42 protein-coding genes and 1 pseudogene (1 of these 43 running past the window's edge) are annotated in these 57,671 nt (G+C 69.4%); 32 read left to right on the forward strand and 11 right to left on the reverse strand.

The features are described from left to right. Positions 1-75 precede the first annotated feature (75 nt). Positions 76-2,025: a ribonucleoside triphosphate reductase gene (locus DRB06_RS11050; protein WP_395994448.1), complete on the forward strand. Its 1,950-nt coding sequence runs from the start codon at positions 76-78 to the stop codon at positions 2,023-2,025. A 182-nt stretch (positions 2,026-2,207) separates the two neighbouring features. Beyond that, positions 2,208-2,921 carry an anaerobic ribonucleoside-triphosphate reductase activating protein gene (locus DRB06_RS11055; RefSeq protein ID WP_111820002.1) on the forward strand — a complete coding sequence of 238 codons (714 nt, stop codon included), beginning with the start codon at positions 2,208-2,210 and terminating at the stop codon, positions 2,919-2,921. A gap of 138 nt (positions 2,922-3,059) precedes the next feature. Here DRB06_RS11055 and DRB06_RS11060 read toward each other — a convergent pair whose 3' ends face one another. Then, complete coding sequence (locus DRB06_RS11060) at positions 3,060-3,794, reverse strand: CPBP family intramembrane glutamic endopeptidase (protein ID WP_108965715.1); 735 nt, start codon at positions 3,792-3,794, stop codon at positions 3,060-3,062. A 285-nt stretch (positions 3,795-4,079) separates the two neighbouring features. Between DRB06_RS11060 and DRB06_RS11065 the strand changes: the two genes are divergently transcribed. The 5 genes from DRB06_RS11065 to DRB06_RS11085 all read left to right on the forward strand — a co-directional run bounded on the left by DRB06_RS11065 (position 4,080) and on the right by DRB06_RS11085 (position 9,998). Then, positions 4,080-4,598 (forward strand): histidine kinase, encoded by a 519-nt coding sequence (locus DRB06_RS11065; RefSeq protein ID WP_234416031.1) that lies wholly within the window; start codon positions 4,080-4,082, stop codon positions 4,596-4,598. Then, positions 4,595-5,266 carry a response regulator transcription factor gene (locus DRB06_RS11070; RefSeq protein ID WP_108969426.1) on the forward strand — a complete coding sequence of 224 codons (672 nt, stop codon included), beginning with the start codon at positions 4,595-4,597 and terminating at the stop codon, positions 5,264-5,266. Before DRB06_RS11065 ends, DRB06_RS11070 begins: the two co-directional genes overlap by 4 nt. 309 nt (positions 5,267-5,575) lie before the next feature. Further along, entirely contained in the window at positions 5,576-6,343 is a 768-nt protein-coding gene (locus DRB06_RS11075) for a PadR family transcriptional regulator (protein ID WP_108965719.1), read from the forward strand. After that, positions 6,343-7,083: an ABC transporter ATP-binding protein gene (locus DRB06_RS11080; protein ID WP_111819967.1), complete on the forward strand. Its 741-nt coding sequence runs from the start codon at positions 6,343-6,345 to the stop codon at positions 7,081-7,083. Before DRB06_RS11075 ends, DRB06_RS11080 begins: the two co-directional genes overlap by 1 nt. Then, positions 7,080-9,998, forward strand: coding sequence for an FtsX-like permease family protein (locus DRB06_RS11085; protein ID WP_111819968.1), 2,919 nt, complete (start codon positions 7,080-7,082; stop codon positions 9,996-9,998). Before DRB06_RS11080 ends, DRB06_RS11085 begins: the two co-directional genes overlap by 4 nt. A 203-nt stretch (positions 9,999-10,201) precedes the next feature. Here the strand turns inward: DRB06_RS11085 and DRB06_RS11090 are convergent, their stop codons facing one another. Both DRB06_RS11090 and DRB06_RS11095 read right to left on the reverse strand, forming a co-directional pair. Continuing rightward, a complete protein-coding gene (locus DRB06_RS11090; RefSeq protein WP_234416033.1) occupies positions 10,202-11,413 on the reverse strand; it encodes a bifunctional glycosyltransferase family 2/GtrA family protein in 1,212 nt (403 codons plus the stop codon). Between the two features lies 1 nt (position 11,414). Then, positions 11,415-12,500 carry a phosphodiester glycosidase family protein gene (locus tag DRB06_RS11095; RefSeq protein ID WP_111819969.1) on the reverse strand — a complete coding sequence of 362 codons (1,086 nt, stop codon included), beginning with the start codon at positions 12,498-12,500 and terminating at the stop codon, positions 11,415-11,417. A 243-nt stretch (positions 12,501-12,743) separates the two neighbouring features. Here DRB06_RS11095 and DRB06_RS11100 point away from each other — a divergent pair, with 243 nt between their 5' ends. Beyond that, positions 12,744-14,231: a multidrug effflux MFS transporter gene (locus DRB06_RS11100; RefSeq protein WP_111819970.1), complete on the forward strand. Its 1,488-nt coding sequence runs from the start codon at positions 12,744-12,746 to the stop codon at positions 14,229-14,231. Positions 14,232-14,311: 80 nt separating this feature from the next. Here DRB06_RS11100 and DRB06_RS11105 read toward each other — a convergent pair whose 3' ends face one another. Further along, positions 14,312-14,983, reverse strand: a complete 672-nt coding sequence (locus tag DRB06_RS11105; RefSeq protein WP_111819971.1) for a response regulator transcription factor — start codon at positions 14,981-14,983, stop codon at positions 14,312-14,314. Positions 14,984-15,075: 92 nt separating this feature from the next. Here DRB06_RS11105 and DRB06_RS11110 point away from each other — a divergent pair, with 92 nt between their 5' ends. From DRB06_RS11110 to DRB06_RS11135, 6 genes are all read left to right on the forward strand, one after another. Beyond that, positions 15,076-15,981, forward strand: coding sequence for a tellurium resistance protein TerC (locus DRB06_RS11110; protein ID WP_073330279.1), 906 nt, complete (start codon positions 15,076-15,078; stop codon positions 15,979-15,981). Between the two features lie 77 nt (positions 15,982-16,058). After that, positions 16,059-16,763, forward strand: coding sequence for an FABP family protein (locus DRB06_RS11115; RefSeq protein WP_111819972.1), 705 nt, complete (start codon positions 16,059-16,061; stop codon positions 16,761-16,763). Next, positions 16,763-18,070, forward strand: coding sequence for a folate-binding protein YgfZ (locus tag DRB06_RS11120; protein WP_111819973.1), 1,308 nt, complete (start codon positions 16,763-16,765; stop codon positions 18,068-18,070). The genes DRB06_RS11115 and DRB06_RS11120 overlap by 1 nt, the downstream gene beginning before the upstream one ends. 449 nt (positions 18,071-18,519) lie before the next feature. Continuing rightward, complete coding sequence (locus tag DRB06_RS11125; protein WP_108965740.1) at positions 18,520-19,020, forward strand: hypothetical protein; 501 nt, start codon at positions 18,520-18,522, stop codon at positions 19,018-19,020. 274 nt (positions 19,021-19,294) lie between these two features. Next, a complete protein-coding gene (locus DRB06_RS11130; protein WP_073330538.1) occupies positions 19,295-19,906 on the forward strand; it encodes a hypothetical protein in 612 nt (203 codons plus the stop codon). Between the two features lie 542 nt (positions 19,907-20,448). Continuing rightward, entirely contained in the window at positions 20,449-20,739 is a 291-nt protein-coding gene (locus tag DRB06_RS11135; RefSeq protein WP_111819975.1) for a putative quinol monooxygenase, read from the forward strand. Between the two features lie 141 nt (positions 20,740-20,880). On the opposite strand, the gene DRB06_RS11140 is transcribed toward DRB06_RS11135, so the two are convergent. Beyond that, entirely contained in the window at positions 20,881-22,173 is a 1,293-nt protein-coding gene (locus DRB06_RS11140; RefSeq protein WP_111819976.1) for an ABC transporter substrate-binding protein, read from the reverse strand. Continuing rightward, positions 22,170-23,543: an L-fucose:H+ symporter permease gene (gene fucP, locus DRB06_RS11145; protein ID WP_111819977.1), complete on the reverse strand. Its 1,374-nt coding sequence runs from the start codon at positions 23,541-23,543 to the stop codon at positions 22,170-22,172. Before fucP ends, DRB06_RS11140 begins: the two co-directional genes overlap by 4 nt. 241 nt (positions 23,544-23,784) lie before the next feature. Between fucP and DRB06_RS11150 the strand changes: the two genes are divergently transcribed. From DRB06_RS11150 to DRB06_RS11175, 6 genes are all read left to right on the forward strand, one after another. Next, positions 23,785-24,171 (forward strand): DUF2516 family protein, encoded by a 387-nt coding sequence (locus tag DRB06_RS11150; RefSeq protein ID WP_258522242.1) that lies wholly within the window; start codon positions 23,785-23,787, stop codon positions 24,169-24,171. After that, on the forward strand, positions 24,171-24,626 hold the full coding sequence (dtd, locus tag DRB06_RS11155; protein WP_073330262.1) for a D-aminoacyl-tRNA deacylase: 456 nt from the start codon (positions 24,171-24,173) through the stop codon (positions 24,624-24,626). The genes DRB06_RS11150 and dtd overlap by 1 nt, the downstream gene beginning before the upstream one ends. Positions 24,627-24,643: 17 nt before the next feature. Beyond that, positions 24,644-25,351, forward strand: coding sequence for a 4'-phosphopantetheinyl transferase (locus DRB06_RS11160; protein ID WP_073330260.1), 708 nt, complete (start codon positions 24,644-24,646; stop codon positions 25,349-25,351). Positions 25,352-25,523: 172 nt separating this feature from the next. Next, on the forward strand, positions 25,524-25,946 hold the full coding sequence (locus DRB06_RS11165; protein WP_111819978.1) for an SdpI family protein: 423 nt from the start codon (positions 25,524-25,526) through the stop codon (positions 25,944-25,946). Between the two features lie 963 nt (positions 25,947-26,909). Next, positions 26,910-28,943 (forward strand): FAD-dependent oxidoreductase, encoded by a 2,034-nt coding sequence (locus DRB06_RS11170; protein ID WP_111819979.1) that lies wholly within the window; start codon positions 26,910-26,912, stop codon positions 28,941-28,943. Between the two features lie 62 nt (positions 28,944-29,005). After that, positions 29,006-29,587 (forward strand): O-acetyl-ADP-ribose deacetylase, encoded by a 582-nt coding sequence (locus tag DRB06_RS11175; protein WP_108969431.1) that lies wholly within the window; start codon positions 29,006-29,008, stop codon positions 29,585-29,587. A gap of 284 nt (positions 29,588-29,871) precedes the next feature. Here DRB06_RS11175 and DRB06_RS16225 read toward each other — a convergent pair whose 3' ends face one another. After that, positions 29,872-30,048, reverse strand: coding sequence for a DUF6054 family protein (locus DRB06_RS16225; RefSeq protein ID WP_181575261.1), 177 nt, complete (start codon positions 30,046-30,048; stop codon positions 29,872-29,874). Positions 30,049-30,318: 270 nt separating this feature from the next. Between DRB06_RS16225 and DRB06_RS11180 the strand changes: the two genes are divergently transcribed. The 9 genes from DRB06_RS11180 (at position 30,319) to DRB06_RS11215 (ending at position 46,702) form a co-directional block, all read left to right on the forward strand. Further along, a complete protein-coding gene (locus tag DRB06_RS11180; RefSeq protein ID WP_258522243.1) occupies positions 30,319-32,838 on the forward strand; it encodes an ATP-dependent Clp protease ATP-binding subunit in 2,520 nt (839 codons plus the stop codon). A 512-nt stretch (positions 32,839-33,350) separates the two neighbouring features. Next, the gene (locus DRB06_RS11185; RefSeq protein ID WP_111819980.1) at positions 33,351-34,574 is read left to right on the forward strand and encodes a hypothetical protein; all 1,224 of its coding nucleotides are present in this window, start codon (positions 33,351-33,353) and stop codon (positions 34,572-34,574) included. Then, positions 34,568-36,355 (forward strand): GT4 family glycosyltransferase PelF, encoded by a 1,788-nt coding sequence (gene pelF / locus DRB06_RS11190; RefSeq protein ID WP_111819981.1) that lies wholly within the window; start codon positions 34,568-34,570, stop codon positions 36,353-36,355. The genes DRB06_RS11185 and pelF overlap by 7 nt, the downstream gene beginning before the upstream one ends. Beyond that, the gene (locus DRB06_RS11195) at positions 36,352-37,476 is read left to right on the forward strand and encodes a putative glycoside hydrolase (RefSeq protein WP_111819982.1); all 1,125 of its coding nucleotides are present in this window, start codon (positions 36,352-36,354) and stop codon (positions 37,474-37,476) included. The genes pelF and DRB06_RS11195 overlap by 4 nt, the downstream gene beginning before the upstream one ends. A gap of 468 nt (positions 37,477-37,944) precedes the next feature. Next, positions 37,945-40,650 carry a pyruvate, phosphate dikinase gene (gene ppdK, locus DRB06_RS11200; protein WP_073330526.1) on the forward strand — a complete coding sequence of 902 codons (2,706 nt, stop codon included), beginning with the start codon at positions 37,945-37,947 and terminating at the stop codon, positions 40,648-40,650. 477 nt (positions 40,651-41,127) lie between these two features. Further along, entirely contained in the window at positions 41,128-41,397 is a 270-nt protein-coding gene (locus tag DRB06_RS11205) for a hypothetical protein (RefSeq protein WP_111819983.1), read from the forward strand. Between the two features lie 60 nt (positions 41,398-41,457). Continuing rightward, a complete protein-coding gene (locus DRB06_RS11210) occupies positions 41,458-43,566 on the forward strand; it encodes a DUF6571 family protein (protein ID WP_111819984.1) in 2,109 nt (702 codons plus the stop codon). A gap of 164 nt (positions 43,567-43,730) precedes the next feature. Beyond that, a complete protein-coding gene (locus DRB06_RS15865) occupies positions 43,731-44,231 on the forward strand; it encodes a hypothetical protein (protein ID WP_146750872.1) in 501 nt (166 codons plus the stop codon). A gap of 167 nt (positions 44,232-44,398) precedes the next feature. After that, entirely contained in the window at positions 44,399-46,702 is a 2,304-nt protein-coding gene (locus DRB06_RS11215; protein ID WP_146750873.1) for a DUF6571 family protein, read from the forward strand. A gap of 66 nt (positions 46,703-46,768) precedes the next feature. Here DRB06_RS11215 and DRB06_RS11220 read toward each other — a convergent pair whose 3' ends face one another. Then, positions 46,769-47,308: a MauE/DoxX family redox-associated membrane protein gene (locus DRB06_RS11220; protein WP_220093022.1), complete on the reverse strand. Its 540-nt coding sequence runs from the start codon at positions 47,306-47,308 to the stop codon at positions 46,769-46,771. Between the two features lie 198 nt (positions 47,309-47,506). Here DRB06_RS11220 and DRB06_RS11225 point away from each other — a divergent pair, with 198 nt between their 5' ends. The 3 genes from DRB06_RS11225 to DRB06_RS11235 all read left to right on the forward strand — a co-directional run bounded on the left by DRB06_RS11225 (position 47,507) and on the right by DRB06_RS11235 (position 53,611). Continuing rightward, a complete protein-coding gene (locus DRB06_RS11225; RefSeq protein ID WP_258522244.1) occupies positions 47,507-48,508 on the forward strand; it encodes a MoxR family ATPase in 1,002 nt (333 codons plus the stop codon). A 4-nt stretch (positions 48,509-48,512) separates the two neighbouring features. After that, positions 48,513-52,301: a transglutaminase domain-containing protein gene (locus DRB06_RS11230; RefSeq protein WP_111819987.1), complete on the forward strand. Its 3,789-nt coding sequence runs from the start codon at positions 48,513-48,515 to the stop codon at positions 52,299-52,301. Between the two features lie 293 nt (positions 52,302-52,594). Beyond that, positions 52,595-53,611: a hypothetical protein gene (locus DRB06_RS11235; RefSeq protein ID WP_108965775.1), complete on the forward strand. Its 1,017-nt coding sequence runs from the start codon at positions 52,595-52,597 to the stop codon at positions 53,609-53,611. 176 nt (positions 53,612-53,787) lie between these two features. Here the strand turns inward: DRB06_RS11235 and DRB06_RS11240 are convergent, their stop codons facing one another. From DRB06_RS11240 to DRB06_RS11250, 3 genes and pseudogenes are all read right to left on the reverse strand, one after another. Next, positions 53,788-55,167 carry an alpha/beta hydrolase family protein gene (locus DRB06_RS11240; protein ID WP_111819988.1) on the reverse strand — a complete coding sequence of 460 codons (1,380 nt, stop codon included), beginning with the start codon at positions 55,165-55,167 and terminating at the stop codon, positions 53,788-53,790. Beyond that, positions 55,160-56,194, reverse strand: a pseudogene (locus tag DRB06_RS11245) (bifunctional lysylphosphatidylglycerol flippase/synthetase MprF); the annotation flags it as partial. The pseudogene DRB06_RS11245 and the gene DRB06_RS11240, both read right to left, overlap by 8 nt. A gap of 682 nt (positions 56,195-56,876) precedes the next feature. After that, on the reverse strand, positions 56,877-57,671 hold the 3' portion of the coding sequence (locus tag DRB06_RS11250) for an alpha/beta hydrolase (protein ID WP_111819990.1). It continues 285 nt past the right edge of the window; the window shows 795 of its 1,080 coding nt (coding positions 286-1,080); its start codon lies off the right edge, out of view; the stop codon is at positions 56,877-56,879.

Here is a 57,671-nt window from a genome sequence, read left to right on the forward strand (position 1 = left end):
GCCGACGGGGGCCTGGTGGCCCCGTCGGCGCCGCCCGTTCAAGGAAGACCACACGCTCAGCACTGGAGGCCCCTCGTGTCCGACAGCACTCAGACCCCGTCAGCCGCTCACCTGGCCGCCGCGCACCCCGAGCTCGTGGCCCGAGGTTCTGCCGACTCCGCTGTCGCCCACGGCTCGCGGCCCCAGATCGACGCTGTCTCCACCATCACCGAGTACCTGGACCGCTCCGACTGGCGCGTGAACGCCAATGCCAACCAGGGCTACTCCCTGGGCGGCATGATCCTGAACACCTCCGGCAAGGTCATCGCCAACTACTGGCTCAGCCAGATCTACCCGCAGGCCGCCGGCGACGCCCACCGCAACGGTGACATCCACATTCACGACCTGGACATGTTTGCCGGCTACTGCGCCGGCTGGTCGCTGAAGAACCTGCTCCAGCAGGGCTTCAACGGCGTCCCCGGCAAGATCGCCTCCGGCCCCGCCAAGCACTTCTCCTCCGCCGTCGGCCAGATCGTCAACTTCCTGGGCACCCTGCAGAACGAGTGGGCCGGCGCGCAGGCCTTCTCCTCCTTCGACACCTACATGGCCCCCTTCGTCCGCCTGGACAACATGAGCTACGACGAGGTCCTCCAGTGCATGCAGGAGCTCATCTTCAACCTCAACGTCCCCTCCCGCTGGGGCACCCAGACGCCCTTCACCAACCTTACCTTCGACTGGACCTGCCCCGCGGATCTGGCCGACGAGCACCCGCTGATCGGCGACGAGCTGTGCGACTTCACCTACGGCGACCTCGCCGAGGAGATGGGCATGATCAACCGCGCCTTCATGGAGGTCATGACCACCGGTGACGCAGACGGCCGCGTCTTCACCTTCCCGATCCCCACCTACAACATCACCAAGGACTTCGACTGGGACAGCCCCAACGCCGACCGGCTGTTCACCATGACCGCGAAGTACGGTCTGCCCTACTTCCAGAACTTCATCAACTCCGAACTCGACCCCGGCATGATCCGCTCCATGTGCTGCCGCCTGCAGCTCGACCTGCGCGAGCTGCTCAAGCGCGGCAACGGCCTGTTCGGCTCGGCCGAGCAGACCGGCTCCGTCGGCGTCGTCACCGTGAACATGGCCCGCCTGGGCTACCTGCACGCCGGCGACGAGGAGGGGCTGGTGAAGGCGCTGGACCGCCTCATCGACATCGCCTCCGAGACGCTGGAGCTCAAGCGCACCGTCATCCAGCACCACATCGACACCGGCCTGTTCCCCTTCACCAAGCGCTGGCTCGGCACGCTGGACAACCACTTCTCCACCATCGGCGTCAACGGCATGAACGAGATGGTTCGCAACTTCACGCACGACGCCTACGACCTGACCGACCCGCGCGGTCACGCCATGTGCGTGCGCATCCTCGACCACGTCCGCGGGCGCATGGTCGAGATCCAGGAGGCCACCGGCCACCTGTACAACCTGGAGGCCACCCCCGCCGAGGGCACCACCTACCGGTTCGCCAAGGAGGACCGCAAGCGCTACCCCGACATCCTCCAGGCCGGCACCGACTCCAACCCGTACTACACCAACTCCTCCCAGCTGCCCGTCGGCTACACCGACGACCCCTTCGAGGCGCAGGAGATGCAGGAGGAGCTGCAGACCAAGTACACGGGCGGTACGGTGCTGCACCTGTACATGAACGAGCACATCTCCTCGGCCCAGGCCTGCAAGGAGCTGGTGCGCCGCTCGCTGACCGCGTTCCGCACGCCCTACATCACCATCACCCCGACCTTCTCGATCTGCCCGACCCACGGCTACCTGGCCGGCGAGCACTTCACCTGCCCCAAGTGCGCCGAGCTGCACCCCGACGCCGAGCCGGTCGAGTGCGAGGTATGGACCCGCGTCATGGGCTACTTCCGCCCCGTGAAGTCCTTCAACATCGGCAAGAAGGGCGAGTACATGGAGCGGCAGATGTTCACCGAGTCGGCGGCCGGTGCCCACGGCACCACCACCTCGCGCCTGACCTCCATCAGCGCCTGACATTCCGCCCGAGGCGACGCCGGGGCGCTGGGACCGGGGAAGATCCTCTCCGATCCCAGCGCCCCGTGCGCCCAGGCACTCGATCCCCACAGGGAGACACCGTGAGCAGCGAATCCGCGCCCGGCGCCCGTCGCCCCGCAGGCGTGGGCGTCGACGTCCCCGCGCACCGCACCGCCGACGATCTGCAGATCGCCGGGCTCGTGCCCATGTCCACCGTCGACTGGCCCGACCACCTGGTAGCGACGGTCTTCCTGCAGGGCTGCCCCTGGAACTGCTTCTACTGCCACAACCAGGCCCTCATCCCCACGCGCACCCCCGGCGTGGTCTCCTGGGATGAGGTCCGCTCCCTGCTCGCCCGCCGTCGCGGCCTGCTCGACGGCGTCGTCCTGACCGGTGGGGAGGCGCTGCGCCAGGACGCCCTGGCCGACGCCGCCGCCGAGGTGAAGGAGATGGGTTTCCAGGTGGGCCTGCACACCGCCGGCCCCTACCCGGGTCGCCTGCGCGACATGGTGGCGCGTGGGCTGGTCGACTGGGTCGGCCTCGACATCAAGGCCCTGCCCGAGCACTACGACGTCGTGGTCGGCCGCCCCAACTCCGCCGCCAAGGCCTGGGAGAGTCTGCAGGTGCTGGTAGACGCGGCCACCCGCGGCGACGGCGTCGACTTCGAGGTACGCACCACCGTGGTTCCCGGGGATGTCACCGCCGCCGACGCCGTGGAGGTTGCCCGCCGCGTGCACGACGTCGGCGCCCGGGTCTACGCCCTCCAACAGGCCCGCGGCGAGGGCACCACCGGCGACTTCGCCGTGTCCGCGCCCGGCTGGGACGCCGAGTGTGAGCGCATGGCCGCCCAGATCGAGGCCCTCGGCTGGGACCGCTTCACCTACCGCCCCGCCTGACGCCTAGCCGCCCCCGCGCCTCTTCTTCCGCCGAGACCGGCATCTGTGATACGCCGAGACCTGTACTAATGCCGGGCGGAGCTCGCACGCGCTTCTATGGAAATGGCTCGCACTCCCGTAATGGGGCGAGGGCGCAGCTCACAACGAGGGGGCGATGCCGCTGAGGTTGTTGAGCACGTGCAGTGCTGCCGGGAACAACACGTTGCCACGTGTTCTCACGAACAGGATTCCGGCCGCGACGCCGAAGCAGGCGTGCGGAATGATGCCTACCCATTCGGACAGCGTCCAGGAGTGCATGTGCAGCATGCCGAACAGCACACCGGAGACCGTGATCCCCACCCACGCCCGGGTGCGGTCGGCAATGGCGGTCAACAGGAACTGGCGGAAGAACATCTCCTCCACGACCGGTCCCGCGAACACCAACACTCCCAGCACGGCCCAGGGCGGGAAGGCGACTATTGCCCGACCAACATTGGCGTCATTGGCCAACTCGGCCCCCACGCCGGGCAGGACGCCGGCGAGCCAGTCGGATGCCAGGACCCCTACGCTCTCCAGCGCCACCGCCCCGACGGCGCCGAGCGCCAGCCAGGCCACGGCCCGCAGCGGGCCGGCTGTCAGTAGGCGCCCCTGCTCGGCCAGCTCACCGCCCCAACCGCCGACCGCCAGCATGAGCAGCACCGCGTAGGCCCACATGGTGAAGGCGCCCTGTCCCGACGCAGGCAGCCACGGCGGCGACAGGTGCAGCAGGAACGCGCCGGTGTAGCCAACGACGAAAACCAGCCGGCACGCCGTCGCGGTTTTGGAGGGCGGCCCCGCTTCGCGGCTTGGGTAGGCGGTGGTCTTCGGGCCGGCCCATGAACGGGAAGACATCATGAGTTTCTCCTCCAGTCGAGGTGATTCAGCGGTGTCGGCAGGTGAACTCGGCGGCACCGAAAGGTGCCGGTGATGCCGTTTACCGATCGCCCCGAGTCTGGAGTCATGCCCACTGCCAGCGACTCGGCCGCGGGAGGGATCTCGCATCTTCTCCTCGGACCTGCGGATGTAGAACCCAGGTTCGATGCCCGGCACGAGTCGTCCCCCTAGACTGCAATGGTGCCGAAATCGCCAATTCACTCAGCTCGCGCTCCACGCCGACACTCCGCCGCGGGCCGTGTGGCGGTGGCCTGCGCACTGCTGTTCCTGGTCGCTTCCCTGGCGGCCACCGCCGACTCCGGTGCTCCCAGGACGGCAACGCGCACAGTGGTGTGGGGCGTGCTGCTTGGTCTGACCGGCTCGGCGTGGTGGCTGCGGCACCGCGATCGTGCAGCATTCGAGCGGGCGCTCGCCCGGGAGGCGGCGGCCCGAGCCGTCGCCGAGGATCGTCTTGAAATCGCTCGCGATTTGCACGACACGATCTCCGGTGCCCTGGGGGCGATCATGGTTCGGGCGGCCGTCGCACAACGCCTAGAGCACGACCCGCAGGATCTGCGCGTTGCCCTGCAGGAGGTGGAGCAGGCCTCGCATGAGGCGACTGCCGGGTTGCTGCGCATGCTGCGCGTGTTGCACGGCAAGGGTTCGCCGGACTCCGCCGTCCCCGTCCCGCCGCCCGCAGACGCGGATCGCGAGGGTATCGACGCCGGAGACTCGCCGTGCGGTACCGGCTGGCGCGCCACGGACACCGCCGGGAGACGGGCATGACCGGCGAGATCGGCGTGCTGGTGGCCGAGGACCAGCGCCTGTTACGCGCCTCTCTGATAGCGCTGTTCAACGCCGAGCCGGATATGACCGTACTGGGCGAGGCCGCCGACGGGGAACGCGCCGTCGCCGAGGCGTCGCGACTGCGGCCCGATGTGGTGCTCATGGACATCCGCATGCCTGCGCTCTCCGGTATTGAGGCCACAGCGCGCATCTGCGCCGATCCGCGGTTGGCTCACACGCGCATACTCATACTGAGTATGTATGAACTCGACGAGTACGTTCTGGGCGCCCTACGTGCCGGCGCCTCCGGCTTCCTCCTCAAGGACGCCGACCCGAGCATGCTCCTCGACGCCGTGCGCACCGTGCACTCCGGGCAGTCGTTACTTGCCCCAAGCCTGATGGCGCGCTTGCTCGATCACTGCGTGCCCGCCGCGACCTCCTCAACCGCTCGGTTGGAGACGTTGACCCCGCGGCAACGCGAAGTTCTTACGCTGATCGCCCGTGGAATGTCTAACACCGAGATCGAGGAGGAGCTGAGGATCACCCGCGCCACCCGCCGCAGTCACATCAACGCCTTGCTAGCGCGACTGGGCGCTCGGGACCGGGCGCAGTTGGTGATCGCCGCCTACGAGTTCGGGCTGGTGCGACCCGCCCGCCAAGGGCTGTAGGCCCGATCTGCCACCACCGACGCTGACGGTGCGACCCGCGCGCCACGAGTTGTAGTTGTCATAAACTGCACCACTTTCACGTGTCGGCTGTACTCGACGAAACGCCGAACCGCGTGATTGCGCGCCTGCTGCGCCCGAAGCGGGTCTGCTGTGCAGGGAAAGTGGTGCATTCCGTGCCACCGTCGCCGTTGTTTCCCTCCGCACCCTGCGTGTGCTTGAGCGTGCCGCTCCGGAGGCATACACTTACCGAGTAAGCGTTACTCAGTAACTAGGTCGGTTGCTACATCGCCACGCGACTCGGAGGTCCGAATGGCCGTGAAACACGCCCTGCTCGCCCTACTCGCACGCGGTCCCGCGGGCACCTACCAGCTGCGCAAGGACTTCGAAGCGGCCACCGGAACCACCTGGCCCCTCAACATCGGGCAGGTCGCCACCACGCTGGCGCGCCTCGAACGCGACGGCCTGGTGATACGCCTCGATCCCGGCCGGCCCGCGAACGGCCCCGGCGCGCCGGGTTCCGCAACCGCTTCCGCCGCATCCACCTCCGTCCCGGCGGCAGCGGCGCAGCCCACGCCGCGCAACTCCGACGCCGCGCCGGCTGCTGCGGACGCGGCTCCCGTAACCGGGCCTTCCAATACGCAGACGCTGCCCACCGCCAACCGGGACGTGGCCGCCTGGACCCTGACCGACGCGGGCCGAGAGGAGCTCGCCCATTGGTGGGCAAGCCCGGTGGCCCGCCGCGCCCCCGAACGCGACGAGCTCGTCATCAAGCTCGCGCTGGCCACCGCCTCCCCTGACGTCGACGTCGCTGCGCTGATCCAGCAGCAGCGCCAGGCCACGCAGACCACCCTCCACGAGATCAACCGCGCCCGCCGTGCCGCCGCCGACGAGGACCTGGCTACCACGCTCGTCCTGGACCACCACGTGTTCATCGTCGAGGCCGAGCTGCGCTGGCTCGACGACGCCGAGGGCCGCCTGACCCGCGCCGCCGCGCTCCGCGCTTCGGCCGCGTCCACCACGCCCGCCGCGTCTCCCGCCTCCACTGCGCCGGTCTCATCCACCGGGAGGCGGTCCTGATGCCCGCCTCGCGTCAGCAGCCCGTACTCGAGCTCCGCGGCGTCGGCCGCATTCACGGCACCGGCGCCCGCGCCGTCACCGCCCTGGACGGGGTCGACCTCACGGTCGCGCCCGGCGAGTTCGTCGCCGTCATGGGCCCGTCCGGGTCCGGGAAGTCGACCCTGCTCAACCTCGCCGGTGCCCTGGACCGGCCCACCTCCGGCAGCGTGATCCTGGCGGGCCGCGACCTGGCCGGCCTGGACCGCGCCGACCTGGCCGAGGTGCGCCGCCGCGCCGTCGGCTTCGTCTTCCAGGACTTCAACCTGCTGCCTTCTCTGACCGCCGCCGAGAATGCCGCCTTCCCCCTGGAGCTTGACGGCTGGCCCGCCCGTCGCGCCCGGGCAGCCGCACTGACCGCGCTGGAACAGGTCGGCTTGGCGGATCTGGCCGACCGCCTGCCCGGCGACATGTCCGGCGGCCAGGCCCAACGCGCCGCCATCGCCCGCGCCATCGTCGGCCCGCGCCGCCTGCTGCTCGCGGACGAACCCACCGGCGCACTCGACTCCGCCACCGGCACCGCGGTCATCACGGTGTTGCGGGAGCGCGCCGACGACGGTGCCGCCGTCCTTATGGTCACTCACGAGCCCCGCTTCGCCGCCTGGGCCGACCGCACGGTCTTCCTGCGCGACGGCCGCCTGGTAGGCGCCTCCGATCCCGCCGACATCGACGCGCTGCTGGCCACGCCGGGGGAGGGCCGGTGAACGCGGCCCGACTGCGGGCGCTGCGCCCCGTGGTCCGCCTGGCCGTGCGCGACGCCCTGGCGCATAAGGCCCGCAGCCTGCTGGCGATCCTGCTGGTGGCGGCCCCGCTGGTGCTGATCGTCGGTTTCCTGGGCGCCCGCCTGTCCACCCCGCCTACCCGGCAGGCGGCCCTGGCATCCATTCCCGACGGCGCACAGGCACTCGTGACCGGCACCGCCGTCGACCCCGTGGAGGCCCCGTTCCGGCAGGTGCCCGAGGGCGCGCCCGGGCCCTGGATGGACTCGCCGGACACCGTGCCCCTGACCGCGGAGGAGTTGGCCGGCTACCTCCCCGCGCGCGACCGGGTCCTGCAGTTCTGGGACTCTGAGGACCTGCTCGCCCTGGCCGACCCCGACGCCGAAACGGGCGCGACCACGCCCGCCGCCGCAGGGGACCTGCAGGGCGCGGACTTCGGCGCAATCGGCACCTTCACCCTGCGCGAGGCAGACGCCGCCGGCCTGGAGCTGCTCCTGCCCCCGCTGGTCGCCGGCACCGCCCCTACCGGCACCGCCGACGTCGTCATCACCACCGCCCTGGCCGAGCGCACCGGCGTGGAGGTGGGAGAGGCGATCATCCTGATCGCCCCGCCCTTCGACGGCTGGTACTCCACCAACGGACGCATCGCCGAGGTCATGCAGGACTCCCGGCGCACCTACCGCGTCACCGGCCTGGTCGACGACGACGCCGCCCGCGCCTGGGCGCTGCCGGACTGGCTGGCGCCGACGGTCCAGGACGACCCGGCCGGCGTTGACACCCACTTCCTGGTCACCGGCCCCGACCCGGTCCCGTGGGAGGTCGCCAAGCAGCTCAACGGCGAGATGGCCTTCGCCGTCTCCCGCCACGTGCTCACCAACTACCCGGACGCCCCCGAGCTGTATCCGGTGGCCGTCAGCGCCGACTACCTGGCCACCGCCCTGGTGATGACCGTGATCGCCTGCGCCGCCGCCGCGGGCCTGCTGCTGGGGCTGGTGACCCCCGCCTTCGTGGTCGCCGCCGAGCAGCAGCGCCGCACCCTGGCCCTCGCCTCCGCCACCGGAGCCGCACCGCGACAGCTGGCCCGCACCATCACCCTGCAGGGGACTGCGATCGGCTGCCTGGGCGGAGTACTCGGCGCCGGTGGCGGACTCGTCGCCGCCTGGGCGGCCTACCGCATCTTCGAACCCGAGGTACAAGCGCTCGCGGGCCTGCCGGGGTGGCTGCCGGTGCTCGTTGTCGCGGGCGCCGCCTTGGCCGGGTGGCTGGCCACACTCGCGCCCGCCCGGCGAGTGGCGCGCATGGAGCCGGTCCAGGCGCTCAAGCGCGGGAACTGGCCGGCGGACGCGGTCGGCGCCCCGCAGAGTCGGGCCGGACGCAGGTGGCGCCTGCTCGGCGGTGTTGTGGTGTTGGCGGCCGCGATCGGCTGCGCCCTTGCCTCACTGCGCATACAAATACCCGTCGCCGCGCCCGGAGAGGCGCCGGCGGTGCCCGGCACACTGCCCGGGGGAGCCGCCGTGCCGCTACTGGTGGCGGCCCTGCTGCTGGGTGCGGTGGGGCTGTTCGTGTTGGCCCCGGTTGCGCTCGACGCCGCAATCATGGTGCTGGCCAAGGGGCCGCTGGCGCTGCGCGTGGCCGCCCGAGACGCCGCCGCCCACCGCGGCCGCGCCCTGCCGGTGGTCGGTGCGATCGGTGTCGTCGTCGCGCTGGCCGGCGGGCAGACCGTCTACCTGGCGTCCTCAACCACCAACTACAACGACACCTCCACGGTTCTGGTGGCGCCCGGGCACCTCGCGCTGGGACCACGCGTGCCGGTCTCCGACGACTTCGACGCCGCCGTCCTGGCCGACGCCGTGAGCGTGCTGCAAGACGCCGGTCTGCCCGTCACCGGCTCCGCGCCGGTTCGCGCGATGGACTTTCGTAAGGAGGGCGTGTCGTACACCCTCAGAGTCGAACCCCCGGCCGACTCCCGCTGCCCCGACTTCACCGACCCGGACGTCGCGGCCTCTCTGGGACTGGTGGACACGGTGACTTGTGTACCTGCGGGGCAGGGATACAACCCGGGCATCACGGCCCCCTGGATGCTGGGAGACGATGTCTTTGTAATGGAAGGGCAGGCGCTGCGCGCCACAGGCCTGGACGGGGCGCAGGAGGCCGCGGAGCTCCTGGAGGCGGGCGGTGTGGTGGTCAACAACGCCACCTGGATCGATGATGACGGCACGGTTCGTGTAGGTCTGATGGACTACAGCGATGCCGCCATGACCGTCCAGCACCCGCAATCCCGGGACGCCTACTTTCTGCCGCGGATGACCGCCACCATCACGGTGTCGCCCGCCACCGCCGCCGAGCTGGGGCTGACCGGCGCCGACGCGCCGATATACGTGGGGGAGATGGTGCAGCTGTCGCGACCGCTGACCGCGGCGGAGACCGCCACTGCACGGCGAGTTGTTGAGGAGCGGAGCGACCTGGTGACTGTCGGGACCAACTCGGATCTGCCGCCTTGGGGCGGCGTGGCCGACTTCGCGGTCCTGGCCGTGCTAGCGGCGGTGGCCCTGTTCGCACTGGTGGTGAGTCTGCTACTGACCCGCACTCAGATGCGCGCCGACATGGTCACCATGCACGCGGTGGGAGCCTCGCCGCGTTTCCTGCGACGACTCACGGCCGCCCATGCCACCGTCATCCTGGCGCTCGGCGTGCCCGCCGGGGCGGTGTGCGGCTGGGCGGTGGCCGCGTATCTGGTGGCCTGGAATCGGCACGTGGCCATTGACGGTCCCTGGCTGCGCCTGGAGGGCCTGTGGGGCTGGCAGCTGGTGGGACTGGCCGGCTTCGTCGCGGTGGGTCTGGGCGTGGCGTGGCTGATGGGTCGCCCGCCGCGCCATCTGGCGCGCTCCCGCGACGACTAGCCGTCACGTTCCACGACCTTGGGGGCGTTTCACGACCTTGGGGTGCATTCCACGACCACCCCGGGGTCGTGAAACGTGCACGGGAGTCGTGGAACGTGCACCAGGGTCGTGCAACGTCGTGGCGCGGCCACCATCGGAGGATCGGCGCGGGTGCGTCTCGGCGTGCGGGCGCCTCGGCTCGGGCGCACAGCAATGCTCCGTCCTCAGCGCCGCTCCCGGAACACCGCCCGCCGTTGCGCCAGGTAGCTGACGGCGTACAGCACGCCGTCGCCGAGGGGCTTGGCCAAGCCGAGCGGCACCCCGATCCCGGTCAGCGCCCGCAACAGCACATAGCTGGCGGCGAGCAGCGCCAGCGCGAGCGCCATGTAGCGCACGGCCGTTCTGCCGACGGTGCCGGGCGCCGCCCGGAACACGCGCCGGTTCATGAAGAAGTTGGCTGTCCCGCTGACCAGCCGTGCCCCCACCACACTCGCCAGCAGGTTGCCGGTCAGCAGGTGCAGCACCAGCACCGCGACCCAGTCGATGCCGAAGCTCGCCAGGCTCGCCCCGACGAATCCCAGCAGCGGCGCGTAGATCCGCGCCGAGTCCTGCAGCGGCCGGAAGTGACTGGAGGTGTTGCCCGGCTCGTACACCGTGGCGATCTCCACCTCCTCGACCTCCAGGCCGAGTTCGTGAGCGCGCAGCAGGGCGCTGAGTTCCCACTCATAGCGGTCTCCGGGCACATCCGCCAGCCAGGCGGTCTGCCCGGCAGGGTAGCCGCGCAGGCCGGTCTGGGTGTCGCCCAGTCGCCAGCCGGTCGCCAGACGGAACAACAGTGCGGTCACGCCATTGCCGATCCGGCTGCGCGCCGGCACCGGCCCGGTCAGGCGCCGCACCCCGAGCGTCATATGCCCAGTGGTGTGCACGCGCCGGGCCACCGCGGCGATGTCCGCGGGCCGGTGCTGCCCGTCGGCATCCGCGCACACCACGTCCGCCTCCGGCCACAGCTCGGCCACCTGTGCCAGCCCGGTGCGCAGCGCCGCCCCCTTCCCCCGGTTACGGCCATACCCGACGACGTCCGCCCCGCGTGCGCTCGCCGCCCGAAACGCCGGCGCATACTCCGGCCCGGAGCCGTCGTCGACGACGAGCACCCGGCATCCGGGCAGCTCCCGCACCAGGTCGCTCACCAAATGCGCCAGCCTGTCGTCGGGCTGATAGGCGGGTATGAGCACGACCAGGCCCACGCGGGAGGGGCGTCCCGACGCCGGTCGCATCCCCGGGACGGGCGCAGGCCCGCCGCTGCGTTCGGCCTCATTCTCTCGGGCCGACGCCGCCGGGCGTCCCGGTGCGTAGGCGGTGTGCGGTCGGGCCACGGCGTCGGGCCGCAGGCGACGTCGCGGGAAGGAACCGGTGGCGGGGCGCGCAGGCGTACTCATCTCAGGCTCCCTGTGCGATGTAGAGGATGTCGGAGGTCTCGCGCTCACCGCCGTTGGAGGGCTGGTTGATCACCTCGCCGTTGAACCAGAGCGTCGAGGAGCCGCCGCCGTCGAGGTTGTATGCGCAATCGCAGCCCAGGTCCGCCATGATCTGGGCGAGTTCGGTCATGGTCACCCCGCGCGAGTAGCCCTTGTCGCGCCCGTCGACGACGACGAACACGTAGTGCCCGTCCGCGATCGCGCCCAGCGCCGTGCGCGGCTGGGTGCCCTGGATGGAGTGGTTGCCGACGTTGGTGTCCACCTCCACCGCGTCGATCCCGTCCAGCACCGAGCCGCCCTGCACCAGCGCCGGCCCGAAGGACAGGGTGTTCCACACGCCGGCGTCCAACAGCGTCTGGGCGTCGGTGTTGGTCTCGTCGTAGACCTCGACGCGGCCGTCGGTGTAGAAGGCGATGCCGTCGCGCACGCCGTCGTCGCGGTAGATGACGCCGTTGCGGATGAGGATGCCGTCGGAGCGGAACCCGTAGTAGTCGCCGTTGACGGCGAGGATCGCGTCGTGCTCGGTGGCCATGGCGCTGGGCAGGGCGGTGATGTTGGTGCCGTAGGCGTTGTTGGCGAAGGCGCTGCGCACGGCGGTGGCGTCGCTGGCCTGGATGTCGGCGACGTAGTAGGTGACCGTGTCATCCCCGGAACCGTTGGAGACCCGCTCAATGCCGATCGAGGTCAGCGAGGAGGTGTAGCCGGTGTCCGTGATGTTGACGTCGGTGGCCCGTGCGGTGGAGGAGACCGAGGAGTTGATGGCCTCGTAGGCGGCGACGTCGTCGACCTCCACGTGGTCGATGACGAACCGGTTGAGCGCCCAGGCGGCCGTACCGATCAGGCCGGTCCCGACTAGGGCGCCGCCGCCCAGGAGGACGCGGCGCCGGGAGTGACGGCGGGGCGGGTCCGGGCGGGTGGCCGACGGCGTCTGGGACTGCTGTGCTCGGGGCGCGGAGGACTGTTCGGCCGGTGTCGCGCCGAGGCGGCTGTCTGTTGCCCGGGACTCGTCCCGGGCGTTACCGGGCTCAGGAGTTGAATCGCTGAACATGGCCTCAACCCTTGCGGGCGGTCATATGCCGCGGCCGGGTCTGCGCTATGGGCCGCCTGTGGATCAGGGGGCCGGCTCTGAGCGCCCGGCTACCCGGCTTTGAGACGCATCCGGCTGTGGCGGCCACTGGAGGCGGGATGATCCGTGGCGCGCTCACAGTGAGCCCCGCAGACGAACCGGGTGCAAGATCTCACGCGCCCCGCATACATGACTTCACGCCACCCGGTTTCATAATCTCGGTCCATGACCACCTCCCCTTCGACCGGACCCGCCTCTGCCCAGCAGGGGAAGGGGGTCACTCCAGAATCCGCATCCGCCGACGCCCAAACGGCCGAGGGCCGCGCCGCCGCGTCCGCAGACCCGCGTGACGCCGGCCTGCGCACCTCCTTCGCCCCCACCCTGCTGGTGGCACTGGCGGCGCTCGCGGCCATTGCCCCGCTCGCCATGGACGCCTACCTGCCGGCCTTCAACCAAATGGCCGCCGACCTGGGCGTCTCCGCCTCCACCACCCAGCTGACGCTGACGGCATTCCTGGTTGGTGTGGCACTGGGCCAGCTGAGCATCGGCGTGCTCTCCGACCGCTTCGGCCGCCGCCCGCTGCTGCTATGGGGCAGCGTGCTGGCCTTCGTCGCCGGCGTCGGCACCGCGCTCGCGCCCAGCGCCGCCTTCCTGCTGATCGCGCGTTTTCTGCAGGGACTCGGCGGCGCCGCCGGCATGGTGCTGGGCCGCGCCGTCATCTCCGACCGTTCCCGCGGCATCACCGCCGCCCAGGCCCTTTCCCTGGTGATGTCGATCCAGGGCGTTGCACCCGTCATCGCCCCGATTCTGGGCGGCGCCCTGGTCGGCCCGGTCGGCTGGCGCGGCATTCTCGGCGTGGTGGCGGCCTTCCAGGGCATCCTCGTGCTGCTGGTGGCCGCCTGGGTGCCCGAGACGCTTCCCGCCGAGCAGCGCCACGAGGGCGGCTTCGGCGTGCTCGTGGACGGCACGCGTGCGCTGTCCAAGGACCATGTGTTCGTCCGCCTGATCCTCATCAATGCGCTGGTCTACGCGCTGCTGACCTCCTACCTGTCCGCCGCCCCATTCATGCTGCAGGGCGTCCTCGGCATGAGCACGGCCGCCTACACCGCCGTGTTCGCCGTGTGCGGCCTGACGGTGACCCTGACCGTGGCGGCCTGCGGCTCGCTCGCCAGGCGGATCTCGCCGGAGCGGCAGATCCGCCTGGGGCTGATCGCCATCCTCGTCGTCGACGTCGTCTTCGCCGCCGTCTGCCTGACGCGCCTGACCGGTCCCGTGTCCTCCACTGCGCTTACGGTCGCCACCGTCGCCCTGTTCATCATCCACGTCATGGCTCTGGGCACCTGCATGGGTAACCTGCCGGCCGTCGCCCTGGGCCGCACCGGACGCTGGGCCGGCACCGGCTCGGCGCTGCTGGGCTTCATCCAGTTCGTCTTCGGCGGCATCGCCAGCCCGATGGTGGGGCTGACCGGAGAGGCCTCCGGTGTCGCCTTCGGCGCGACGATCGTGGTAGTGGCGTTGGCGGCGAACGTGCTCGGCGCCTTCGGCGTGCGCGACCGCGGCGAGAAGGAGCGCCTGCGCGCCGAGGCGGCGGCCAAGCGCGCCGCCCGACTCGGCCGCGACCAGCTTCCGCAGGTCGACCAGAACGGCGCCGACGGCGGCCCCGCGGCCGCGGACGCCGTCGCCGAGCCCGCCAAGGAGGCGGCCGGAGCCTGACGGCCGCACGCATCCCACCCGCGGTCACGCGTCCGTCCTACCCGACGACGCCGCGGCATGCTCCTGCCGCGGCGTCGTCCTTACTCCTCCTCGGAGGCGTCGAAGCGATACCCGACGTTGCGGACCGTGCCGATCAGGTGGTCGTACTCGGTGCCGAGCTTCGCACGCAGGCGGCGGATGTGGACGTCGACCGTGCGCGAGCCGCCGATGTAATCCTCACCCCACACCTCGTCCAGCAGCGCCTGGCGGGTCAGCACCCGCCCCTGGTTGAGGGCCAGCGCCTTGAGCAGTTCAAACTCCTTGTAGGTCAGGTCCAGCAGTGTGCCGCGGATGCGAGCGGTGTAGGCGGTGGTGTCGATAACCAGGTCGCCGGCCTCGATGCGGTCCTCGGCGATCGGTTCCGCCTCGGCGATGTGCACGCGCACCAGCCGCAGTCGCGCACCCAACTCCGCGGGCGTGGCCCCGGCCATGACGAAGTCAGCGGCCCCCCAGTCGGGCTGGACGACGGCGGCGCCGCCCTCCTCAAGCACCAGGATGATCGGCGGGCAATCCATGGGGCCCGACAACAGCTGGCATAGGGCGCGGGCACGCATCAGGTCCCCGCGGGCGTCGATCATGACGACGTCGGCCTCGGCCGCCGAGGCGTAGGAGGCGGGCACCGGCTCCAGGCAGTCGACCTGGCAGTCGAGGAATGAGATCGCGGGGACGACGGCGGTGGCGTCGTGCTCACGGGTGAACATGATGACGCGCACGGCCGTCTCCTTCCGGTCCCAACTGGGCCCGAAGCTCAGTGAACCACATTTGTATTTGCGAGCGGATTACATGACCGGGCACGCGTGAGTACATGCACGGCCCGCGGGTGTGGGACGATGCGACCGTGAACACGCAGGATGTGCCCGGCACGGTGGACCCCGGCAGCTACGGGACGCGCCGCGGCGCCAACCTACCCATCGAGGTGGGGCTGGTGGACCCGGCCTGGACTCGACTGGCGGTGGCCAGCGTCGTGCCCGTGCTCCTGGCCGTCTCGGCGGCTCTGCCCGCCTGGGTGCGGCTGATCGTCGTTGTCCTGCTGGTGCCACTGACGGCCCAGGGCTGGCCCGCGCTGGTGCGCACGCGGCACGATCAGGGCGCCACCGGCGTCATCACCCTGACCGGACTGACCGCCGCCGTGCTGGTGGCCATCACCAACGACTTCGGCATGGCGGGGGTGGTCATGGCCCTCAGCGTGCCGGCGGCCTTCAGCGCGCAGATGGCCCGGCGCGACGGCCGCAAGCATTTGGTGGAGGACCTGTCCGCCACCGTCGCCGGCAATCTGGTGATGATCTCGGGTGCCGGCTGGTGCGCCCTGCGCACCGGAATCGCCGACCCTGCCGTGATCGTGCCGTGCACGTTGGCACTGTTCACCGGCGCCCTGCTGACCACTTTGAACGTGCGCGCCACCGTGCTGGAGGTGCTCACCATGACCGTCCCGGCCCTGGTGGCGGGCGCCGCCGGTGGGGCATTGGCCATGGTCGGCTTCTTCGGGGTCAGCCACGTCGGGCCGGAGCCGGCCCTGCAGTCGGCGGCCGCGTGCCTGGTGACCGGGTTCGTGGCCGGGGTGCTCATGGCCGCGGCCAACCGCGTGCTGTGGACTCACCGCTGGGTTCCCGGCGGGCGTGCCGCGGTGGCCAGCGCGATCGTGCCGATCCTGTCGCTGGGTGCCCCGGTGTACGCCATCGCTCGCCTCATGGGCGGTTTCATCGCGGGCTGACGCCGGCGCCTTCGCGTTCGTCGCGGGCTGACGCCGGCGCCGTGGCGTCGGCCAAGCCCGGGCCGTACCCTGCACCCATGGCGTTCATGATTCCCGACGATCTCGCCCCCGAGCTGTACCCCCTGGCCTGGCTGGTGGGCACCTGGCGCGGCTACGGCATCCTCACCTATGGGGAGACGGTCCCCGAGCAGGCCGTCTACCAGGAGATGACCTTCGACCACGACGGCGGCCCCTACCTGCGCCAGACCAGCACCATCTGGACCGTGGACGCCACCCGCAGCCAGGACCTCGACTTCGAGATGCCCGGTCTGGAGGGCGCCGCGCGCCTGACCCCCGCGCAGATCTGGTCCACCGAGACCACCTTCTGGCGTCCGGTGGGCCAGGAAACGCCCGCCGACGACGGTGACGCCTCCGGAACCGCCTCAAAGACTCCGATCACCTCTCTTGAGTTGGTCTCCACCGACCCAGCCGGGCACGTCGGCGTCTGGGAGGGCTGGATCCAGGGGCCGCGCGCCCAGGTCGGCACCCAGGCGGTGGGGCGTACCCGGACCGCCGCCACGGTCACCCAGATGAGCCGCATGTTCGGGCTTGTGGGCGGGGAGCTCATGTGGACGCAGGACATGGCCGCCTTCGGTGAGGAGGAGCCGAAGTCTTACGCATCCGGCCGCCTGGGTCGAGTGGAGGAGGCGGGGGAGACCGACCCCGGCGCCGCCCTGCGCGAAGCCATCGCCGCCGACGAGGCCGCCCGCGCTGCCGACACTGCGACGGACGCTCCCGCCTGATGCGCCGCAGCCCCCTCCTGGACCGGCCCGACGCCGTCGCCAACCCCGTCGGCGATCTGGACGCCGCCGTGCCCGCCCGCTACGGCGACCCCCTGCGTGAGCAGAACGCGCTGCTCGACGGGCGTGCCGCCACCGCTCTGGCCCGCGACGTCGTCGCTGTGACCGGTCCCGACCGGCTCGGTTGGCTGACCTCCCTGTCCAGCCAGGAGTTGACTCGCCTGACGCCGGGCGACGGCGGCGCGGAGACGCTGCTGCTGGACGCCCAGGGACACATCACCCACGCCCTGGCCTGCGTCGACGACGGCACCGCCCTGTGGCTGGTCACGGAGGCGGGCCGTGGGCGGGAGCTGGCCGAGTTCCTGGACTCCATGCGCTTCATGCTTCGCGTTGAGGTCGCCGTGCGCGAGGACGCGGCCGTACTGGCGGCGCTGGGTGAGGGCGGCGGCGCCCTGGAGGAGGCTTCGCGGGCAGCGGGCGCGTACCTGGCCACCTGGCGCGACCCCTGGCCGGGCGTGGTCGAGGGCGGCACCAGCTACGACGTCGGGCTGGCTCGTGAACATCCCGGCGCGGGTTACCGGGCCACCTGGGTGCTGGTGCAGGCCGACGCGGCCGGCACCGTCGCGGATGCGTTTCTTGCCGGCGGGAATGCGGCTGCTGACGTCGGCGGTGCCGAGCGCCGCAACTCCATGCCGGGCGTCCCCGGGCGGAGCCTGGCCGGCTCACTGGCCTGGGAGGCGCTGCGCGTGGAGGCCGGGCGGCCGCGATGGGGCCGGGAGGTGGATGCGCGCACGATCCCGCACGAGCTGGACTGGCTGCGCACCGCCGTACATCTGAACAGGGGCTGCTACCCGGGGCAGGAGACCATTGCGCGCACCCTCAACCTGGGCCGACCGCCGCGGCGCCTGACGATTCTGCAACTCGACGGCTTCACCGGGCAGCTGCCGGTGCCGGGCGCGAATGTGCGCCTGGGGGAGCGGGCGGTCGGCGTAGTGACCTCCGTGGCCCGGCACGTCGACTACGGTCCCATGGCGTTGTCGCTGCTGCGCCGGGGCGTGCCCGCGGATGCGCCGCTGACCGTGGACATTGCTGCTGAGGCCGAGGAAGAGGAGACCGACTCGGCGACCGGCAGCCGTGAAGAACCCGAGGCGGTCGCCGGTGTGGATGCCGCCCAGGAGCCTCTGGTTTCCCCCGAGGGCCGGGCACAGGCCACTCCCGCCGAGCGCCCCGGCGCCGGCTTGGGCCGCCGCGAGGCGCGTGGTCAGGAAGTCAACCGGCGCCAGGGCGCCGGCCGGGGCCTGCTGCGCTGACCGCCTCGTCCTTGTCACCGCGGTCGGTCGATGCAATGAAAGTCGTGCGAGTGGGTCGTGCTCGTCGTCCTCCCAGGCGGAACGCGTGATAGCTGCCGCACGCTTACGCTGGTGGCAGGAATTCTGCCAATCAGGGATTTCCGTTGAGATGATGCGGAATTGTAGGAAGTGGCTGAGGTCGTCAGGATCCGCTTGAAATGCTCCCATGTGCGCCGGAGGCCTCGCCGCACGCAGGAGCTCTCCTGACGTTCTGCAACTGCCGTGTGAAACCGCAGAATCGCGGGGTTTGTGGTCGGTGGTTGGTTTGTTAAGCGTGCGTCGGGTCGGATGACACGCGACGCGTGCCGATGCTCAACCTGCGACTGCGCGCTCAGCGCATTTGACAAGCGGGGGGGGGTGGCACATTTCGGTTCGTCCTAGCAATCCTGATTCATAGGAGAATCGCTGCCATGACTGCCATGCCACGCCGGGTTTTCGCACTGGGAACCGTGGGCGCCGTCGCCGCCTTTACGCTTTCCGCATGCGGCTCCTCAGACTCCGCGGACTCCTCCAGCGCTGCTGGTGGAGGATCGACGAGTGAGACGGAAACCTCGGCTACCTCCGAGGAGACCGCCGAGGAGTCCGATGTTGCTGCTGGAAACGACGCGGGTAAGCATACGATCGTATTTGAAGTCACCAGCGATACGGCGACCACCGCGGACATCACGCTGACCAGTCTGGACGCCAACGGCAACATCAGCCAGGAGCAGCTGAGCGATGAGGCCCTCCCGTTCAGCAAGACGGTTGAGATTGACGGCGCCGTCGTCTTTGACGCCTCAAACGCCAATGTGCTCGCTCAGGCCAAGGACGGAATGGACATCACCGCATCCATCGCCATTGACGATAATGAGCCCGTCAGTTCGTCGGGATCCGGCGAGTTTGCTACCGCGATAGCCCAGGCCACCAACTGAGAATCGGGCGTCCGAGAACTTAGGATCGCCCGAGCCGGCGGAACCGTTTGGAGCGGCTTGCGAGGCGCGTGGCGTCTCGTCTACTGCGAGCTTTTGCCCTCTGGTGTGCGGCAAATCGGCGCACACCAGAGAGCAAAAGCTCGTACCAGGGTGCGAAGGGTCGCTGGGTTCGCACCGGCCAGACGGGCGCGGCCACGGAGTGCGAGCGCGGCGCCCGCCATGATTTGGCGTTGTTGTCCTTGTGGGAATGTTGCCCCTGTGGGAGGGTGAGTTCATGAGCGAGCGCAGCCGCTGGATCGTGCCCATCGCCCTCGGGGCCGCTGGTGTCGCCTATGTGAACGGGCGCCTGCGCCCGCGCGGCGACGCTGCCGAGCCCCTGCCCGGGGACGAGCTCCTGCCCGACGCCGAGATCGTGGAGACGCACGAGACGGTGCTGCAGGCGCCCGTGGCCGACGTATGGCCCTGGCTGGCCCAGATGGGCTACGGGCGCGGCGGCTTCTACACCTTCGATGCGCTGTGTCAGCTTGTCGGTGTGGGCATCTCCAGCGCTGACGTGATCAACCCGGCGTGGCAGAACCTGACAGAGGGTGACTCGGTGGACCTGGCGGAGAACATCTCGCTCGTCGTTGCCCGCCTGGAGCCGGAGCGCTACCTCATCCTGTCCAGCGAGGGTGGAAGCGCCCCCGCGGGTAATGAGATGGAATTCGACTTCACGTGGGCGTTCGTCCTCACCTCGACGGGGCTGCATGCCTGCCGTCTCACGGTGCGTGAGCGGTACGTGCCCCAAACGCCGGCCGCCCGCCGAATGCTGCGGGCTATACGCCCGGTCGCGCGGCTCATGACGCACGGCATGTTCCATGGCCTGCGGCGTCGTACCCGGGGCTGAGGACAAGGGCCGCAGACGACGGCCATCGGTGTGCCGACTCAGATGACATCCCGACGCACTCCGGCGCGCAGCCGGGCGACGGCGTGCCGGGTGGCTGCCAGGTCCGTCCTTGGCACGGCAGACGGAGAGGATCGCGCGGTCGCTTCTGAGCCCCGTTGCACACTGGAGCTGTCAGGACAAACTTGTGCGAGTCGGGTTTTTCGCTGGAATCATGGGGAAGTGGGGGGGGTAGCCGAAGTCGGCTCCATGGCTCCGGTGTGCAATGAGGGGATGGTTGCACATGGGAGCCTCCTCGGTACTGCAAGGGGAATCTGCGAAACCGCGGAGTTATGCGCTTCTTGGACGATTGCTCGAGATTCGAGTGTGCAACGCGTGGTTGTTGGCATGCGCGGGGTCTGCCGCAGGGCACCCGGTGGAGGCTCCGAAGCGCCGCGGGCGCTGTTCCCTGGGCGATGTGGGTACGAATCCCACTGGCCCTACCGTGAACGTGATGCGCATCATAGAATCGGCGCGACGCATCCCATACGCCCTGAGGAGGAGCCATGAAGATTCTGCACTCGCAGTTCACTGCCAAACCCGGATTCGAGGACGAGGTTGCCCAGATGATCTGCGACTTCGGCGAAAAAGTCCGTACCGAGCCCGGCAACCGCGTCTTCGACGTTTACCGCCACAGCGATGACCCCGCGAAGTTCTTCGTCATGGAGGCCTATGTCGACGAAGACGCCTTTCAGGCCCACCTGGGCATGCCCTATGGCGGCCCGTTCAACGCCCGCCTGGAGGAGCGCATCGAAGAGCCGCACTCGGTATTGACCTTCCTGGACCAGATCGGCTGACGGCATTTCATGCATTGTGGGCTATCTGCCACCGTGAGACGGTGGGCGCCCTGCTAAGCCGTGCAGCGGCCGGAGTCGGTGGTATGGAGACGCGGGGCGGGGGCCGGACCCGTTCGGAGTCGATCCACACCCGGTTGCCGCTCAGAGGTTCGGGCCCGCGGCGCCCTCGTTGATTCGCTCGGTGAGGATGCGGGCGAAGGTCGAGGCGGAGGCGTCTCCTGTGCTCAGATAGTTCTTAACGGCCTTGAAGAAGCCGTCCTGCATCGCCGGAGAAATCACCTCGCCGTAGGAGATCGCATTGAGCACCGTCTGACTGCGCAGGTCCGCGGCTGCCTGCTGCTGGTAGGGGGTGAGCGTGGTGACGTCGGCGTCGTTGCGCACCGGCACACAGCCCTTTACCTCACACACGGCGGTCTGCACCTGCGGATCCAGGACCGTAGCCAAGAAGGCGTCCGCGCCCTCACCGTCCGCCGAAGCGGAAGAGCGCACGAATGTGTCTACCACGATCAGGAAGGTTCCCTCGGTTCCGGGGAAGGTCACGGAGGAAACCGGGGACTGCCCGGTGGTGGAGCCGGCGAGCGCCTCGGACTCGGTGAGCGCGCCGTCGTTCATCTGGTAGAAGCCGCACTGACCGTCCGCCAGCCGCCCGGCCGCTTCGTCCCAGGTGCGGTCGGCGTCGGCGGGGTCGGTGTAGTCCATGAGCCGTCCGAAGGTCTTCAGGGCCTCGGTCACCTGCGGGCCGGACCAGTCGAAACGATCGGCCTCGATCTGGGTCCAGCCCTCCTCACCGACGGTGGCCAGGAGCACGGACTCGAACAGTCCTGCCGTGGTGATGGAGTCGGCCCCGCCGATGCACAGCGGTGTGGTCCCCTGTTCCTCCAGGGTGCCCAGGTCGGCGAGCAGATCGTCCAGGGAGTAGCCCGTGCCCGGCTCATCGATACCGGCATTCTGCAGCACGTCGCGGTTGAACATGAGGATGTTCGCCCGGTGCACGGACAACGGGGCTGCATACTGGCTGTTACCCACCGTGACGGAGGCGAGTACTTCCTCGGGGAGCTGACTGGTGACCTCGTCGGTGAACAGTGAGGACACGTCCTCGACCACCCCGGCCTCCCGCCACGCCGTCACGTTCCCGGCGCTCAGTGACTGCCACACATCGGGGGCATCGCCGCGTGCGAGGCGCTGGGCCAGTGTCACGTGAGCCTGTGAGCCGGCGCCGCCGACGACGGCCAACTGGTCCACGGAGGCGTCGGAGTTGCGTTCCTGATAGGCGTTGACGAGCGTGTCCAGGGCGACGGACTCCGACGCGGAGGTCCACCAGGACAGGACCTCGATGGAGCCGGACGGGGCGGAGGAGCCACCGCAGGCGGTAAGGGCGAGGGCGGTACTGACTGCCGCGATCAGGGCGGCGGCACGTCTTCTCAGGGAAGTCATGACTGATTCTTCCTTTCTGAGGCGGTGCTCGAAGTTGTGGCGATTTCCTGCGCCGGTGCACGTAGGTCGTAGATCGCGTAGGCGGTCACCATGGCGAAGCAGACCGCCGGAACGATGAATGAGGTGGCTGCGCTGGTGGCGTCCATTACCCGGCCCTGAACCATGGGCATGATGGCCCCGCCAACGATCGCCATGACCAGGCCGGCGGCCCCGAACTTGGTGGCGTCCCCGAGCCCGGACAGGGCTACGCCGTAGATGGTGGGGAACATCAGCGACAGACAGAAGGAGGCGGCAATAATGGCCACCACGCCCGTGAGGTCCGGGCGCAGCGAGGCGTAGATGCATAGGCCCACAGCCACCGCGCCGAGGACCGCCATGACCTTGGTGGCGCGGATGCGGGCAATGACGGCGGTCATCAGGAACCTGGCGATCAAGAAGACGATAAGGCTGATCTGCAGCATCTGCGAGCCCAACTGCAGGGAGCCGTTAAGCGCCTGCTGGGTGTACTGGATTATGTAGGTCCAGCAGCACACCTGGGCGGCTACGTCGAAGAACTGGGCAATGACGCCGTAGCGGTACCGTTTTGAGCGCCACAGGGTGGTCAGCGGGCTCGCCGGGCGGGCGCCGTCGTCCGTCGGGGCGGTGGGCGGTGCCTTCTGAATGAAGATGATGACCAGGATGACGGCCAGCAGCACACCGAGCCCGATATAGGGGCCCGTCACGGCGCGCAGCTGCTCGGCGCGAATGGCACGCTCGGTCTCCGGGCTGACGTCGGCCAGGTTCACCGGAGTGTCGAGCTTGGGGAGGATGAGCGTGGAGGCGATCAGCACGCCGATGTTGGTACCCAGCGGGTTGAAGGCCTGGGCGAGGTTCAGCCGCCGGGTGGAGGTCTCCTCCGGACCGAGAGAGATGACATAGGGGCTGGCGGAGGTCTCCAGCAGTGAACAGCCGGCGGCGATGGCGAACAGGGCGGCCAGGAAGGCGCCATAGGTCATCACCTGGGAGGCGGGCCAGAAGCCGAAGGCGCCCAGCGAGGCCAGCGCCAGGCCCGAGACCATGCCCGCCTTGTAGCCCCAGCGAGAGTTGATCAGGGCGGCGGGGATGGCCAGCAGGAAGTAGGCGCCGTAGTAGGCCATCTGCACCAGAGAAGCCTGGAAGGAGGACATGTCGAAGATGCGCTTGAAGCCGGAGACCATGGGGGTGGTCAGGTCTGCGGCGATGCCCCAGGCCGTGAAGCAGCCGATGACCGCAACGAGGAGCATGGTGGCGCCCGGATACAGGATCTTCGCGGATGCATGGGATGCGCCGGGCGCGGCGGCTGCGGTGGGATCGGACTTATTCGTTTCGTTTGTGTCTGCCAGGGCTGTCATGGGAGCTCCCGGATCGGCGGTGATGCGGTGTGTCTCGAGGTGACGATGTGGGCGAGGGGACGGGGCGGAAGGGAATCGGACCGCCCGAAGACGTGATCTGAACCATATCACGTGTTGGTGACGACGGCACGGGGAGAGGCCGTCGGAGGGCTCATCGCTTCGTTTATTCCCCGTCGTGGCACGCTTTCGCCCACGGGGGATGGTAGTCGCGGCGAGCGGAGGCGGCGGCTACAGTGGCGGTGTGGAGATTCTGGTGATGGTAGCCGTGTACCTTGCCCGCGCCGTCAACCTGATCTGGCGATTCGCGCAGATCACTGCCGTGGGCCTGGGCGTCTGGGCGCTCATCGACACCCTCACCCGCGACCCCTCGCATTTCATCGCGGCCGGCAAACGCACCAAGGGCTTCTGGTTCGCCGTCAATGCCGCCGGGGTCGTCGTGGTCCTGCTGATGGGGCCATCCTCGATGCTGGGCCTGCTCGGCGTGGTCACCAACGCCGTCTACCTGGCCGACGTCCGCCCCGCCCTGCAGTATTACTCGCCGGTGCGCGTGCGCTCCTCGATCCGCTTCCCCGGGCATGAAGGTGGCCAGGGCGGCCGCGGTCCGCGCGACTGGACTCCCGGCCGCTGATGCGCGCCGTCCTGCAGCGCGTAAACCGGGCGGCGGTGCGCGTGGATGGCGCGGTCGTCGGCGCCATTGACCGTCCCGGGCTGCTCGCCCTGGTGGGCGTCACTCACGACGACGGCGCCGCGCAGGTCGCCACGGTGGCCCGCAAGATCGCCGAGTTGCGGCTCTTCGACGGCCCCGGCGACGACGGTGGCGCACCGGGTCGGGAGGTCTCGGTCACCGACCTGGGGGCGCCGGTGCTGGTCGTCTCCCAATTCACGCTGTACGCCGACGTGCGCAAGGGGCGGCGCCCCTCCTGGAACGGCGCGGCTCCGGGCGAGGTGGCCGAACCACTGGTGGATGCGGTAGTCGCCGACCTGCGCCGGCGCGGCCTGGAGGTGGCAACCGGCAGCTTCGGCGCCCACATGGACATCGACGCCGAACTGGACGGCCCGGTCACCATCCTCGTCGAGGCCTGATGCCCGCGGCGGCGCGAATGACTCAGACGCCCCTACTGGCGGGGCTGGCCCCGCCGTCGGTGATCGTTGCCGAGGCATTCGGCGACGTCGACGCCTCGCTGCTGCCTGCGGAGCGCGCCCATATCGCGGGAGCCTCGTCCCGCCGCCGCGCCGAGTTCACGACCGTCCGCCACCTGGCCGGGCGGGCGCTGGCCGAGCTGGGGCTGGAACGTCCGGCGATGGTGCCGGGGCCGATGGGGGAGCCCGCCTGGCCCGACGGCGTCGTCGGCTCTCTGACCCATTGCCGCGGCTATCGGGCGGCGGCGGTGGCCCGCACCAGCCAGGTGGCTGCGCTCGGCATTGACGCCGAACCGAACCGGTCGCTCGCGGGCGGGGTACTGGCACGGATCGCCTCGCCGGCGGAGCGCGAGAACGTCCGCGAGCTGGTCGAGGCGCTCCCGGACGTCGCCGGGGACCGGCTGCTGTTCAGCATTAAGGAGTCCGTCTACAAGGCCTGGTTCCCCCTGGCTCACCGCCCCCTGCGTTTCGGTGAGGCCGCGGTGACCATCCGTTCGGACGGCACCTTCACGGCTCGGCTCGCGGCGGGAGCCGACGACGATGCCGACGGCGCAGGCCCGACCGGCCGCTGGGCGGCGGCCGGCGGCCTGCTGGCCAGCGCCGTCGTCGTGCTTGTTGACATTGACGGCTTTCGCAGTGTCAGCCCCATCAAGAGCCGTCAGCATTGACCAAGGCGTAGAAGAAGCTGCTCGAGCCCTGCGCACATCTGAGATGTCGCCGGGCCGGCCTGCGTGTTCACGCCTCTGCCGGAGCTCGCGGCGAGTCCCGTCGAAGTCTTGACGCGAGGAAGAGGTAGACACGATACTGTAACAAGCGCCACGGTCGGCGGATCCTTGAGAAGTGACTGGTGCGGAGATGTCCGAATCGTTAGCGAGCATCATACTTGCGGTCGTAATGGCCGTGTGCGGAGTTGTGCTCACAATCGTCGGCCTCAAGATGAGGCACGGTACCCTGAAGCCTAACTCGTTCGCCGGTGTGCGCTCTCCTGGCGCCTTTCGCTCCGAAGAAGATTGGTACAGGATTCAGGCAAGGTGCGCCTTTTCGACATTGCTGATGGGTGGCGTAGGATTTGATTCCGCACTGCTCTTTATCGCTCAGGCGATACTGTCGGATATCGTCTCCATATTAGTGCCATTGGCTATCGCCACGGTTCAAGCTCTTCTGGGTTTGGTTTATATGAGTTACACCGCGGCGAATGCCAGCAGGCAAAAAGAACATCACGGAGAGAGTCGAGGCATCTCCGATGTTCACTACAGTAACTGAGGCAAACGTCGGCGTCGGCTACCATCTCGCACGACTGTGACGCCAACTGATGGCGGTTGATGGTGAGGTTTAGGAGTCTCGAGGGTGATGCCTTGAAGGTGTTCTGGACGTTCGTTGACGGCCTCGGCGGTGAAGGTCTCGCGCCGGTTTGGGTCGCTTCCTGGGCGCTCTCAGACGGTCCAACTGAGAATCGGGGTCCAAACTGAGGGACGGGGTCCAAACCGGCTCTTCCGGTTCGGGGGTGAGGTGGTGGGGGTGAGGTGGTGTCTGGGGTGTGTGGTTGTTTGCGGTTCGGTCGGCCGACCCGCGCAGGCTCTACTTGGACCGCCCAGCTCTGCTTGGACCGCCCTAGACGCCGTCTCAGGCGGTCCAACGGGGGGAACACGGTCCAAGTAGGGGGCCCGTCCGTCCGCGGCCCGCCGTTGGCGGCGAATCCCGTGTGCGGTGGCCCAAAGTGTCCAGGATCGGCACAAACGGCTCCGACGTCGCAGACAGCCACAGGCAGAACGTTGGAATCATGCGGTTTCAGAAACGACCCCAGCGGTCGCCGACGGTCTTTGTGCCGAATTTGGACATTCCGCCCCACCAGCACACCCGGGCACACACCCCACACCCACCAGCACCCAACCCACAACACTCACCAACCCCCCAAACCGCAAGAGCCTCCAAACCGCGGGATGAAGGCCGGCCCGCCGGGACGCCGCCTCGGTGGGCGTCCTCGACGGCCCCGTCCCGCAGCCTCGACGTCCCCGAATATCTCGAAGCTCACTAATTGGAAAGCAAAGGCTCAGCTACTGGGGGTGTTCTGGCGGGCTCGCGGGGATCATATTCCGGAAGGTCGCGCGATCGTCGCGAATGGCCGTGGCTCCTCTTTGCCGTGACCCCTGGTTCTCGCCCAATAGCGGGTGTTACGATTGTTATCACGCCGCATTTCGGATGCGCCGAGTTCAAGGAGGAACCGGTATGTCCACGTCCCTACGAACCGAATTACCGCACGCGGAGTTATTCGAACCCACCCGTGTGGGCAGCATCGAGGTCAAGAACCATTACGCCATGGGGCCGATGGGTCCGTTGGGATTCTCCACCGCCGAGGGCGGTTGGAACCAGCGGGCCATTGAGTTCTATACGACGCGGGCGCGCGGCGGCATCGGGTTGATCATCACCGGCGTGTGCCAGGTGACCAATCCCGCCGACGGCGTCCCGCCGGGCCTGATCCCCAACCCGACGCAGTCCCCCGGTCTATTCATGACCACCAGCCGCGACCTGACCGAACGCGTACACGGCTACGACGCCAAGATCGTCCTTCAAGCCGGGGCCGGCTTCGGCCGCGTGATCACCAAGGCGATCCTCGGTGGCCGCACGCCGGTCGCTCCGTCGGCGATCCCCTACCGCTGGGACCCCTCCATCACCTGCCGCGAGATGACGGTGGAAGAGATTCAGGGCGTCGTCGAGCAATTCCGTATTACCGGAGCGGTGGCGCGCGAGGCGGGATTCGACGGCATTCAGGTGCACGCCGTCCACGAGGGCTACCTGCTCGACCAATTCGCCATCTCCTTCTTCAACCACCGCACCGACGAATACGGCGGCTCCCTGGAGAACCGGTTGCGCTTCGCGCGCGAGGTGGTCGAGGCGATTCACGCCGGCGCCGGCGACGACTTCCCCGTGCAGCTGCGCTTCTCCCCGAAGTCCATGATCAAGGCCTTCGGTGTGGGCGCCATGCCGGGGGAGCGCTTTGCCGAGGTGGGCCGGGACATCGACGAGGGCATCGAGGCGGCCCGCCTGCTCGTGTCCTACGGGTATCAGGCGCTCGACGTCGACGTCGGCTCCTACGACTCCTGGTACTGGAGCCACCCGCCGATGTACCAGGCCAAGGGCCTGTACGTCCCCTATGCGCGTCAATTGCACGAGGCCTGCCCCGACATCCCGCTGATCGTCGCCGGCCGCATGGATGATCCGGAGCTCGCGGCCGCGGCCACCGCCGACGGCACCGCCACCCTGATCTCCCTGGCCCGCCCGACGCTCGCGGACCCGGAGATCGTCAACAAGCTGCAGCGGGGCCGGCGCGACCTGGTGCGCCCCTGCATCTCCTGCCAGGAGGGCTGCATCGGCCGCATCGAGCACTACTCGTCGCTGCGCTGCGCCGTCAACCCGCTGGCGGCCCGGGAGACCGAACGCCCGCTGCCGCAGGCCAACGACCGCACCCGCATGCGCGTGCTGATCGTGGGCGGCGGCGTAGCCGGCATGGAGGCGGCCCGGGTACTGGCCGAACGCGGCCATACCCCGGTGCTGTACGAGGCCTCCGACCGCCTCGGCGGCGTGGTCATCGCCGGCGGGCAGCCGTCGTTCAAGGAGGACGACCTCGCCCTCATCGCCTGGTACGAGCGCCAGCTGGAGGACCTCGGGGTCGAAGTGCACCTGAACTCGCCCGTGGATGCCGCCGTCATCCGCGCCTCCGGAGCCGACCACGTGCTCATCGCGACCGGCTCCAACCCGCGGCTGCTGGACCTCGGTGAAGGCGTGCCCGTGGTTGAGGCCACCGACGCCCTGCTCGACCAGGACGCCCTCGGCAAGCAGGTCGTCATCATCGGTGGCGGCCTGACCGGCTGTGAACTGGCGATCTCGCTGCGCGAGCGCGGCGTCGAGGTCACGATCGTGGAGGCGCTGTCGGACGTGCTGGAGAAGAACGCCCCGCTGTGCATGGCCAACCACGCCATGCTCCACGACCTGGTCCCCTACCGCGGGGTCGAGGTGCTCACCGACGCCCGCGCCGAGCGCGTGACCGACGCCGGCCTGCTGGTCAGTGTCGACGGCGAACAGCGCCTGGTCCCGGCGCAGACGGTGGTCACCGCGATCGGCTACACCCCGCGCCACGAACTGGAGGCCGAGGTGAAGGCCGCCGGCATCCCCTACCACGTGGTGGGTGACGCCCGCCGGTGCGCCAACATCATGTACGCGATCTGGGACGGCTTCGAGGTCGCCAGCCAGCTCGCCAAGTAGCGCCTACGTCGCCTGCGGGATGCGCGCCCGACGGTCGATGCGGCTGCCACAATGGGGGCATGATGCGGATAGAAGCGGTACGCGGAGACATCACCACCCAGGAGGTGGACGCCATCGTCAACGCGGCCAACTCTGGGCTGCTCGGAGGCGGGGGTGTGGACGGCGCCATTCACCGCGCCGCCGGGCCGCGCTTGCTCCAGGCCTGCCGCGAGTTGCGCGCCACCAGCCTGCCCGATGGGCTGCCGGTGGGGGAGGCCGTGGCCACCCCCGGCTTCGACCTGCCCGCCCGCTGGGTCATCCACACCGTGGGACCCAACCGGCATGCGGGCCAGACCGACCCCGCCCTGCTGCGCGCAGCCTTCCGCTCCAGCCTGGAACTGGCTCAGGAACTCGGCTGCCGCAGTGTGGCCATGCCGGCGATCTCCGCGGGCGTGTACGGCTGGGATGCCGACGCCGTCGCCCGCGCCGCCGTGACTGAGACGCGCGCGCTCGCTGCCCGGGCCGACACGACCAGTGGCGTGGAAGTATGCGGAACCGACGTCGTCGACGCCGCTGCGGAGCAGGCGCGTGGGCTGGAGCTGGTGCGCTTCGTGCTCTTCTCCGACCGGCTGCTGCGGGCCTTCCAGGCGGCGCTGGATGCCTGAAGCGCGGTGATCGGCGGCTCTCCCGCCAGAGCTGCCAGGCGTTGACGCACACGAGGCCGGTCGGGCTGGTCGGGTGTGTGGTGGGTGGGGGTGTCTGCTACGCGGGTTGGGCGTTAACAACGCTACTTAACGTTCTGCTGTGTGCCTCGGAGCCTTTCAGCAGACCGTTAACTGGCGTTGTTAACCCCGAAGTGGCGTAGTAGATGACCCGACTTCCATGCACGGGGACGCCAGCAGCCACGTCCCGCGCTCTTGCTGCTCGGTCCTTGCACGGCAGCCCGGCGTCAGCGCTGGGGCAGGACGCCGTGCATGGACTCCCACGCGGCACAGGCGTTGATGAGGGTCTCGAGGAAGGCATCCTCGCCAAACGTGTTGATCTTCATGAAGAGTGCCTGGCTGCCGCCGACGGTGATACCGACGACGTGGACGGCGTCGCCGTCCTCGACGACCGTGACCGTCATACCGACGCGATGGTCAGCTCACTGTGTGCTCGGAGGGGAGAGGATCTCAGGGTGACCGGCCCCTGCGACGAGGGTCTGCATACGCCCGCCCCTCCCTTATTCCTGAGTCGGCCCGACTCAACCCTGCTCACGCCCACTGCGAACAGGGGCATCGGCGCCGGCCTCGCGCCGTTAGCCTTATCAGCGCGTGCCCCGCGTTCCCCCAATCCGGGCAGTGCCCGAACCCGGGCAACGCGATCACCAACCGCACGTGCCGAGGAGCAATCAGCGATGTTCGAACGCTTTACCGACCGCGCCCGCCGCGTCGTCGTCCTGGCCCAGGACGAGGCCCGCGCGCTCAACCACAATTACATCGGCACCGAGCACCTCCTTCTGGGCCTGATCCACGAAGGCGAAGGTGTCGCCGCCAAGGCGCTGGAGTCGATGGACATCTCCCTGGACGCCGTGCGCGCCCAGGTCGTGGAGATCATCGGCGAGGGCCAGTCGGCCCCCTCCGGACACATCCCCTTCACGCCCCGCGCCAAGAAGGTGCTGGAACTGTCCCTGCGGGAGGCGCTGCAGCTGGGCCACAACTACATCGGCACCGAGCACATCCTGCTCGGCCTGCTGCGCGAGGGCGAGGGTGTGGCCGCCCAGGTGCTGACCAAGCTCGGCGCCGACCTGTCCACCGTCCGCCAGACCGTCATGCAGATGCTCTCCGGCTACGAGGGCAAGGAGACCGTCACCGCCGGCGGCTCCAACAAGGAGGGCACGCCGTCGGGCTCCGCCATCCTGGACCAGTTCGGCCGCAACCTCACCGCGGCCGCGCGCGAGGGCAAGCTGGACCCGGTCATCGGCCGCCACAAGGAGATGGAGCGCGTCATGCAGATCCTCTCCCGGCGCACCAAGAACAACCCCGTACTGATCGGCGAGCCCGGCGTCGGCAAGACCGCCGTCGTCGAGGGCCTCAGCCAGGCGATCGTCCACGGGGACGTGCCCGAGACCCTGCGGGACAAGCAGTTGTACTCCCTGGACATGGGCTCGCTCGTGGCCGGCTCCCGCTACCGCGGTGACTTCGAGGAGCGCCTGAAGAAGGTGCTCAAGGAGGTGCGCACCCGCGGCGACATCATCCTGTTCATCGACGAGATCCACACCCTCGTCGGGGCGGGCGCCGCCGAGGGCGCCGTCGACGCCGCCAGCATCCTCAAGCCGATGCTGGCCCGCGGCGAGTTGCAGACCATCGGCGCCACCACCCTGGACGAGTACCGCAAGATCGAGAAGGACGCCGCCCTGGAGCGCCGTTTCCAGCCGGTCACCGTCGAGCAGCCCTCCATCGACGAGACCATTGAGATCCTCGGCGGGCTGCGCGACCGCTACGAGGCCTTCCACCACGTGGTGATCACCGACGAGGCCATCGAGGCGGCCGCCAAGCTGGCCGACCGCTACATCAATGACCGCTTCCTGCCGGACAAGGCCATCGACCTGATCGACGAGGCGGGCGCGCGCCTGCGCATCCGCCGCATGACCGCTCCGCCGGAGCTGCGTGAGATCGACGAGAAGATCGCCGCCGTCAAGCAGGAGAAGGAGTCGGCCATCGACGATCAGGACTTCGAGCGCGCCGCCTCCCTGCGCGACGACGAGCGCCGCCTCGGCGAGGAGCGCGTCGCCAAGGAGAAGGCCTGGAAGTCCGGCGACCTCGACCAGGTGGCCGAGGTGGATGAGAACCTGGTGGCCGAGGTGCTGGCCATGTCCACCGGCATCCCGGTGGTCAAGCTCACCGAGACCGAGTCCGCCAAGCTGCTGGGTATGGAGACCGAGCTGCACAAGCGCATCGTCGGCCAGGACAAGGCCATCGAGGCCCTGTCGAAGTCGATCCGCCGCACCCGCGCCGGCCTGAAGGACCCCAAGCGCCCCGGTGGCTCGTTCATCTTCGCCGGCCCCACCGGCGTGGGTAAGACCGAGCTGGCCAAGGCCCTGGCGGAGTTCCTCTTCGACGACGAGGACGCCCTGATCCAGCTCGACATGTCCGAGTTCGCCGAGAAGCACACGGTTTCCCGGCTGTTCGGAGCGCCCCCCGGCTACGTCGGCTACGACGAGGGCGGTCAGCTCACCGAGAAGGTGCGTCGGCGTCCCTTCAGCGTGGTGCTGTTCGACGAGGTTGAGAAGGCCCACCCGGACATCTTCAACTCGCTGCTGCAGATCCTGGAGGACGGTCACCTCACCGACGCCCAGGGCCGCGTGGTCGACTTCAAGAACACCGTCATCATCATGACCACCAACCTCGGCTCCAAGGACATCGGCAAGTCCGTGGCCACGGGCTTCCAGTCCACCGAGGGCGGCACCATGGACTACGAGGAGATGAAGGCGCACGTCAACCGCGAGCTCAAGCAGCAGTTCCGGCCCGAGTTCCTCAACCGTGTGGACGACCTGATCGTCTTCCCGCAGTTGACCAAGGCGGAGGTGCGTCAGATCGTCGACCTGATGATCGGTCGCCTGTCTCAGCGCCTGGCCGAGCAGGAGATGAGCATCGGGCTGACCGATGCCGCCAAGGAGCTGCTCGCCGAGCGCGGCTTCGACCCGGTGCTCGGTGCCCGCCCGCTGCGCCGCGCCATCCAGCGCGACATCGAGGACGCCCTGAGCGAGAAGATCCTCTTCGGGGAGATCGAGCGGGGCCAGAAGGTCCTGGTCGACGCCGAGGGCGAGGGCATCCTGGGTGAGTTCACCTTCCGGGGCATGCCCCGTGAAGAGGCCGAGGACGCCGTGCGCGAGGCCGAGGAGATCGCCTCCGCCGCGGCCGAGCCGGCGCAGTGAGCCCGGACCCGGAGTGACCGCCCGTCACCGCCGCGCCTGCACAGGGGCCCGGCACAGTGGCCCGCGCCGGCACGCCGGCCGGCCGGGCACCTGACTCCGGTGCGCTAGCGCGCAGTCGCTGACACGCTCCACCAACGCGGCGGGGCCGTCCCACAGGGGACGGCCCCGCCTTCATGCCTGTGGCCGAGGTTGCGGACGTCGGTCATGCCGGTGCGCGGATCGCCGGTACGGGCGTCGCAAGATGCTTGTTATCGCGGGACTGTGAAAACGATGTGACCTTTGTGGTACTTGCCGGATTTCATTAATGGCGAGCGCATTCTCGGCTAATGTGTGCGCGGTAGTAGCACGCAAGTACTTGGCTACGCATGCGTTGATGGGCTCCACCGGCGCGGCGTGCCGCCTCACGCACCAAGGAAATACTTCTAATGACTGCGAACGTGCCTGTCGTTAGCCGACAAGCGTCTCCGCTTCCCGGCTGGATCAGGCCCCTGACCGGCCCCGATGAACCCCGCTTGAGATGTAAGGCCACTTGGGTCGTCAAGACCCTGCTGCTGGCCATGTCGCCCGCCATTCTCCTGGGACTGTCCTATCCGCTGGCCATCCGCCGGATGGAGGGGCACGCCGTCGCCGGCGTCCCCATTGCCTCCCTGATCGTGAGCGTTGCGGTGGCCGTCCCCTGGCTCAGCCAGGTCACCTGCGGGCCCGTCTACCGGCTCATAGGCCCGGTCGCAGACACCGAGCCCGGCCAGTGCGTCCGGCAGTTCGCCCGGCTGTGGCCGACCGTGCTGGCCTTCTCCGTCGTCCCGGTGCTTCTCGTCAGCGCACTGGTGGGTGCGACCACGCACTGGCCCGCGCTGACGATCGCGGCGCACTTCCTGCTGCTGCTGGAGAACATGGTTTTCGCGCAGTCCCTCATGGTGGCGGATCTGTTGCGGCGTCGGCGCCACTGGGCGCTGGGCTGGCTTGCCTACGCCGCCGCGGTCCTGCTGCTTCCGACGGCGTGGTACCTGCCGCCGCTGCTGGCCACCCTCACCCAGGTCGTGCCGATGCGGTCCGCCCTGGCCGGCCTGCTCCGCCCGCTCCCGGTACGCATCGGGGAGTATGTGGTCGACATGGGGCGCGGCCTCGTTCTCGGCGGGGTGCTGTGGGCGGACAAGCTCCTCCTCTTCCTGACCCTGGGCACGCAGTGGCGCATCGCCCTGGCCTACTTGTGTCTCCAGCCGGCGGTCCTCGGCTACAGCTTCTACTTCGCGATCGCCACCCCCAGGGTGACCGGCGCGCTAACCGACTTCCACCGGGGGCTGGAGTCGGTAAGCATTGACTCCCTGCGTGACCGCAGCCGCTACCTAACCAGGTTGCTGGATCGCGCGCTCGTGCGCGCTGGGATCGTGGCGGCCCTCGGGGTGGTGGCGGTAGTGGTGGTCATCGCCCTGGTCGACCCGGCATCCGTGGCCGATGCTCTGGCCGTCGCGCTCGGCTCGGCGCTGCTGGCGGTGCTGACCCTGCTCGCATACGAGATCGACCACGCCGGGGACCCGGCACTGGCACTGGCCCTGTCCGGCGCGCACCTGCTGGCAGCACTCATGGCGTTCACACTGGTGGGCGGCCTGGCCGCGTCCTTCGCCGCGACCGCGCTGGTCGACCTCGCCTTGATCGCCGTCTCGGTGGTCGTTTACCGGGCGCGGTGGTCCTCACCCGAGTACTCATTCTTCTGGCGAAAGGCCCTGTCATGGTGAGCAGCAATACCGACCGCGTTACCGGCCGGGCGGACGGCGTCGATCCGGCGGCTGCGGTCCTCCCCGACGGCGTTCCCGCCGACGGGCGCTATGACGAGGTTGACGTCGCCATCGTCATGGAGTCGACCTACCCCTATCTCAAGGGCGGCGTGTCCGCGGTCGTGCATGACATCATCACCGGCAACCCCGATCTCTCATTCGGGATCATCCACATCACCTGGGACCATGACTGTCCGCGCACCGATCTGTACGGTATGCCGGGCAATGTGCGTTGGGTCAAGGTCGTGTACCTGTCCATGGCCGACCACCCGGAGTTCACCTCCAGTCGACCCGCGGACCTGCACATGAACCACCGCGAGCGGCTCGTGCTGGCGCACCGGCTCGTCGACGCCCTTCAGGCTCTGGCCGCCGGCGAGGGCAAGCCGGTGTGGGATCTGATCGCGGAGGGTATGGCGGCCTCGACGCGCCGCTATCCGCTGTGGGCGCTACTCGGATCCGCTGAATTCATGGAGACGTATCGCGACCGTATGCCCACGCTGGGAATGTCGCTGAGCGAGCTGTTTTGGTGCCTGCGCGAATTCTTCTCCCTGGCGTACGCCGTTTTAGGTGAGACCATGCCCCGTGCGCGCGTGTATCACGCTCACACCACCGGCTATGCCTCTCTCATGGCGGCCAATGCCGCCCGGGAGAACGACGCCTCATTCCTGCTGACCGAGCACAACCTCTACGTGCGCGATACGATCAATACCCTGCTCGGACGGCGCATGGACAAGCCGGTCACCTCGCAGGACTATCGGACCTTCGACGTCGGCGGACGAGAGCGTATGTGGATGGCCTGGTGGATCGAGATGGGGCGCCTGTGCTACCCGGAGGCCTACGCCACCACCTACCTGTATCCGGACGCTGTTACGGAGGCGCGGGCCCTGGGGCTCAACTCGGGCTCGATCCGCGTCATCCCCAACGGCATCGTCATCGACGAGTTCGACGCGGCCTACGCCGAGCGGCAGGCCGCAATCGCCTCCCTGCGCGACGGCGGAGCGGACTCCCACCGGTGGCGGCTGGTGTACATCGCCAGGGTCGTACCTATCAAGGGGCTGCTCGACCTCATCGAATCCATGCGCATTCTGCGCGAGCGCGGTCTGCGCTTCCATCTGGATGTATGCGGTCCCACCGAGCACGCTCCCGAGTACTACGAGCGCTGTGCCGCGCGAATCGCGGAACTGGGGCTGGAAGACTTCATCACGGTGCGCGGCACGATCAATGTGCGCGAGCATCTGAGCGACTGGGATCTCTTCCTACTTCCCTCCTATAACGAAGGCCTGCCCATGGTGTCCCTGGAGACCATGGGGGCGGGCATTCCCACCGTGTCCACCGACGTGGGGGCGCTGCGTCCCGTCGTCCTGGATACCATCACCGCCCAGGACGGCACGGTGCTGGATCCCAGCGGCTTCATCATCCCTCCCGGGGATCCGACGCTCATGGCCGACCGGATCCAGCAGGTTACGGGCGACATCGACCTGTTCGAGCGGATGAGCCGTTCCGCTCGGGCCCGGGCGGAGACGGCCTTCAATCTGCTTAAGGTCAATGCCGCCTACCACGACCTGTTCCTGGAGGGTGGAGTCGGCGTTCGCCGTCGCCGCACCGACCGCATCCGTGCCGTGGGTGAGCAGCGGACTCGTGGAATCCATTCGTTGTCGCCGAGGCGGGGACGTCACCGGGCCCCGCGGCGACACCGACGCTGGGCCGGCCGCGTCTTCAAGGGCCACACGGCCGACAAATGACTGGCACTGGACCGGGCGTTGGCGCCTGGCTGCGTTACGGCGAGCCGATTGCGCCCGCAGAGGTGGACTTCGCCGTCGCCCACTACCGGACCGCTGTCCTCCAGCCCTGGGAGCGGGAGACGGCGGCCAGGCTCAAGGACGCCCGCCCCGGCATGACCGTGCTGGCGTACCGCTGTCTGTCCTCGGTGCGCGTCTTTGAGCCGCCGGAGCGGTGCGCCTCGGGGATCGGCTGGGCCGAGGCCCGTGACCGCGGCTGGATTGCTCGGCGCGGGGACGAGCCGGTGGAGTGGGATTCCTATCCGGGGCACTTCCAGACTCGTGTCTGGGATCCCGCCTACCGCGCCGCCTGGACGGAGCAGGTGGTTGCCTCCCTGGACGGCACCGCCTTCGACGGCGTCATGGCGGACAACGACGTCTTCGAGGACTACTACGGCCTGCGCCTGCCCGCCATAGCCTCCGCCGACCCGGACGCTCCGGCGGAGGTCGCGGGCCTGCGGGCGGCGCTGGGCGAACTGGTGGAGACTGCGGGCCGGGCCCTGGCCGACGCCGGCCGGCTGCTGGTCCCCAATATCGCCGAGGCGCGGCGCGAGCCCGGCCGCTGGCGTCGGCATGCCGCCTGGGGTGGTGGCTTCGAGGAGTGCTGGCTGGGCTGGGGCGACGACGCCATGTTCGATGCGACGACGGCGGCCGCGCAGTTGGAGCAGCTCGACGGGCCGGGGCTCGCCCTGCTGCGTGCGCCGTCGGGCGGGCACGGGCCGGCGTGGGATGGATCGCCGCAGGGGCTGTATGGGCTGGCCCTCTTCTGGATCGTAGGCGCCGGTGCTCCGCGGCTGTCCTATACGGCCACCGGCCACAACGACTACTCGCGCACGCCCTGGTTCCCGGCGATGGACGCCGACCTCGGGCAGCCGCGCGGGCCCGTGCACAGGTCGGGCCGGGTGTGGCGGCGCCGCTTCGAGGGTGGCGTTGCAGCAGCGGTCCTAGATGAGGAGGTGGGTGGCACGGTCGCCCTGCCCCCGGGCGCGGTACGGCCGGGGCCGCGGGGGCGGCCCGACGGTGAGCCACTGCCTCGGCGTCTGCGGCTGCGTCCCCATGAGGGCGTCATCGCCCTGACCCCATGAGCTGTTGTCCTGCCCTTCCTGGCTTCGCGTTTGGGGGTGTGGCGTGTTGACAGGCGGGACGTGGCGTGCTGACGGGTGGCGGCCGTCCGGGTGATGGTTAGCGTGCTCGGGTCAACGGTTCGTGCGTTGGACCGCCGGTCCCCACTTGGCCCGACAACGAACCACGCAAACGCACGAACCGTCGGGCGATGACACGAGCCGTCAGACGAACGCGCGAACCTCATGGCGGGACCACGCCGCCGTCCTGCCCCGCCCACTGTGGGCTGGAGTTGTGCGACGCCACCGTGGGGGCTGCACCGTCGTCGCACCCTACCCAGCGCGGCCGGAGTGCGCACGCTTTTGTTCGTACAAACATTTGCATTTAGGGGACACGACGCCAGGAAGTGGCATTAGGACTGAAGTCACATTACAGTGGCTCCTGTCAACGCGCACGGGCGCACATTTCACCAGAATCAGAAAGAGGCGATGATGCCCAAGTACGTGTACCGCTTCAGCGAGGGCGACAAGGATCAGCGGGACCTCCTGGGCGGTAAAGGGGCCAACCTCGCCGAGATGACCCGACTCGGCCTGCCGGTGCCACCCGGCTTCACCATCACCACCGACGCCTGCCGCGCCTACCTGCGCGACGGCGTCGTCCCCGATGAACTCGCCGTCCAGGTGACCACCGCCCTGCGGCAGGTCGAGGAGGAACTCGGCCGTCAACTGGGCGCCGCCGAGGACCCGCTGTTGGTCTCCGTGCGCTCCGGTGCCAAGTTCTCCATGCCCGGCATGATGGAAACCGTCCTGAACATCGGTCTGAACGACGCCTCCGTCCAGGGACTGGCCGCCGCCTCCGGGGATGAGCGCTTCGCCTGGGACTCCTACCGCCGCCTGATCCAGATGTTTGGCAAGACCGTCCTGGACATCGACGGCGACCTGTTCTCCGACGCCCTGGACGCCAAGAAGACCGCCCGCGGCGTCAGCCTGGACTACGAGCTCGATGTGGAGGCCCTCAAGGAGCTCGTTGAGGAGTACAAGGCGATCGTCGCCAAGACCGCCGGCATCGACTTTCCCCAGGACCCGCGTGCCCAGCTCGACATGGCCACGGAGGCGGTCTTCCGCTCCTGGAACACCGAGCGCGCACACATCTACCGGCGCCGCGAGAAGATCCCGCACGACCTGGGTACCGCCGTCAACGTGTGCACCATGGTGTTCGGCAACATGGGGGAGACCTCCGGCACCGGCGTGTGCTTCACCCGCGACCCCTCCACCGGCCGCTCCGGCGTGTACGGCGACTACCTGGTCAACGCCCAGGGCGAGGACGTCGTCGCCGGCATCCGCAACACCCTGTCCCTGGCCGACCTGGAGCGCCTGGACAAGACCAGCTACGACGAGTTGCGCGCCGCCATGCGCCGCCTGGAGACCCACTACCGCGACCTGTGCGACATCGAGTTCACCATCGAGCGCGGCAAGCTCTGGCTGCTGCAGACCCGCGTGGGCAAGCGCACCGCCGCGGCCGCCTTCCGTGTCGCCACGCAGCTGGTGGACGAGAAGCTCATCACCATGGACGAGGCGCTCACCCGCGTCACCGGCGACCAGCTCAACCAGCTGATGTTCCCGCAGTTCGGCGACGTCACCGGCCACGACCTGCTCACCCGCGCCATGCCCGCCTCCCCGGGCGCCGCCGTCGGACACATCGCCTTCGACAACGCCGAGGCCGTCGCCCGCGCCGAGGCCGGCGAGTCCGTCATCCTGGTGCGCCGCGAGACCAACCCCGACGACCTGCCCGGCATGGTCGCCGCTGTCGGCGTGCTCACCGCCCGCGGCGGGAAGACCTCGCATGCGGCCGTGGTCGCCCGCGGCATGGGCAAGACCTGTGTGTGCGGCGCGGAGGCCCTCGACGTCGACGCCGAGTCCCGCACCGTGCGCGTGGCCGGGCGGGAGGCCCCGCTGACCAGCGACGACGTCATCGCCATCGACGGTGCCACCGGCGAGGTGTTCCTGGGCGAGGTCGCCGTCGTCGACTCGCCGGTCATGACCTACCTGCGCCGCGGCCTGGAGGCAGCACTCGACACCGCCGGCGACGTCGACACCCGCGAGCTGATCACCAGCGTGGACCGCATCATGCGGCGAGCCGACCAGGTGCGTCGCCTGCAGGTGCGCGCCAACGCCGACACTCCCGACGACGCCCGCCACGCCATCCACCGTGGCGCCCAGGGCGTGGGACTGTGCCGCACCGAGCACATGTTCCTCGGCGAGCGCAAGCAGCTGGTGCAGAACCTCATCCTCGCCGCCGACGACGCAGAGCGGGAGGCCGCCCTCGCGGCGCTGCTGCCGCTGCAGAAGGCCGACTTCGTGCAGATGTTGGAGACGATGGACGGCAAGCCGATGACGGTGCGCCTGATCGACCCGCCGCTGCACGAGTTCCTGCCCGACCTGACTCAGCTGAGCGTCAAGGTAGCGGTTGACCGTGAGCGCGGCACCCTGGACCCGGCCGACGAGGAGCTGCTGAACGTGGTGCGCCGCAACCACGAGGCCAACCCGATGCTCGGCCTGCGCGGCGTGCGGCTGCTGCTGACCATGCCCGGCCTTATCGAGCTGCAGGTGCGCGCCATCGCCGAGGCCGCCGTCGAACGCCTGCGGGCCGGTGGCGATCCCCGTCCGGAGGTGATGATCCCGCTGATCGGCTCGGTGCGGGAGCTGCAACTGGCGCGGGAGCGCGCGGAGTCGGTGCTGGCGGAGGTGTCCGCGGAGTCCGGCTACGAGCTGAACTTCCCGATCGGTTGCATGATCGAGCTGCCGCGCGCGGCCGTCACCGCCGCGCACATCGCCGAGGAGGCGGACTTCTTCTCCTTCGGCACCAACGACCTGACCCAGACCACCTGGGGCTTCTCCCGCGACGACGTGGAGTCCTCCTTCGTGGGCCGCTACATCGAGGCGGGCATCTTCGGCACTTCCCCGTTCGAGTCCATTGATGTCGACGGCGTGGGCGGCATGGTGCGGCTGGGCGTCGACGGCGGCCGGTCCACCAAGTCCGGCATGAAGATGGGCGTGTGCGGCGAGCACGGTGGTGACCCCGACTCGATCGCCTTCTTCCACCGGGTCGGCCTGGACTACGTGTCCTGCTCCCCGTTCCGCGTGCCGGTGGCGCGTCTGGAGGCCGGACGGGCCGCGGTGCTGGCACCGACCGAGTGACGTCGACGGCATGCGCCGGCGTGCCATCGAGGCCGGCGTGATGCCGACTTAACGCGCTGACGGCGGGCTCTGGCCAGTGTCCTGGCGGAGCGTCAACCTGGCCGGTAACCCGTTGGGGCCGGCCGGTGGCCCGGCGGGGCGCCAAGGTAACCGGCCGGCGCGCCAGTCGGGCGGCGAGCCTGGCGGGCGCCCCACTGGCCGTCGTCTGCTGCGAGCCCTTGTCTCCTGATCCGAGCTTTTGCACCCTGGTGTACGGCAAATGACCGCACACCAGGGTGCAAAAGCTCGTAGTAGGGGGCATTCGGTCGTCGCAGGTGAGGGGCCGACTGGGCGGGATCCTGACACGCTGCGTACAGGTGGCCGAGTGCCGCGCGAGCCAGAGGGCTTATGCCCGGAGGTGCTGTCGCCTGTTCGTTGCGGTATAGTGACAGTGTTGCAATGCCGGGCACGAGTCGGTGCGGAACCCTGGAGGAAGAGATGTCTGAGAAGGAACGACTCGCCGAGTTGAAGGAATATGTCGATCGTAAGAACCGTGAAATAGGCCTGGTGAACCCTTACGCGTGCACCATTGTGGAGGGGCTGTACGGCTGGGTAAATGCCTCCGATACCTGGGAGGGGCCGTTGGCGGATGAAGAGTCTGAATACACTAAGGGCGAAATTGATGCCTTGATTGCGGTATTCGCCGGCCTCAGCGACGATCTCGCGACAGCGATAGCGAACGCGGAAAGCGGTGAGGAGAGTGACTGAGTTCCGCGAGGAATGCTCGCAATCCCATCCTAATGCTACCGAGTCGGGAGAACAACAGTAATGACGAAGGTATCCCTCAACGCCGAGAAATTAGAAACAGCTATCGCTCAAATCCGTGAGGTTGCCACCGACGCCGAGGGTGCCAGGACTTCCATCAATTTCCAGTTAAACAGTGCTGAAGTCTCCCTCTCCGACAGCAACTTCAGTTCGGACGCGTCGACTGCTATTGAAAACCTGAACCTCAGGGCAGACGAGATTGAGTCCTGTAAGGATGAGATCGTGCGACTGAATGAGTCCGGAATTGCGAGCATGAATGCGGACGGCGTCATCACATATAATCTGCCGGACACAGTGGCGATCAATTCGTCGAAGGATCTCAGCTCAGTGGTCCAGGCGGAGATCGACGCGGAGAAGGCGAAGAACGCCGATCCCGATGAGCTGCTGGACCTGATGAATGGGTCTGTGGCAGATCATCAGAACGACGAGGTATATGCCGCCGCCTTCGCCGACGCCATGGGGCCCGAGGACATGGCCAATCTGGCGTACATGATTGATAAGGATCGGCAGTATCAGCTTGAAAATCTTCCCGACTATGATCCGAACGACCCCGACAGTGACAAAGGCACACGCTGGGAACGGACCAACGATGCGTGGTTGTCCGCTCAGGCGACGCTGTCGATCTGCTTCGGCACCGCCACGAGCTCGTCGGCCTGGACTCCGCAGCACCGTTCGGAGTATGCGGAGGGACTGGCAGCACTTGTCACGGACGAAGATCAGCCCTACTACATGCCTCTCGGCTTCAACCTGCTGCTGGAAGGAGCGAACCGAACCGCAGCGAACACGGTCGAGCTCGATGGCGAGGCCGTGCAGGCCGGTGGGGTGTTCAACAAGTACTTCCTGCAGGACCTCGGGCATGCGGTGGAGGCGCATGAGAAGACTTGCGAAGGGAACCCGGCGTGGCAGTCGCAACGGATGAAAGCGTCGCCCCCGGAAGGCTCTGTGGGTGATTGGGATCCCATGGCCGGGATTCTGAGTGCGATGGGGCGGCAACCCGATGCGGCTTTGGACTTCCTGGCGCCGCCGGTTGATGATCGCGCCACCGAGCAGACCGTGGAGGTTGACGGGACTACTTGGGAGTGGCTTAAGGATCGCGATTGGGACTCGACCAGTTTTGAGGCACTGAGCGCTGCGTTTGCGGGTGCTTCGGAGCATCGGCAGTTGACGACGGGGACGGAGGATGAGCGTGCTGCGTGGATCGCGGAGCAGGCGGTGGTCGACATGGCCGGGCGTGACAGTGGCCTGTGGACGGACACTTCGAGGCAGAACGCGGCCGTGGTGCTGGCCAACTCCATGCAGGAGATAGACGAGGCCGCCAATGAAACTGAGAATTCGAGAAATGACTCGGCATTCAACGGCAGCTTGCCCGCCGGTTGGGAGGGGTACCATCCGGACGAGGTGAAGAAGCTGCTGCAGGAGACACTAAAGGATGATGTCGCGCTGCAGACCGTATCCGACGCGGCAGGCAGGTACACGTCTTCGCGAATGGATAGCTCATTGGACGAACTCGCCGCGGATGCCGGATACGAGGAGGCCTACGATGCGGTTGCTCAAACGAGGCGAATCGATGGTCAGTTGCTTGGATATATACTGGGTGCCGCAGAGAAGGGGCGCGGCGACGCTGCTGCCGAGAAGGATGCGACAAACCAAATGATCCTTAACGCCTTTGGTAAAGGGCTGAGCTTCATCCCGGGACCGCAGTCCGCTGTGGCCGGGAAGGCACTGAGTATCGCGGAGTCTTACGCGCTCGATGCGGCTGGCGATGCTCTACCGTCAAATGCGCAGCAGGCTCAGAACGAGGCGATCGACATGCAGGAAGAGGCTGAACAGCGTCTTATGGTAGAGACGTATGTCAAGCTAGATCAACGGGGGTTCTTGCCGTCCGGTGCGTATCAGGGTGAAGACGGCGCGCCGTATACGGACAAGGAGTGGATGAAGCCGGACCGTGAGGGAAAACTACATATTGACGCAGACACTGTATATTCAAGCCCTGACAACATGAGAGAGTTCACCGGCTGGATCAACAATGATCCGGATGTCTCCAAGGTTGCGCGTGATGCTCGAGAGTCTAAAGAAGGGTTCGAGGCTGGCGTGGATAGGGGTAACAAATGACTGTGGCGTCTCTCCGTGGTGGATCGCATAGGTCCGCGCGTATGGTGCTGGCATTTATGCTTATCGCGGCAGGGGCGTGCGTCAGTAGCTGTGCTGCGGATTCGGTCGCGGGCCCGTATTGTGGGTTGATTGCCGAGGAGGATGTGAGTCCTATTGTGGGTCGTGTGACGGAGGTTGAGGAGGGGGATGGGGGACTGCTCTATTGTAGAGTTCGGGGTGAGCGGGCTGTACTGGTTGCGAGCGGTACGGACGATTCATGGGTTTCGTATGGGCGTGACGGCAATAACGCATTTACGACGTTGGAGGCGATTACTGGAGATGAGGGGCGTGAAGTTCCGGGTGCGGATGCGCATGTCTTCTCCTACCTTGGGCCGACCCCAAAGCATCCGGATGCTTATGCTTATTGGTTGGAGGGGCGTGCCGGGTTTGCCATGTACACGGTGGTTGCCGAGGATGCTGATGAGTCGACGGTTGCGGCGTTGGAGGAGTTGGTGATCAAGTACGCACCACAGGTCTTGGATGGCGTGGCTTCGCGTTCGGAGGACCCAGGCCCTAACTGGAATGATCCGGCGACTGGTGCGCCTGGTGCCGAGTCGTCTGCTTCCCAGGCCGCAGACCCGTCCAGCGATGCTGACTCCACGTCCACCGGATCGCCAGGTCAGTGACAATGCTGCCGTTCCAGTTCAGTCGTGTGCCCTCGCTCCGTGCGGTTGTGATGGTGTTGTTTATGGTGGCATCGGTGGGTTGCACGAGTGGCTGTGCCGGCGACTCGGTTGCGGGCCCTTATTGTGGATTGATTGCGGAGGAGGATGTGACTCCTATTGTGGGTCGTGTGACCGAGGTTGAAGAGGGGGTTAGTGGGGTGTTCTATTGTAGTATTGAGGGTGAGCGGGCTGTGTTGGCGGTGCACGGCACTAGCGACTCGTGGGTATCGTTTGGGCAGGATGGTGACAACGCGTTTACGACGTTGGAGTCTATTTCTGGGGGTGAGGGGCGTGAGATTCCGGGCACGGATGCGCGCGTCTTCTCCTATCTTGGGCCGCACCCAAAGCATCCGGATGCTTATGCTTATTGGCTGGAGGGCCGCGCCGGGTTCACGATGTACACCGTGGTCGCCGAGGACGCTGACGAGTCGACGGTGGCGGCGTTGGAGGAGCTGGTGATCAACTACGCGCCGCAGGTCTTGGATGGAGTGGCCTCACGCGCCGATGACCCCGGACCTAACTGGAACGACCCGACCGATGCTGATCCCAGCGCTGAACCGACTGCATTCGCCACCGCTGAGCAAACCGCAGCGGTCGCGGCGAGTGCGGATTCATCGGACCGGGCTCGAAGCGATGCGGAGGATGCGAAGAACGCCAAGCCCGATGAACTGCTGGAACTGATACATGGCTCGGTGGCAGACCATCAGAATGATGAGGTCTACGCTGCGGCCTTCGCCGACGCCATGGGTCCCGAGGGCATGGCGGAACTGGCCTATACGATCAACCAGCAGCGGCAGCAGCAGGCTGAAAACCTGCCCACTTACGATCCGAATGACCCCGACGCCGAATACGCGACCCGTTGGCAGCAGACCGACTACGCGTGGTTGTCCGCTCAGGCGACGCTGTCGATCTGCTTCGGCACCGCCACGAGCTCGTCGGCCTGGACTCCTCATCACCGCTCGGACTACGCCGAGAAACTGAGCGGGCTGGTCACCGACGAGGATCAGCCCTACTACATGCCGCTCGGCTTCAACCTGCTGCTGAAGGGAGCCAACCGCTCGGCGACGAACATACTGACCGGGGCGCCGGCGACCGCCGGCGGGGTGTTCAATGACTACTTCCTCCAGGACCTGGGGTCTGCGGTAAGGGCGCATGAGCGGGCCGGCGATGACCTGCCTGAGTGGCAGTTGCAGCGGATGAAAGCGTCACCACCAGAGGGAACTGTGGGTGATTGGGATCCGATGACTGGGATTCTGACTGCGATGGGGCGGCAGCCTGATGCGGCTTTGGAGTTCTTGGCGTCGCCGGTTGATGATCGTGCAATCGAGCAGACTGTGGTGGTTGATGGTACTACTTGGGAGTGGCTTAAGGGGCGTGAGTGGGACTCAAGCGGTTTTGAGGCGCTAACGGCGGCCGTGGCCGGTGCTTCGGAGCATCGGCGGCTGACGACGGGGACGAAGGATGAGCGTGCTGCGTGGATCACGGAGCAGGCGGTGGTCGACATGGCGGGGCATAAGGGCAGCCTGTGGTCGGACGCTTCGCGCCAGAATGCGGCCGCCGTGCTGGCCAACTCCATGCAAGAGATCGACGAGGCCGCCAACGGGGCGCAACGATCTGCGGAGGCATCCGGTTTCAACGCGTCCATGCCTGCGGGCTGGGAGGAAGGCCACAGATACGAGGTTCGGTCCTTGCTGCAGGAGACGCTCAAAGACGACATCGCGCTACAGACCGTCTCCGCCGCGGCGGGGCGATACACCTCGCTGCGCCTCGACGATGCGCTGGAAATGCTGCCTGCCGACTCTGATGGCTCGGAAGACTCTGAAAAATCGAATCTGAAGAAAGCGAGCTCCCTGATCGTTCAGAAACTTTACCCCGATGGTCGTCTGCTCGGATACATCCAGGGCGCCGCGGAAAAGGGCCGCGGTGACGAGGGAGAGCAGCTGGATGCGACAAACCAGATGTTGCTCAATGCCTTCGACGACGGGGTGTACTCCACCGCCGATACTGTTGCCGGCGCCGCCGGGCCTGCTTGGGGCGGTATGGCGCGGCAGAGCGCGCAGTCCTACACAGTGGCCGCGCTGCAGAATCCCATTGTTGGCGCACCTGACCGAAGTGACGTGCAGGAGTTCGGAATATCAGAGGCTGTGAGGCGGCACTTCCTGGTGGAGGCGTACTCCAAGCTCGATGAACGAGGACTGCTTCCGGCCGGAGCCTACGAGAACCCCGATGGCAGGCGCTACACCTACGCATGGATGAAACAGGACTCCACCGGGCTCCCCAAGCTAGACGTCGCGGTGCTGTTGTTCAACTCGGGCAACATACCTCAGTTCGCCAGCTGGCTACTCGATCCCGATCTTTCCGGAGTGACCATCCGTGATGGCGTGCCGGCAGTAGATGCGTTTGAAGTGGGCCACGATGCGGGCGGAGCATGAACGCGGCGCTGTACGACCACTGCGCCATCGGCCGCCCAGCACAGAGCGCGACCCGGCGGGTGGTCCTCAGGCCGGCTGCGGCTGACGGAACTTGTCCCAGTTCGTCAGCAGATTGAAGAACATGGCGATACCCAGCACGATGACCACCATGTTGCTGCCGGGGCTGGCCAGCACCAGGCGCTGCGGGGTGACAAGCAGGTCGGCCACGAGCACCGCGGCCAGCGCCACATTCGCTGCGACGACGCCGGGTCCCACCCGCCACCGCAGCCGCGAGCCGAAGTAGCCGCAGTCGGCCTTGATGCCGCGCGCGAGCACGCTGACCGAGGCGCCGGCCAGCGCCAGCAGCAGGACGGCGGTGATCGTTTCGGTGATGGGCAGGCGCCCGCCCAGCACCAGGCAGCCAGCCAAGAACAGTTCGACCGCGGGCAGGGCTATCGCCACGGCCCGCGGGCCTCGTCCGGGGAGTAGACGGTAACCGGCGACGTCGGCGACCTGCAGCTCTCGCGGGGTGGCGAGCTTCGCGTAGGCGCTGACCGTGAGCAGCAGGCCGATCAGGATCCGACCCACCGCGAGGGCCACCGGGACAGTCGGGGACACAGGACTCACGCTCCTTCTGCGGACCGCTGTGCGTGCATCCACACAATGCGAGCCGCGTTGTGACGGTGGTCTCAGGATGCTCGATATTCGGACGCAGGTCAATACTTAGGCGACACGAACTCGCGCCTTGCGGGAAGCGCCCGGACTCGCGCTGCCAGGGCCTGCCACCCCCTGTCACCACCTGGAGACCTCTGCCAGAATCGGCGCATGACCAGCGCTAATAGCCGCGGCGCCGCCGACTCGCACACACCGATGGCCCCCGCCGCCCTGCGCGAACTCGCCGACGCCCTGCGGGAGCGAATGCAGCGCGTAGTCGTCGGCAAGACCGAGGCGATCGACACCCTCCTGGCCACCTTCCTGGCCGGCGGCCACCTCCTGATCGAAGACGTTCCCGGCGTCGCCAAAACCACCCTCGCACTCGCGCTCGCGCGCTGCCTGGACCTGAGCTCGGCCCGCATCCAGTTCACCGCCGACCTCCTGCCCGCCGATGTCACCGGTGTGAGCGTCTACGACCAGTCCACCCGCGAGTTCCGCTTTCACCCCGGCCCGGTGTTCGCCGGCGTCGTGGTCGCCGACGAGATCAACCGGGCCACGCCCCGCACTCAGTCGGCCCTACTGGAGGCCATGGGGGAGGGGCAGGTCAGCGTTGAGGGCCGCTCCCTGCCCCTGCCCGACCCGTTCATCGTCATCGCCACCCAGAATCCACTGGACATGGAGGGCACCTTCGCGTTGCCCGAGGCCCAGCGCGACCGCTTCATGACCCGCCTGACCATGGGCTATCCCGCCCCCGACGCCGAGGCGGCCATGCTGCTCGCCCGCGGCGCAGCCGACCCCCTGACCGCCCTCACTCCCATCGCCTCCGAGCACGACGCCCGCGCGGCCCGCGCCGCCGTCGCCGGCCTGTATCTGGCCCCCGCCGTCGCCCGCTACATCGTCGCCCTGGTATCCGCCACCCGCAGCGACGCGGCCCTCGCCCTGGGCGCCAGCCCGCGCGCCGGCCTCCATCTGGCGGCCGTCGCCCGCGCCCGCGCAGCCATGGCGGGCCGCGGCTTCGTGTCCCCCGACGACGTCGCGCGTGCCAGCGGTGACGTGCTCGCCCACCGGCTGGTCCCCGTCGGCCACTACGCCCAGGCCGCCGACGCCCTCGCGGCCGCCGACGCGGCCCTGGAGCGCATCGTCGCCCACACCCCTGTGCCGGCGGAGACCTGAGCCGATGCCGGTGAAATCCCAGCGTCCGGGCCGTCCAGCGGGTCCCGAACGCCCGCATCCCCGGCACCCTACCGACCTGGGAGCCCGGAACAGCCGGCCTCATCGCCGCATCCCCTGGGCGGCGCCGACGGCGGCGGGCTGGCAGGTCATCCTGCTCGCGCTGGCCTTGACGGTGGGCGGCGCCTGGGCCGGCCTGACACTCGCACGGAACCTGGGCATCGTGCTGGCCGCACTGGCGGTCGCCGGCCTGCTTGCCGGCTGGTTACTCGCGCTCGCCGCCGGCCCACGTCCGCGCCTGACCGGCCCCGGCGACGTCCACGCCGGCGAGAGGGCCGTGTGGCGGTTGGCCGTGGACACGCGTCTACCTCGGTGGATGCCCCTATGGGCGGCCTGGCGCGTCGACGGCGACCGTTTCCTGATCCCGGTGGTCGCGGGCGGCTGCGCGATCGCCCACAGCCCGAGCCGACGCGGCCGGCTCGCGGTCGGCGTGGAGGGCCTGACCTGCCATGACCCGCTCGGCCTGGTACGCGCCCGCATCCCGCTCGGTCTCGACGGTGACCTGTTGGTCCTGCCCCGACCACTCGTGCCGCCGCCGGAGGCCGTCGCCGCCGCCGACCCGAACGCCGCCACCGCGTCTACCGCCTCGGCCTGGCGCGCTCGCGGCCGTGCCGGGGGATCCGATCCCGGCAATTTGCGCGACTACCGTCCCGGCGACTCGCTCGGCGCCGTCCACTGGCGGCAGTCCGCGCGCGTGGACCGGCTGCTCGTGGTCGAGCGGGTGCGCGAGGGTCGGCGGCCGCGCCGGCTGCGCCTGGACCTGCGCGCCGACGCCTACGCGCCCGCCCCGGATACGGCGCACTCCGCGGCGGCCCCGGACGCCCCGGAGGCACCGGGCACGCTCGTGCCCGGCCCCGCGACCTCGGCGGCTGCCCCGGGCGCCACGGAGGCCCCGGGCGCCACGGCCGGTTTCGAGACCGCGGTGAGCCGGGCCGCCGGACTGCTTGAGGCGTGGGCGCGCGCCGGGCACGACGTCGAACTGCGACTCGGCGCAGATATCCACCACGCCGCCCCGGGCGGCGCCGTCGCCCTGCTGCGGCATCTGGCCGTCGTGGAGGTCGAGCCCGGCACTGCCGCCCGGATCCCGGCTCACGATGCCGACGTGGTCATCACCGGCGTCGCCGCCGACCCACCACCTCAGCCGGCACGCGGAGGCGTGGTGCTGGCGGTGGAGTCGGAACCGGACTTCGCTGCCATCCCGGCCGAGTCGGCGTCACCCACCGCGCCGGCCCGCCCACAGCCGGCGACGGCCGCGCGGCCGGCACCGTCCACCCGGCCGCCCACCCGCACCTCCCGCTGGCAGCCCCTGGCTGCCGCGCTCATCGTCGTCGGCCTGTGGCACCTGGCCACCACCGCGCTGGCACCCCTGCTGGCCCCCGAACCCTGGGCGGCCCGTAGCCTGACGATCGCCGCAGCCACCCTGCTGCTCCCCGCACTGACGCGTACCGTCTGGCCCCACCGGAGCGGCCTTGCCTGTGGTCTGGGCCTGGTCGCCGGCACCGGGGCATTGTGGTGGTGCTGGCCGGACATGGTGCGGGCGCGGGCTTGGCTCGCCGACCCCGTGGCGCAGCTGCACGCCGTCGGAACGATCCTGCGCAACGGCCTCGCCCCCCTGGCTACCGGCGGGGCGCTCGGTTTCGCCCTCTGCCTGTTCACCCTGCTGCTGGCCTGGGCGTGTGCGCTCATGAGTGCGGGCGGCGGCGACCGCTGCGGTGCCACCGGGCTGGCGCCAACCGCCGCCCTGCTGGCCCCCGGCGTCGTCCTGGGGCGGTACCCGGACCGCGCCGTGCTTTTGGCCGCCGCCGTCGGCGTGGTACTGCTGGTTGTCACCTCGGCGCCCAGCGGCGGACCGGGCTGGGGACCAGGACGCCGTCACGGCGGTTTCCAACCGCCCCGCAATGCCGCCGCCCTGACACGTGCGGCCGGGCGGCTGGCCGGCACCGCGGCGGTGACGGTACTGGCGACGGCTCTGGCCGCGGGCGCGCTGTCCCGGGCCCCGGCCGTGCCGACACGAACCTGGAGTTGGAACGTGTCCGGCACCGGGCCGGCGGCGGTATCCGTGCCGGACACGACGCTCAGCCTGGGGGAGGACCTCGTGCGCGGGTCGGCCGCCACCGCCTTCGAATACAGCGCCGAGGGCGTGGCCCCGGGAACCGGCCTGCGCTTCACCCTCGCCGTCATCCGCGACCTGGACGGCCGGGAGTGGGAGCCGCTGGACGATCCCGGCCCCACGCGCGCCGACGGCCTGGTCGGGCGCATCGGTTCCGGCGCCCTGACCGCAGGCGGTGCCGTCGCCGCCGCCGGGCTCAGCGGCACCGACGTGCGTTCCGGCGCCGCCGACCTGCAACGGATTCACCTCCGCGTCCTGAACCTGTCCTCCCCGCGCCTGCCACTGCCACAGTCGACGGTATTGATCGCGCCCCCGCAAGACTCCTCCGACGCGACGGCCCTGAACCCGCGGGGCTGGGCGTGGGTGCCCGGCACCTCCACCGTCCTCGCCCGGGGTGCCGATGCCGCGAGCGGCAGCAGCTACACGGCACTGGGGTGGAACGCGGTCGCCGGCACGGACGGCACCCCGCAGGTACCCCCGCCCTACGCGGCCGCCGCCCCGGCCTCCGAGGCTCTGGCCGCCTACACGGCCCTGCCCGAGGGCGCCGACCAGATCGCCGTCACCGCCCAGGAAGTGGCTGACGCCGCCGGGCTCGGCGGCACCGGCGCGGATCCGGCCGCCCGCGCCGCCGCCTTGGCCGCCTGGTTCCACACCGGTGCCTTCGTCTACGACGAGTCGGCCCCCGGTGGCTTTGACGCCGACGCGGAGGTGGCGCCGGTGGAGACGGTCACCGGCTTCCTGACCGAGCGGCGCGGCTACTGCATCCACTACGCCGCCGCCTTCACCCTGATGGCCCGCAGCCTCGGCCTGCCCACTCGCATCGCCATCGGCTACGCCTCTCGCGCCGGAGAGGCGACCACCGCCGTGTCCGGCCGGGATCTGCACGCCTGGCCCGAGGTCTGGTTCGACGACGTCGGCTGGGTGGCCTTCGAGCCGACACCGGGTGGCGCCGGGGCCCGCGCGGACACCGGCACCGCGGCCCAGACCGAGCCCACCGCCGCCACCTCTGCGACGGCGACCGCCTCGACGCAGACCGCACCTGCGACGCCGTCCGCCGGCGCCTCCACCGAGGCGGCAGCACCCGCCACCGGCGGGGCGGCGTTCGAGGGCGGCCCGGGACGACGCCGGTCATGGCTACTTGGAGTGGCTGGGGTGACGCTGTTGCTGGCCGCGCCCGGCCTGGTGCGTGCCCGGCGGCGCCGGCGGCGGCTGGCGCGCATTCGTGCGGGTGACCGGCCCGCGACCGCGGCCTGGGAAGAAGTGGAGGACGCCGCCACCGACCTGGGCCTGTGGGATGCGACCGGGCGCGCCGCGCGCAGTGACGGCGATGCCCTGACGGGGCGGGCCGGGCCGCGGGCGCGCACACATGAGGCCCTCGCCGAGTACCTCGCCGCCATCCCCGCCCTGGATGCGGCCGCGCGTCGTGCCCTGGCGGAGCTTGCCGAGGCGGCCGTGGCCGAGGCCTTCGGCGGCCGGGAGCGCAGCAACGGGGATACCGAGTCCGGCGACCGGCGCCTGGTCCGGCTGGTGCGCACCGGGACCGCGGGGTTGGCCCGGACAACGTCGTCGGTCCGGCGGCTGCGTGCCCGCGCACTGCCCGCGAGCCTCTGGCGTCGGCGTCACTAGGCGGTTGGATCCCAGGCGCCGGAATGTCCTGAACTGTCATGAACGGGGACAAACGCGCCCGCAGCGCTTAAGCGCGAGTTAGTGACCGTTGGAATCATGCGGTTCTCAAAAACGACCCGGGGCGATGAGTCGGTCGTTTGTCCCGGTTGGTGACAATGCGCGCACGCTGACTTCCGGTTGGCGTGTGCAGGCGCCCACACGGGGGCGGTATTCGGGGCCGCGCGTGAGAAGATGGCCCAGCACAGTGCGCGACCCGTCGGGGCGGTGAGCGCCGGACAGGAAGGCACAGCAAGATGGCGCTCTTTGACCTCAAGGATGACCGGCTCGAGCCCGCGGTTCTCGGCCGCCCTGCCACCGATGCGGATCGCACCGCCGTCCTGGCCGCGGTGCGCCGCCAGATCGCCGAGGTCCTGCACCGCCCGCTGCTGGCCGTCGGCTGGGACCAGGTAGTCGGGGGCGACGCCCTGACCGCGCTCGACGCCGCCGGCCAGGTCATCACCATTGAGGTCATTGACGTGCTCGACTCCACCGCACTGCTGCTGGCCATGGCCCGCGCCACCAACGCCGCCCGTACCGGACGCGACCAGCTCGCCTCCCGTTACCCCGGGGGCCTGCCCGCCTTCGAGCGGGACTGGTCCGGATTCCGCGGCGCCATGCCCGCCGGCGTCGAGCCCGGGCCGCGTCTGACCATCGTGGCCACCACCATCGCCGACGACGTGCGCACCTCCTTCGGCATGATCGCCGAATCCGGCGTGGAGTTGCATGAACTGCGGGTGCGCTCCACCGAGGACGGACGTGCCCTGGTATCCGTGGAGCTGCTGCACACCGACGTCGCCAGCCAGGCGCTGGACCTGGACCAGGCCGCCGACCCGGCCGTGCAGACGGTGGCCTCGGACGCCGACCCCGAGCCTTCCACCGCCACCGTGCCCACGCCGGTGGTTGCCGAGCCGCCCAGCCCCCAGCCCGATGCCGTGGCCCCGGTCCCCGTCTCCGCCAGTGGACACCGCCTGGATGCGGCGGCACTCGGCGCCGAACCCACGGTCCCCTCCGGTGCGGCCTCGGAGCAGGCCCTGGCGACCATCGCCCAGGCGCTCGAGACCCCGGCGACCCTGGTGTGGCTGCGCCGGCGCCGCGGCATCGATCACCGGGCGACTCTGGCCGCCGACGGCACCATCACCCTGGCCGACGGCACCGCCTACCGGGACCCGTCCGCGGCCGCCAACGCCGCCCAGCACACCCAGGACATCGACGGCTGGCGCGTGTGGCGCGTCGGCGTCGGCGGTCCGAGCCTGCGCGAACTACTGGCCTGAAGGCGGAAACCGGAACGGCGGGCGGCGGAGGCCGCCCCGGTCGCCTCAGAGGCCGCCCGGGTCGCCTCAGGGGTCGCCCGGTCGCCTACTGCGAGCTTTTGCACCCTGGTGTATGGCAAATAGCCGCACACCAGGGTGCAAAAGCTCGTATCAGAGGGGAAAGGCGTGCCCCAGGCTCAGGCCGTGAGCGCGAGGCGCTGCCCCAGCCAGTCGAGCTGATCGCGCAGCGCCGCCGACCACACCGCCCACGTGTGCCCGCCGGGATACTCCCGCTCCGTCACGGACATGCCCGCCCGCATGGCCGCGTCAGCGACGGTCGGCACCACCTGCGCGTAGCGGTCGTCCCCGGTGCCCACCGACAACACCCCGGCCACGCCCGCGTAGCTTCCGGCCGGCGCGGCCGCCAGCAGGGACAGGGGGTCGTTCGCCTCGTAGGCGGCCCGGTCCCCGTCGAAGCCGACGTCGATGGTGCGCTGCTCCGACCCCAGGGTGGGGTGCTCCTCGGCGCTCATCGCCAGGAAGGTGGGGTAGACCTGCGGGGAGCGGGTCACCGCCTGCAGTGCGCAGGTGCCGCCGTTGGACAGCCCTCCGATCGCCCAGTGCGCGGCGTCGTCGTCCACCTGCAGGTGAGCGCGAATCCACGCGGGCACGTCCCGCTCCAGGTAGGTGGCCACCTTTCCGCCGCGCACCGTGTCTGCGCACAGCGGATTGCGGTAGGGGCTGCCCAGCAGATCCGCAACCACCACCACCGGCGCCAGGCCGGCGTGCGCGGCGGCGTAGGCGTCCAGCGAGTCCTTCAACCCGCCAAGCTCGAACCAGTCCGAGGGGCTGCCCGGCTGGCCGGTCAGCAGCACCAGCACCGGCAGTGCCGGGCGCTGCGGCGTCAGGTAGGCCGGCGGCAGGTAGATGTAGGCGTCGCGGGGTGTGAAGCCGTCGGTGCCGGACTGGTCGCCGGCCGGAATGGTGGCGGTGACGACGGCCCCGGTCTGCGGCATGGCGGCGGGCGCCTGCCACGTGTCTTCAAGCGCGCCTTGCCCGCGCTCGGGGTGACGCGGCAGGGCGGCCGCTGCCGGCAGGGACGCCAACGGCGTCGTCGCCACCCCCATGCCGAGCACCGCGGCGGCCGACGGGTAGGCGGCGAAGAACGCGTTGACGGCCAGGCAGGCGGCTGCCACGGTGGCGGTGATGGACACGCCCGACCCGGCGGCGCGCACCATCCGCCGCTTGTGCTCGCGCACTCGGGTCCGGTCGGCGGCCGCGTCCCCGCCGAGTAGGACCTGGACGACGACGGTCGCCGTCAACGCCACCCACAGCCACACGGTGCCGCCCACGCCGTCGGCGAAGGGCCGCCACAGGCAGTCGACCACCAGCCAGCAGGCCGCTCCGGTCCCCGCCCCAGCCAGTGGCGCGGCGAGCTGCCGGCGCCACGGCAGGTGCCGGGTGCGAGTGACCCACACCGCGGCCGCCACCGCTGCCACGACCGCCAGGCAGGCCGCCCCCATCCACGGGTGCAGCAGCCGCACCTGCCGCAGTAGCTGCACCACTCCGTCAGTCATGATGCACCAGCACCCGGGCGAAGCGGGCCGCCTGCGCGGGTGTGAGGCCGGGCACGTAGGCGTGTGCGATCGCCAGCCCCACCGCCGGCAGGTCGATGGCCTCCGGCACCGCCAGGTACATGGGCACCGCTCGCGGCTGGAACTTCTGCTTGAAGGCGTGCAGGGAGGCGAATCCGTAAGCCGGCTCCAGCAGGCGGGCCAGCCGGTCCAGTACCGGGTCCAGGCGAGCCGCGGTCACGCCCGGGCAGGCGGCATCGGCGGAGCGGGCCAGCGGGGCGCCGGACAGGGACAGCAGCTCCAGCCCCTCGGCCTGCGCGTCCTGGACCGCGCGGGCGATCAGGTATTCGATGGCCGGCCGCCACCCGCCGCGCCGCCGACGCATGACGTCCAGGGTGAGGCCGACGACCTCGCCGTCGCGGTACACGGGCAGCCAGGAGGTGACGGCGTGGACGGTGCCCTCGGCGTCGACGGCCAGCAGCAGGCGGGTGTCGGCGTCGTCGAGTTCGGGCAGGCCGCCGAGGGTGAAGCCCATCTCCGGCAGGGGCTTGTCCGCTGCCCACTCCTGGGAGATGGCGCGGATCTGGTCGCGCAGGCCGGCGGGCGCCGTGGGCCAGCTGGTCCATTGGGCGGTGATCCCCTCCCGGCGTGCGTGATTCAGGGCGGTGCGCACGTCCTGGAAGGCCTTGCCGCGGAACTCCAGGCCGTCCAGGTCGAGCACCGCCTCCTCGGCGACCTGCAGGACGGTCCAGCCACGCGAGCGCGCCGCCTCCATCACCGGGGCGTGCACGGAGTACAGAGCCGGGATCAGCCCGGAGTCGGCAGCGAAGGCGGCGAAGGCGTCGACCGCGGCGCCCACCTTGTCGGGCGCGGTGGCCGGGTCGCCGAGCGTGAGGGCGACGCCGCCGCCGGCCCGGTAGGCGAAGCCGGTGGCCCCGTCGGCGGTGATCCACGCCTGGTTGCCGGGCCAGGTCGCCATCCAGCCGAGCGTACCGGCGCCATGCGTGCGCACGAGCGCGCCCAGTTCCTCGCGCTGCGTGTCCGCGGCCGGGCGGGCGCGTCGCGTGACGCGCTCGCGGTGCCATACGGCCAGCAGGACGAGCCCGGTCAGCAGCGGCACGAGCAGCCGGCTCGAGGGTCGAGCGTCCGCGCTCCAGACGACGGCGATGACGACGGCGAGCAGGCCGGCGGCCACGCCCAGCAGCGTCAACCCGATGGTGCGGTAGCGCGCCGCGCGGGAGGGGCGTGCCGAGGTGGGGGCAACCGCGTGACGCGGGCGCGCCGTCGGCGCCGGCGTGGGGTACGGCCGCCTCGGGGCGTGGACCTGTGTCGGGGTGGCGGCGCTTGCGGAGGGGGTCATGCGCGGCCAGGTGGGGCTCGCCGCGGTGGTGGGAGATGACGGTGAGATGGCTGGGGCGGACATGAATCCATGGTGCGCGAGCAGTGGTGCAGGTCACCTCACCCCCGCGGATGAACGGCCCCTGAATCGGGCTCCCCCCGGAGTCGGGGACATCCCCTACCTCCGGGTAGGGGGGCGGGAAGAAGAAAGTCGTCCTGGTGGCCCCCGTAGCCCTTGGCTCGAGTGCCCCAGCCCGGGCACCGGTCGTCTACTGCGAGCTTTTGCACCCTGGTGTGCGGGAATTTGCCGCACACCAGGGTGCAAAAGCTCGTAACAGGCGGTGAAGACGTGGAAATCGCCTAGCGCCGTAGCCTCAGGTGAGCACGTAGCCGCGCAGCCAGCGGCGCAGCGCCGAAAACACCTGGCCGCGCACGGGCGGGGCGGACAGCACCAGGTCGTGCACGCCGCCCTCGAAGCGGGCCACCGTCACCAGGTTGCCCAGGCCGATGGCCCGACGGGCGGTGGCGTCGGCGTCGACCACCGTATCGGTGCTGCGCGCCTCGGGTGTCCAGGTCACGCTCAAATGGCTGCGGGCCGAGCCCATGGACAGGATCGGGCAGCGCACATCCAGGCCCGCGGCCACCCGTGCCTGGCCGGCCAGGATCGCCAACAGCCAGCCGGGGCGTATGGGGGCCGACGGCACGATCTTCCAGTCGTGGTCGACGTTCCAGCCGGTCACATACGGGTCGTCCGCCCAGGCGGGGTCGGGCAGTTCGCCGTCGCGCTCCACGTCCCAGCCGTCGGCGAGCGAGTACAGGGCCTCCGGCGGATGGGTGCGGGTGGGGATCACCATGTGCGGGTCGCGGCGGGCGAGCGTGCGCACCACCGGCTCGCCGACCAGGCGCACCGGCTCGGCGCCCTGGATCTCCAGCCAGGCGGAGTTCAGCACCAGTGCGGAGACGGCGCCGGGGTGGCGGTCGGCCCACAGGGCGGCGGTGAGCCCGCCGGTGGAGTGACCGCACAGCACGGTGGGGGTGTCCCAGCCCTCGGCGGCGCGGATGGCCGCCAGGGCCAGGCCGATCTCCTCGTCGTAGTCGGTCAGGGAGGTGACCCAGCCATGCATCTGCCCCGCGCGCAGGGAACGCCCGTAGCGGCGCAGGTCCAGGGC

Origin of the sequence: Actinomyces sp. Z5 (assembly GCF_003287795.1) — a bacterium.
Classification (GTDB): domain Bacteria; phylum Actinomycetota; class Actinomycetes; order Actinomycetales; family Actinomycetaceae; genus Actinomyces; species Actinomyces glycerinitolerans.

Excerpts from the sequence above, each read along its gene's own strand:
- fucP (WP_111819977.1), bottom strand. The coding sequence starts at position 23,543 with ATGACAGCCCTGGCAGACACAAACGAAACGAATAAGTCCGATCCCACC.
- pelF (WP_111819981.1), top strand. The coding sequence starts at position 34,568 with ATGGTGAGCAGCAATACCGACCGCGTTACCGGCCGGGCGGACGGCGTC.
- DRB06_RS11095 (WP_111819969.1), bottom strand. The coding sequence starts at position 12,500 with ATGTTCAGCGATTCAACTCCTGAGCCCGGTAACGCCCGGGACGAGTCC.
- DRB06_RS11175 (WP_108969431.1), top strand. The coding sequence starts at position 29,006 with ATGCGGATAGAAGCGGTACGCGGAGACATCACCACCCAGGAGGTGGAC.
- DRB06_RS11060 (WP_108965715.1), bottom strand. The coding sequence starts at position 3,794 with ATGATGTCTTCCCGTTCATGGGCCGGCCCGAAGACCACCGCCTACCCA.
- DRB06_RS11100 (WP_111819970.1), top strand. The coding sequence starts at position 12,744 with ATGACCACCTCCCCTTCGACCGGACCCGCCTCTGCCCAGCAGGGGAAG.
- DRB06_RS11225 (WP_258522244.1), top strand. The coding sequence starts at position 47,507 with ATGACCAGCGCTAATAGCCGCGGCGCCGCCGACTCGCACACACCGATG.
- DRB06_RS11135 (WP_111819975.1), top strand. The coding sequence starts at position 20,449 with ATGAAGATTCTGCACTCGCAGTTCACTGCCAAACCCGGATTCGAGGAC.
- DRB06_RS11075 (WP_108965719.1), top strand. The coding sequence starts at position 5,576 with ATGGCCGTGAAACACGCCCTGCTCGCCCTACTCGCACGCGGTCCCGCG.
- DRB06_RS11160 (WP_073330260.1), top strand. The coding sequence starts at position 24,644 with ATGACTCAGACGCCCCTACTGGCGGGGCTGGCCCCGCCGTCGGTGATC.
- DRB06_RS11110 (WP_073330279.1), top strand. The coding sequence starts at position 15,076 with ATGCACGGCCCGCGGGTGTGGGACGATGCGACCGTGAACACGCAGGAT.
- DRB06_RS11070 (WP_108969426.1), top strand. The coding sequence starts at position 4,595 with ATGACCGGCGAGATCGGCGTGCTGGTGGCCGAGGACCAGCGCCTGTTA.
- DRB06_RS11080 (WP_111819967.1), top strand. The coding sequence starts at position 6,343 with ATGCCCGCCTCGCGTCAGCAGCCCGTACTCGAGCTCCGCGGCGTCGGC.
- DRB06_RS11230 (WP_111819987.1), top strand. The coding sequence starts at position 48,513 with ATGCCGGTGAAATCCCAGCGTCCGGGCCGTCCAGCGGGTCCCGAACGC.
- DRB06_RS11130 (WP_073330538.1), top strand. The coding sequence starts at position 19,295 with ATGAGCGAGCGCAGCCGCTGGATCGTGCCCATCGCCCTCGGGGCCGCT.
- DRB06_RS11240 (WP_111819988.1), bottom strand. The coding sequence starts at position 55,167 with ATGACTGACGGAGTGGTGCAGCTACTGCGGCAGGTGCGGCTGCTGCAC.
- DRB06_RS11125 (WP_108965740.1), top strand. The coding sequence starts at position 18,520 with ATGACTGCCATGCCACGCCGGGTTTTCGCACTGGGAACCGTGGGCGCC.
- DRB06_RS16225 (WP_181575261.1), bottom strand. The coding sequence starts at position 30,048 with ATGACGGTCACGGTCGTCGAGGACGGCGACGCCGTCCACGTCGTCGGT.
- DRB06_RS11235 (WP_108965775.1), top strand. The coding sequence starts at position 52,595 with ATGGCGCTCTTTGACCTCAAGGATGACCGGCTCGAGCCCGCGGTTCTC.
- DRB06_RS11120 (WP_111819973.1), top strand. The coding sequence starts at position 16,763 with ATGCGCCGCAGCCCCCTCCTGGACCGGCCCGACGCCGTCGCCAACCCC.
- DRB06_RS11195 (WP_111819982.1), top strand. The coding sequence starts at position 36,352 with ATGACTGGCACTGGACCGGGCGTTGGCGCCTGGCTGCGTTACGGCGAG.
- DRB06_RS11140 (WP_111819976.1), bottom strand. The coding sequence starts at position 22,173 with ATGACTTCCCTGAGAAGACGTGCCGCCGCCCTGATCGCGGCAGTCAGT.
- DRB06_RS11205 (WP_111819983.1), top strand. The coding sequence starts at position 41,128 with ATGTCTGAGAAGGAACGACTCGCCGAGTTGAAGGAATATGTCGATCGT.
- DRB06_RS11210 (WP_111819984.1), top strand. The coding sequence starts at position 41,458 with ATGACGAAGGTATCCCTCAACGCCGAGAAATTAGAAACAGCTATCGCT.
- dtd (WP_073330262.1), top strand. The coding sequence starts at position 24,171 with ATGCGCGCCGTCCTGCAGCGCGTAAACCGGGCGGCGGTGCGCGTGGAT.
- DRB06_RS11090 (WP_234416033.1), bottom strand. The coding sequence starts at position 11,413 with ATGAGTACGCCTGCGCGCCCCGCCACCGGTTCCTTCCCGCGACGTCGC.
- DRB06_RS11180 (WP_258522243.1), top strand. The coding sequence starts at position 30,319 with ATGTTCGAACGCTTTACCGACCGCGCCCGCCGCGTCGTCGTCCTGGCC.
- DRB06_RS11170 (WP_111819979.1), top strand. The coding sequence starts at position 26,910 with ATGTCCACGTCCCTACGAACCGAATTACCGCACGCGGAGTTATTCGAA.
- DRB06_RS11115 (WP_111819972.1), top strand. The coding sequence starts at position 16,059 with ATGGCGTTCATGATTCCCGACGATCTCGCCCCCGAGCTGTACCCCCTG.
- ppdK (WP_073330526.1), top strand. The coding sequence starts at position 37,945 with ATGCCCAAGTACGTGTACCGCTTCAGCGAGGGCGACAAGGATCAGCGG.